The organism is Sphingomonas jinjuensis (assembly GCF_014197105.1).
Taxonomy (GTDB): domain Bacteria; phylum Pseudomonadota; class Alphaproteobacteria; order Sphingomonadales; family Sphingomonadaceae; genus Sphingomonas; species Sphingomonas jinjuensis.
In genome coordinates, this window is sequence record NZ_JACIEV010000007.1 from 167,600 (window position 1) to 224,874 (window position 57,275).

Genomic DNA, 57,275 nt, shown 5'->3' on the forward strand with positions numbered 1-57,275 from the left:
GAGCGACCCCTATGGTGCGGCGCTCTACCATTATTATGCGCATGGCGAATTGAAGTCGGAAGGCTCGTCGGTCGCGGAAGGGATCGGGCAGGGGCGGATCACCGCCAATCTGGAGGGCGCGCCGATCGACACCCAATATCGGATCAGCGACCAGGAGGGCTGGGAATGGGTCCGCCGGCTGCTCGACGAAGAGGGGCTGTGCCTGGGATTATCCTCGGGAATCAATGTTGCCGGTGCGGTCCGGCTGGGGCGCGAATTGGGCCCCGGCGCACGTGTCGCGACGATCCTGTGCGACACCGGGTTTCGTTATCTGTCGACGCTGCACAACCCGGAATGGCGCGGCGAAAAGGGCATCGGATAGGGCCGGATCGACAAACATTCGATAAGGCGTTAATAGCACGCGATCAAATGAAAGCGGCTCGCGACCCCATTCAGACGACACAGCGCGTGAAGGTAGGGCTGATCGGCCTTGCCACCGTCGTGCTGCTGATCGCCATTGCCAGCATGATCATCGGCTCCGCCACGCGTGAGCGGCCGATCGATACGGCCGGCTCGGCCAAGGCCGACGTCGTCGCCAACATGGCCGCCACCAACAGCAGCGCCGTCGGCAGCGAGCCGCTCGCCGAACTGGCCGTCGCGCCGAGCGCGGGCAACCAGATCGCCACCAAGTGATCGACCGGGGAATTCCGGGGACGAGGGCCGAAATCGCGCCGAAACGTGCGGTTCCGGGCCTGCCGGCCTGTACCCCGATCCCCGGCAAAGGACCCATTCCGCCCCCTGCATGACTCGGATCGGGGGCGATTTCCCCGACTGTCCCCAAAAATCCCGTTGCGCCCCGTCAGCACCGTTGGTAACGTTTGCTGGCAACGGGGCATTTCTTCGCTCGGGATTCGTGATGGCGGATCGGCGGATACGTCGATTTTCGCGGTGCGAACCCGTGCGCGCCGAAGAGGGATCAGGCGGGCGTGGCGGACAGGGGCGATTATCAGGGGAGCGGCCTCGCCCTTGTCGATGACAAGGGTCGTGTTGCCATACCCAACGCTCTGCGCTCGACGCTGGCTGCCAACTCGCCCCGCGCGGACGGCAAGGACGGCGGTACGATCATCATCGCAGTCCACGAGGACAAGCCCTGCCTCGTCGCCTACGATCCCAGCTATGTGCCTATCCTGAAAGCCGAACTTCGTACGCGCGTCGAGCTGACCCGCGGCGCCGACGGCCGCGTCAACGACAGCATCATGCGCGAGGGCGCGAACGGCGAAGCGGTGCCCTTCGACGGGTCGGGCCGCTTCATCATGCCCGGCTTCCCGCGCTTCCACGCCAACATCGGCGAGCATGCGTTCTTCTGGGGCACGTTCGACACGATCGAGATCTGGGATCCCAAGACGCTGCTGGCGACGCCCAACGTCGGCAGCACGATGGCATCGGCGTGCAAATTCTACTGCCAGGAAAAGGGGATCGCGCTGTGAGCGACGCCCCCCACGTTCCCGTACTGCTCGACGAGGTGATCGCCGCGCTCGCCCCCGCCCCGGGCGAGACGATGGTCGATGCCACCTATGGCGCCGGCGGCTACACCCGGGCGATCCTGGCGAGCGGAGCGCGCGTCATCGCCTTCGACCGTGATCCCGATGCGATCGCGGCGGGGAAATCGCGGGACGAGGCCGGATTGACGCTGGTCCACGATACCTTCTCGGCGATGGCGGCGCATATCGACGAGGCCGTCGACGGCGTGACGATGGATATCGGCGTGTCGTCGATGCAACTCGACCAGGCCGAGCGCGGCTTCTCGTTCCAGGCGGACGGTCCGCTCGATATGCGGATGGCGCAAGCGGGGATGACCGCGGCCGACTTCGTCAACGAGGCGGACGAGGGCGAGATCGCCGACGTCCTCTACCAATATGGTGACGAGCCGAAGTCGCGCCGGGTGGCGCGCGCGATCGTTGCGGCGCGGCCGATCACCCGGACCGCTGAACTGGCCGTCGTGGTGCGCAAGGCGCTGGGCCATCGCCCGCACGACAAGAAGGACCCGGCGACGCGGACCTTCCAGGCGATCCGCATCCACGTGAATCGCGAGCTTGGTGAACTGGCCGACGGGCTTGCTGCTGCGGAGCGGGTGCTGAAGCCCGGCGGGCGGCTGGCGGTGGTGACGTTCCACAGCCTGGAGGACCGGATGGTGAAGCGCTTCCTGCGCGATCGATCGGGTGCGGCGCCTTCAGGCTCGCGACATCTGCCCGCGAGCACCACGGGGCCGGCGCCCAGCTTCGAATCGGTCGGCAAGGCGGTGCGCGCAAGTGACGAGGAAGTGGCGCGCAACCCGCGGGCACGCTCGGCGACATTGAGGACGGCACGGCGCACCGAAGCGCCGGCCTGGGAACAGGGAGTATCGGCATGACGGCGGCGTATCGGTTGAGGGGGATTGGGTGGTTCGCCGCGTGCGTCGCCATCGTGCTCGCCTTCTATCTGGTGTCGCTGCAGGTCGCGGCGGAGCGCAAGAAGCTCGACCAGATGAACGCGCGGATAGGCTCGGCCGAGCGCGACATCCGCGCGCTCGAGACCGAGTTCAACACCCGTGCCAATCTGGCGCAGCTGGAGCGGTGGAACGGCGAGACGCTGGCGCTGTCGGCGCCGACCGCGCGCCAATTCGTCGGCAGCGAGGCGGCGCTCGCCAGCATCGACGTCAACCAGCCGGCCGGTCCGGTCGTCCCCGGCCAGAGCGGCGGCGCGATCCAGACCGCAGCGCTGGTGGTGCCGTCGATGCCGACGCCCATCGCGCCCGCCACGCCGACGCCGGCGCAGCTTCAGGTCGCCGCCGCGCTGCCCGCCGCCAAGCCGAGCGTGATCCGCGTCGCGTCGGTGACGATCGACCGCGCCGCGCCGGCCGCCGCACGCGCCACCCACGCGGCGCGCGGCGCCGCCGCGGTGGCGAAGGTCCGGCCGGAGGCGGTGGCGATGCTCGACAAGAAGCTGCTGTCCGACACGACGCTGGGCGACATCCTGACCAACGCCCGCCGCGAGGCACGGGTGCGTTGACCGCGCTCGTTGCCCGCCCGCTGGTCCAGCGCCAGACCGCGCAGGCGCGCCACGCGCTGGTCGCGACCGCACATACGCGGCTGATGGTGCTGATGCTGCTGTTCGCGGCGGCGGTGACGCTGGTGATCGGGCGGCTGGCGATGCTGGCGATCTCGTCGGGCGAAGAGGCGCGCGCACGCGTCGCGACGCTGGCGGCGCGCGGCGACCTGATCGACCGCAACGGCGCGCCGCTGGCGCGGACGATCGCGTCGTGGACGATCGCGGTCCATCCCAAGAAGATCCTGGGCGACAAGTCGGCGATCGCGGCGAAGCTCGCGGCGCTGATGCCCGAGCGTGGCGACCAGGCGTGGTTCTACCGCCAGCTGACGCGTGACACCAACTTCGCCTATCTCAACCAGCGCGCCAGCCCGACGCTGGTCGAGCAGGTCAACGCGATCGGCGAGCCGGCGATCGTCTTCGCGCAGGAGACGCAGCGGCTATACCCGCAGTCGACGATGGCGGCGCACGCGCTCGGCTTTCTATCGACCGACGGCCACGGCATGAGCGGGATGGAGCGCGTGCTCGACCAACGGCTGCTCGATCCGGCCGAAGGCGGCAAGCCCGTCGCGCTGTCGCTCGACACCCGCGTCCAGGCGGCGCTGGAGAGCGAGCTGACGCGGGCGATGGGCACTTTTTCCGCGCGCGGTGCCGGCGGCGTCGTTCTCGACGTCTCGACCGGCGAGGTGATCGCGATGGTCTCGCTGCCGACGTTCAATCCCAACCGCGTCGGCATGTCGGGCAGCGAGGAACTGCGCAACATCACAACGCAGAGCGTGTTCGAGCTCGGCTCGACGTTCAAGCCGATCACGATGGCGGCGGCGATCGACAATGGCGTCGTCACCTCGATGGATCGCCGCTTCGACGCGACGCACCCGCTTCAGGTCGGCCGCTTCACCATTCACGACGAGCGCGGCGATCCGAAGCGCTGGCTGAACATGGCCGAAACGCTGATCTATTCGTCGAACGTCGCCACCGCGCGCGTCGCCGACGAGGTGGGCCCGGCGCGGATGCAGGCGATGTTCCGCAAGCTCGGCTTCGACACCAAGCCCGACATCGAATTGCGCGAGAAGGGGCGCCCGCTGTGGCCCGGCTATTGGGCGCGGACGACGACGATGACGACCGCCTATGGCCATGGCATCGCGGTGACGCCGCTTCACCTCGCCTCCGCCTATGCGGCGCTGGTCAACGGCGGCACGTGGCGGCCGGCGACGCTGCTGAAGGTCGAGCCGGGTCATGCCGCGCAGGGGCGCCGCGTGATCAGCGAGGCGACGAGCGCGCGGATGCGCCAGATGCTGCGGCTGATCGTGATGCGCGGCACCGGCCGCAAGGGCGACGCGCCGGGCTATCGCGTGGGTGGCAAGACCGGCACGGCCGAGGCGGCGGTGGCGGGTGGTTACGACCGGTCGCGCAACGTCGCGACCTTCGCCGCCGCCTTCCCGATGGACGCGCCGCGCTACGTCGTCTTGGCGATGCTCGACTCGCCGCAGGGGACGAAGGAAACCGGCGGGTGGAAGACCGCGGCGTGGAATGCGGCGCCGGTCGTCGGGCGGACGATCGCACGGGTCGGCGCGATGCTGGGCGTGACGCCGGACGAGACGCGCGATATCGACGTCTCCGATATCGTCCCGACGCTGTGGCAGGATCCGACCGAGAAGCCCATGAGCGGCGGCCAATGAGGAAGGCGGCATGAAATTGAGTGCGCTGACCGGCGGGAGCGAGGAGGCGCACGTCACGGGGTTCGCGATCGACCATCGTAAGGTGGCGCCGGGGACCGTGTTCGGCGCATTTCGCGGCGCGCGGGTGAACGGCGAGGACTTCATCGCCGACGCGATCCGATCGGGTGCGATCGCGGTGGTGACTCGCCCCGGCGTGCCGGTCGAGGGCGCAGCGGCGATCCGCGCCGACGAGCCGCGCGCCTGCTTCGCCGATCTCGCCGCGAAATTCTTTGCGCCCTTCCCCGGGACGGCGGTCGCGGTGACGGGAACCAACGGCAAGACCTCGACCGTCGAGATGACCCGCCAGCTGTGGCGGATGGCGGGGCACCATGCCGCCTCGATCGGCACGCTGGGCGTGACGACCGCCGACGAGCGGGTGACGACCGGACTGACGACGCCCGATATAGTGACCTTCCTGTCGAACGTCGCCGGGCTGGCGCGCGAGGGCGTGACCCATTTAGCGTTCGAGGCGTCGAGTCATGGGCTGTCGCAATATCGCACCCAGGGGCTGCCGATTGCGGCGGCAGCGTTCACCAACCTCAGCCGCGATCACCTCGACTATCATGGCGACATGGGCGCCTATCTCGCCGCCAAGATGCGGTTGTTTTCCGATGTGCTCAGCGACGACGGCACCGCGGTGGTGTGGGCGGACGATGTCCACTCGGCCCGCGTGATCGATCTGGCCCGTGCGCGCGGCAACCAGCTGATTACCGTCGGCGAGCATGGCGCCACGCTGCGACTGGTGGGGCGTGAGCCGACGTTGCTGGGGCAGGGGCTGTCGATCGAGGCGGAGGGCGTCGTCCACCGCGTCCAGCTGCCGCTGATCGGCGCCTATCAGGCGGCGAACGCGCTGGTGTCGGCGGGGCTGGTGATCGCGACCGGCGGCGAGGTGGCGGCAACGCTGCAGTCGCTGGCGCGGTTGCAGCCGGTGCGCGGGCGGCTGGAGCGAGCGACGATCACCCGTGCCGGCGCGCCGGTCTATGTCGACTACGCCCATACCCCCGACGCGCTCGAGGCGGCGATCGCGGCGCTGAAGCCGCATGCCAGGGGCCGGCTGATCGTGGTGTTCGGTGCCGGCGGCGACCGTGACGAGGGCAAGCGCGAGGCGATGGGGCAGGTCGCGGTGACGCAGGCCGACCGGGTGATCGTGACCGACGACAATCCGCGGTCCGAAGATGCCGCCGCGATCCGCCGCGCCGTGTTGAAGGGCGCGCGCGGGGCGAGCGAGATCGGCGACCGGCGCGAGGCGATCGCGGCCGCGGTTCGCGAGGCTGGGCCGGAGGATATCGTGCTCGTCGCCGGCAAGGGGCACGAGCAGGGGCAGATCGTCGGCGACCTGGTGCTGCCGTTCGACGACGTCCAGGTCGCGCGCGAGGTGGCGGCGTGAGCCTGTCGACCACCCTCGTCATGCTGAACTTGTTTCAGCATCTCTCGGTGGCGCGCCTGCGGCCCGAAATCCTGAAACAAGTTCAGGATGACGGAGTGCGGGAGGCGGCCGCGTGAGCCTCTGGACCGCCGCCGAGATCGCCGCCGCGACCGACGGCATCGCATCGACCGACTTCACCGTATCGGGCGTTGCGTTCGACAGCCGTGAGGTCGGCGCGGGCGACCTGTTCGTCGCGCTGACCGGCGTGAGCACCGACGGCCACCGCTTCCTGGCCCAGGCGTTCGCGCAGGGGGCGGCCGGGGCGATCGTAAGTGCGCCTTGCGACGACCCGCATGTGCGGGTGACCGACACCTTCGCGGCACTGAACGACCTCGGCCGCGCCGCCCGCGCGCGGATGCAGGGTGTCGTCATCGGCGTCACCGGATCGGTCGGCAAGACCAGCGCCAAGGAAGCATTGTTCGCGGCGCTGGACCGGTCGATGCCCGAAGCGGTGCACCGCTCGGTCAAGAGCTACAACAACCATACCGGCGTGCCGCTCAGCCTGGCGCGGATGCCGCGCGACACGCGGGTCGGCGTGTTCGAGATGGGGATGAACCATGCGGGCGAGCTGGCGCAGCTGACCCGGCTGGTGCGCCCGCATGTCGCGATCGTCACCGCCATCGCGCCCGCGCACACCGAATTCTTCAGCGGCGAGGAAGCGATCGCCGACGCCAAGGGCGAGATCTTCCAGGGGCTGGAGCCCGGCGGCACCGCGATCGTGCCGTTCGACAGCCCGCACCGCGACCGGCTGATCGCCGCCGCCAAGCCCTATGCGTCGCACATCGTGACGTTCGGCCTGGAGAAGGGCGCCGATGTCCATGCGATGGAGGCGATGCGCGTCGCGACCGGCGGCACCTTCGTCACCGCGCGCGTCGGCGAGCGGGAGCTGAGCTTCACGCTGGCGCAGCCGGGCATGCACTGGGTGTCGAACGCGCTGGCGGTGCTCGCCGCAGTCGATGCGGCGGGCGGCGACCTGGGGCAGGCGGGGCTGGCGCTGGCGGAACTGGGCGGTCTTCCCGGGCGCGGTGCACGCTTCGAGGCGCGTGTGGCTGACGGCCGGGCGCTGGTGATCGACGAAAGCTACAACGCCAATCCTGCTTCGATGCGCGCGACGCTCGCCGTGCTGGCACACGAACCGGGGCGGCACGTCGCCGTGCTCGGCGAGATGCGCGAACTCGGCGACGATTCAGCGCGCTATCACGCGGATCTTGCGGAGCCGGTAATGGCCGCGCGCGTCGAAACGGCGCTTCTCGTCGGTGAAGCGATGGCGCCGCTCGCACGGGCGCTTGAGGCGCGGCTCCATGTCGTCCATGTGCCCGATGCGACCGCGGCACGCGCGGCGCTGGGGGATATGCTGGCACCGGGCGATGCGGTGCTCATCAAGGGTTCGAATGGCGTAGGGCTGTCGCGGCTCGTCGCGGCGCTCAGGGGCGGGTAGATGTTGTATTGGATCGCCGAGCACCTGGGCTTCCCGGGGCTGCTCAACCTCATCCGGTATCAGTCGTTTCGCACCGGCGCGGCCGTGGCGACGGCGCTGTTCATCGGCCTGATCATCGGCCCGCGCTTCATCGGCTGGCTGCGCGTGCGCCAGGGCAAGGGTCAGCCGATCCGCGCCGACGGTCCGCAGACCCACCTTGCCAAGCGCGGTACGCCGACGATGGGCGGGCTGATGATCCTGACCAGCCTGACCTTGTCGATGGTCATCTGGATGGATTTCGCCAATCCGTTCGTCTGGGCATGCCTGTTCGTGACGCTGGGCTTCGGCGCGATCGGCTTCCTCGACGATTACGACAAGGTGAGGAAGGCGACGACGGCGGGCGTGCCGGGGCGCATCCGCCTGCTGCTGGAATTCATCATCGCCGGGATCGCGGCGTGGATCATCATGGGGCAGAACGGGCCGCACCTGTACCTGCCCTTCACCCAGCGGCTCTACATCGACCTGGGGCTGTTCTATCCGGTGTTCGCGGCGTTCACGATCGTGTCGTTCGGCAATGCCGTGAACCTGACCGACGGGCTCGACGGCCTGGCAACGATGCCGGTGATCATCGCCAGCGTCGCGTTCATGGTCATCGTGTACCTGGCGGGCAACGTGAAGTTCGCCGAGTATCTCGGCATTCCGCACGTCCCCGGCGCGGGCGAGCTGGCGCTGTTCTGCGGCGCGGTGGTCGGCGCGGGCCTGGCGTTCCTGTGGTACAATGCGCCGCCCGCGGCGGTGTTCATGGGCGACACCGGCAGCCTGGCGCTGGGCGGCGCGCTCGGCACGATCGCGGTCGTCGCGCATCACGAGATCGTGCTGGGAATCATCGGCGGGCTGTTCGTGGTCGAGGCGATGTCGGTCATCATCCAGGTGTTCTGGTACAAACGTACCGGCAAGCGCATCTTCCGCATGGCGCCGATCCACCACCATTTCGAACAGCTCGGCTGGAGCGAGCCGACGGTGGTGATCCGCTTCTGGATCATCGCCTTCGTGCTGGCGCTCGCCGGCCTGTCGACGCTAAAGCTGCGGTGATCACCAGCCCCGCCTGGGCCGGCAAGCGCTACGCCGTGCTGGGGCTCGCCCGCTCCGGCGCCGCGACGGTGCGCGCGTTGGTTGCGGCTGGGGCGAAGGTGGTCGCGTGGGATTCGGACGAGGCGAAGCGGGACGCCATCAAGCCCCTCCCCTTCAGGGGAGGGGTCGGGGGTGGGGGAAGTCTCACCGAGACCAGTGCCCGTGGCCCCCACCCCAACCCAGTTTTGGGTGAAGCTGCCCCCAGCAGCTTCAGGTCGATGCGGGGCATCGACCGACCCGAAACTCCTGAAGGGGAGGGGCTTTTGACGATCGCTCCCCTCGACGACTTGACCGGCTTCGACGCGCTGGTCGTGTCGCCCGGCGTCCCGATCAACACCCACCCGATCGCCGCGAAGGCGCGGGCGGCCGGGGTGCCGATCATCGGCGACATCGAGCTGTTCGCCGAGGCGCGCAGCGCACTGCCGCCGCACAAAGTGGTCGGGATCACCGGCACCAACGGCAAGTCGACGACGACCGCGCTGGTCCACCACATGCTGCAAACCGCGGGCGTGCCGTCGCTGATGGGCGGCAACATCGGCGCGCCGATCCTGGGCGAGCGGCCGCTGCCCGAGGGCGGGGTCTATGTGCTCGAGCTGTCGAGCTATCAGATCGACCTGACGTTCAGCCTCGACTGCGACGTCGCGGTGTTGCTCAACGTCACGCCGGATCATCTCGACCGTTACGAGGGCTTCGAAGCGTATCGTGCATCGAAGTTGAGGCTGCTCGACATGCAATCGTCGGAGCATGTCGCGGTCGTTGCCAGCGAGGACAATGGCGTGGGGCCGGCGGTCCGCTCGATGACGACGGGTGCCGAACTGACCCAGTGGTTCGGCGGCAACTACGCTACCGACTTTGCCGCCGAGCAATCGGAGTGGCCCGCCCTGCAGGGGCCGCACAACGCACAGAACGCTTGGTCCGCCAGGGTAGCCTGCCTAGCGCTTGACCTGTCTCACGACGTGATCGACGCGGGTCTGCGCACCTATACCGGCCTCCCCCACCGCATGGAGCGCGTCGGCACCTATGACGGCGTGACCTTCGTCGATGACAGCAAGGCGACCAATCCCGAAAGTGCGGCGCCGGCGCTGGCGGCGTTTCCGAGGGTTCACTGGATCGTCGGCGGCAAGGCGAAGGGGGACGACCTCGACGCCTGCCTGCCGCATCTCGGCAACGTTATCGCCGCCTACACGATCGGCGAGGCGGGGCCGGTGTTCGCGCGCGTGCTGGCGCCGCATGTCGCGGTGCACGAGGCGGGGACGCTGGCGGAGGCGGTGCGGCTCGCCGCGGCGGCCGCGCAGCGCGGCGAGGTGGTGCTGCTGTCGCCCGCCGCCGCCAGTTTCGATCAATTTACGGACTATGCCGCGCGGGGGCGCGCGTTTCGCGAGGCGGTGGAGGGGCTGCGATGACCGATGTGCGCCGAGACCAGGGGTTGATCGCCCGGGTGAAGAGCCGGGGCGGACGTGGCGATCGCTCGCCGCTCGGCACCTGGTTCTGGGATATCGACCGGCTGCTGCTGCTGCTGACGCTGTTCCTAATGGCGATCGGGCTGGTCGCGGTCGCCGCCGCCAGCCCCGCCACCGCAGTCCGTTATTCGGGCGAGCACCACAAGATCGCGCCGCTCTATTACTTCTGGCGCCAGCTGATGTGGATCGGCGTCTCGCTCCCCGTGCTGTTCGGCGTCTCGATGCTGCCGGTCACGACGGCGCGGCGAATGGCGTTGCTCGGCGCGGCGATATTCGCGACCTTCCTGGCGCTGACGCCGCTGATCGGTGCCGAGCATAACGGCGCGCGGCGCTGGATCGGCGTCGGCATCTCCGAATTCCAGCCCTCGGAGTTCCTGAAGCCGCTGTTCATCGTTGCCATCGCCTGGGTGCTGTCGCTGAAGGCGAAGGAGCAGGAGCTGCCGACGGTGTTGATCACCGGCGCGATGACCGGTTGCGTCGCAGTGCTGCTGATGCTCCAGCCCGACTTCGGCCAGACCGTGATCTTCTGCGGGGTGTGGCTCGCGCTGCTGATGATCGCAGGCACGCCGCCCAAGGTGCTGGCAGGGATCGTCGGCATGGTGCCGGTCGGGCTGGTCTGCGCCTATCTCTTCTATTCGACCGCGCGTCAGCGGATCGACGCGTTCCTGTTTCCCGGCGTCGACGGCGAGGGCGCGGCGGATCATTTCCAGGTCAACGCCGCGCACAACACGCTGACCGCAGGCGGCTGGACCGGCACCGGGCCGGGCGGCGGCAGCGCCAAGTTCGGCCTGCCCGAGGCGCACACCGACTATATCTTCTCGGTGATCGGGGAGGAGTTCGGGCTGATCGCCTGCGCCGTCATCGCCGTCGTGTTCCTGGCGGTGGTGGTGCGCGTGTTCGTCAAGCTGCTCGACGAGCAGGATGAGTTCAAGCTGCTCGCCGCGTCGGGCCTGGCGGTGCAGTTCGGCGCGCAGGCGCTGGTGTCGATGGCGGTTAACACCGGGCTCGCCCCGTCGAAGGGCATGACGCTGCCCTTCATCAGCTATGGCGGATCGTCGATGATCGCGCTGTCGATCGGGATGGGGCTGCTGCTCGCCTTCACCCGGCGCAATCCGTTCCTGACGCGCAGTCCCTATGTCGTTAGCTGGGGCGACAGGGTACAGGGCGATCGATGAGCAAGCACTACGTCCTCGCCGCCGGTGGAACCGGTGGCCACATGGTTCCCGCCGCCGCGCTCGCCGAAGAGCTGATGAAGCGCGGCCATCGCGTCGCACTGGTCAGCGATGCGCGCGGCGTGCGTTTCCCCGGATTGTTCGACGGTGTGCAGACGCACGTCCTGCCCGCGGGGCGTTTCCAGCTGAAGAAGCCGCAGGGCTGGATGTCGGCGGTGCGCGAGATGATGCGCGGCCGGGCGATGGCGCGCGAGCTGTACAAGACGTTCCGCCCCGCCGCCGTGATCGGTTTTGGCGGCTATCCCGCGTTCCCGGCGCTGCTGGCGGCCTTTGCCGAGAAGATTCCGACCGCGGTGCATGAGCAGAATGCGGTGCTAGGCCGCGTCAACCGCACCGTCGCGCGCCGCGTCGACGCGATCGCGACCAGCTATGCCGAGACGGCGCGCCTGGCCGAGCGGTATCTCGGCAAGACCCACCTCGTCGGCAATCCGGTGCGCGAGGCGGTGCTTGCGCTGCGGGCCAAGCCCTTTCCGTTGCTGGAGGAGGACGGCATCTTCCGCGTGCTGGTGACCGGCGGGTCGCAGGGGGCGAGCATCCTAAGCCGCGTGGTGCCCGATGGCCTGGCGATGCTGCCGGTCAGCTTCCGCGCGCGGTTGCAGGTGACGCACCAGGCGCGGATCGAGGATATGGACGCGGTGCGCGCGCAATATGCCGAGCATCAGATCCCGGCGGAGGTCGCAACCTATCTGCCCGACCTGCCCGAGCGGCTGGCCTGGGCGCATCTCGTCATTGCGCGCGCCGGTGCCTCGACGATCGCCGAGCTGACCGCCGCCGGGCGCCCGGCGATCCTCGTGCCGCTGCCCGGCGCGACCGACGATCACCAGACCGCCAACGCGCGCGAGATCACTCAGGCGGGCGGCGCGCGGACGATCCCGCAGGACCGCTTCACCGCGATCGAGCTCGCCAAACAGATGCAGAAGCTGGGGCTCGACCCCGCGGCACTGGAGAATGCGGCGGGGCGCGCGCGCTCGGTGGGCCAACCAACGGCGGTGAGCGATCTGGCCGATCTGGTCGAAAGCCTCGACGCGCCGCGGATCATGCTGCCGGTGCCCTCGCCCCAGCGCAAGCAGGAGGCGTTCGCATGAGGGGCGTCGCCACCGATATCGGCACGATCCATTTCGTCGGCATCGGCGGGATCGGCATGTCGGGCATCGCCGAGGTGATGAAGAACCTCGGCTATTCGGTGCAGGGCAGCGACGTGGCGGAGAGCTATGTCGTCGAGGCACTGCGCGCGCGGGGGATCGCGGTGACGATCGGCCATGCCGCCGAGAATGTCGAGGATGCGGCGGTCGTCGTGATCTCGACCGCGGTGAAGCGCGGCAATCCCGAAGTCGAGGCCGCACTCAACCGCCGCATTCCCGTCGTCCGCCGCGCGGAGATGCTGGCCGAGCTGATGCGCCTCAAATCGACCGTCGCGGTCGCGGGGACGCACGGCAAGACGACGACGACCAGCATGGTCGCGGCATTGCTCGATGCGGGCGGGGTCGATCCGACCGTCATCAACGGCGGGATCATCAACAGCTATGGCTCGAACGCGCGGCTCGGCGCGTCGGACTGGATGGTGGTCGAGGCGGACGAGAGCGACGGCAGCTTCCTGCGGCTCGACGGCACGATCGCGGTCGTCACCAACATCGATCCCGAGCATCTTGACCATTACGGCAGCTTCGAGAAGGCGAAGGACGCGTATGTCGAGTTCGTCGAGAACGTGCCCTTCTATGGCGCGGCGCTGCTGTGCCTCGACCATCCCGAGGTGCAGGCGCTGATCCCCAGGGTGCGCGACCGGCGGATCGTGACCTATGGCTTCGCCGCGAGCGCCGATGTGCGCGGCGTCAACGTCGTGCCCTATCCGGGCGGCAACCGGTTCGAGGCGATCATCCGCCACCGCGACGGCACCACGCGCTCGATCGAAGGCATCGACCTGCCGATGCCGGGGCGGCACAATGTCCAGAACGCGCTGGCCGCGATCGGCGTGGCGCTGGAACTGGGCATCGACGATCCGACGATCGGCAAGGGCTTCGAGCGGTTTACTGGGGTCAAGCGGCGTTTCACCAAGGTGGGCGAAGCGAATGGCGCGACGATCATCGACGATTACGGCCATCACCCGGTCGAGATCCGGGCGGTGCTCGCGGCGGCGCGCGAGAGTGCGCAGGGGCGGGTGATCGCGGTGGTGCAGCCGCACCGCTATTCGCGGCTCGGCAATCTGATGGACGAGTTCCAGGGTGCCTTCAACGACGCCGACGCGGTCTATGTCACCCCGGTCTATGCCGCGGGCGAGACACCGGTCGAGGGCGTCGACGCCGAGGCGCTGGTCGAGGGGCTGAAGCGGCGCGGGCATCGCGACGTCGCTACCGTCGCCGATGCCCGCGACCTCGCGACCAAGCTGGCCGCGAGCGTCGCGCCGGGCGACCAGGTGATCTGCCTGGGCGCGGGCGATATCACCAAATGGGCGGCCGGATTGGCCCAAGGCATCGAGGACGCACGCGCATGACCGATTGGGTAAAGGCCTCGTTCGACCTGCAGAAGCAGATGCTCGACGCCGGGCGCAAGTCGCTCGACGCGGGGCAGGGCTCGGTCGACATGGGCAAGGCGATGCTCGACGCGCAGGACGCGACCCGGAAGGCGGCCGAGGCGAACATGGCGGCGTGGCAGGCCTGGGCCCGGCTGTGGGGCGCCGGGCCGTGGTGAATGTAACGGATCAAATCCTCCCCGGCACGGGGAGGGGGACCGCGACGCGTAGCGTCGGGGTGGAGGGGGCTGTCCGCGAGCGAACCGCTCAGGACAGCGCCCCCTCCACCAGCTTCGCTGGTCCCCCTCCCCATGCCGGGGAGGATTTTCAGGTCCGCGGTCGCCTGACCTCTAACGCGCCGCTGGCGCCGCTGGTCTGGTTCAAGTCCGGTGGCACGGCGGAATGGCTGTTCGAGCCGGCCGATGTCGACGACCTGTGCGACTTCCTGCGCGCGCTCGACCCCGCCGTACCGGTAATGGCGCTCGGCCTGGGATCGAACCTGATCGTGCGTGATGGCGGGGTGCCGGGCGTGGTGGTGCGGCTGGGCAAGGCGTTCGCCAAGGTTGTTGCCGATGGCCTCGACCTGACGTGCGGCGGCGGCGCGAGCGGGATCCGGGTGTCGTCGACGGCGCGCGATGCGGGCATCGCCGGTGTCGAGTTCCTGCGCTCGATCCCCGGCACCGTCGGTGGCTTCGTGCGGATGAACGGCGGCGCTTATGGCCGCGAGGTGAAGGACATATTGGTCGAGGCAGACGTGGTGTTGCGCTCGGGCGAGCGGCGCGTGCTGGCGCTCGGCGATCTTGGCTATACCTATCGCCACAGCGAATTGCCCGACGGCGCCGTCGTCGTCAGCGCGACCTTCCGTGGGGAAGCGGGTGAACCCGCCGCAATCCAGGCGGAGATGGACCGCATCGCCGCCGCGCGCGAGGCGTCGCAGCCGCTGCGATCGAAGACCGGCGGCTCGACGTTCAAAAATCCGCCGGGTGAGAAGGCCTGGGCGCTGGTCGATGCGGCGGGATGCCGCGGCTTGCGTCGCGGTGACGCGCAGGTATCGGAGAAACATACGAACTTCCTGCTCAACGTCGGTCAGGCGACGAGCGCGGAGATCGAGGGGCTGGGTGAGGACGTGCGCGAGCGGGTGAAGGCGACGTCGGGCGTGACGCTGGAATGGGAAATTCAGCGGGTAGGGGTGAAGTGATGGTTGGTCCTTCCGTCATCCCCGCGCAGGCGGGGATCCATCATCACTGCCGTTGCGATGGAGCCGATAGGCCAGCCGGTCTGGATTCCCGCCTGCGCGGGAATGACGGGGGAGCTAGGGGCTACCCCTCCATCACCCTCCCCCTGCGGGGGAGGAATTGATGGAAAACCTCCACATCGCCGTGCTGATGGGCGGCTGGTCCGCCGAGCGCGAGGTGTCGCTGATGTCGGGCAGCGGCGTGGCCGACGCGTTGGAATCGCTCGGCCATCGCGTCACGCGGATCGACATGGGGCGCGACGTCGCGGCGAGGCTGGCGGCGGCGAAACCCGACCTCGTCTTCAACGCGCTCCACGGTACGCCGGGCGAGGACGGCAGCGTCCAGGGGCTGATGGACCTGATGGGCCTCGCCTACACCCACAGCGGCATGGCGACGTCGGTGATCGCGATCGACAAGGTACTGACGAAGCAGGCGCTGGTGCCGCATGGCGTGCCGATGCCGGGCGGCCGCGTGGTTCGGTCGGAGGATATCTTCGCCGGCGATCCGCTGGCGCGCCCCTATGTGCTCAAACCCGTCAACGAGGGCTCGTCGGTCGGTGTCGCGATCGTCACGGCCGACGGCAATTACGGCGAGCCGATCGGCCGCGACGTCGCGGGGCCGTGGCAGGAATTCGACGAGCTGCTGGCCGAGCCCTATGTCCGCGGCCGCGAGCTGACGACGGCGGTGCTCGGCACGCGCGCGCTGGGGGTCACCGAGCTTCGGCCCAAGTCGGGCTGGTATGACTACGACGCCAAATATACCGATGGGATGACCGAGCACGTCTATCCCGCCGACATCCCCGACGAGATCGCACAGGCGTGCAACCGGCTGGCTCTGGAGGCGCATCGGCTGCTGGGGTGCAAGGGATGCAGCCGCGCCGATTTCCGCTGGGACGACGAGCGCGGCGTCGACGGCCTGTTCCTGCTGGAGGTGAACACCCAGCCGGGGATGACGCCGCTCAGCCTGGTGCCCGAGCAGGCGAAGCACAACGGCATCTCCTATGCGGAACTGGTCCAGGCGATCGTCGACGAGGCGCTGAAGGATCGCGCGGCGAAGGACGGGGCAGCATGAGCCGGACGATCAAGCGCGGCGCTCCCGCCCGCCGCCCGGCAGCCAAGCGCAAGCCGGCGAAGAAGGCGTCGCTCGCCACTCGCCTGATCCAGCGCGTGCCGGTGAGCGAGGAAACGCTGCGCCGCGCGACGACCTATACGCTGACCGGCGCCGGGCTGGCGGTGGCACTGGGCATCGCGACCTGGGTCGGGGTGCCCGGCATGGTCGGCGCGGCGATCGCCGAGAGTGCGGGCGATGCGGGCTTTCGCGTCCAGCAGATCGAGATCACCGGGCTGAAGCGGATGGACCGCATGTCGGTCTACGCCGTCGCGCTCGATCAGCAGAGCCGGGCGATGCCGCTCGTCGACCTGGAAGCGGTGCGGCAGAAGCTGCTGCGCTATGGCTGGATCGCCGACGCGCATGTCTCGCGCCGGCTGCCCGACACGCTGCTGGTCGACATCGTCGAGCGGACGCCGGCGGCGGTGTGGCAGGACAATGGCCAGCTGACGCTGATCGACAAGGACGGCGTGCTGCTGGAGCCGGTCAATGCGTCAGCGATCCCCGACCTGCCGCTGGTTATCGGCCCCGGCGCCGACCGGCAGGAGGCCGGCTATCAGCAGCTGCTCGCCGCGGCGCCGGCGCTGAAGCCGCGGGTGAAGGCGGCGACCTGGATCGGAAACCGGCGCTGGGACCTGACCTTCGATAGCGGCGAGACGCTGGCGCTGCCCGAAGAGGGGGCGCCCGCGGCATTGCTGAAATTCGCCGAGCTCGACGGATCGAAGCCGCTGCTGGGGCGCGGCTGGATCCGCTTCGACATGCGCGATCCCAGCAAGCTCGTCGCGCGGCGGCCGGGCAGCAGCATCGCGCATGCGGTGCCCGACGATGGACGGGCGCCGCCGGCCGTGATTGATAATGCGACCAACGAAGGCGCAACTCAGGCGGGGGTTGAGGGATAATGGCGAAGGCAGGACCGGAAGAGCTGATCACCGCGCTCGACATCGGATCGTCGAAGGTATCGGCGATGATCGCGCAGAAGGGCGACGGCGGCGAGCTGATCGTGCTCGGCACCGGGCAGCGCGAATCGCGCGGGGTGAAGCGCGGCTATATCGCCGACATGGGCGCGACCGAGGTCGCGATCCGCGAGGCGGTGGAGCAGGCGGAGCGCATCGCCGGAATCAACATCGAGAATGTCTGGGTCGGCTTTTCCGCCGGCGGCCTCGTCAGCGACGTCGCCGAGGTCGAGTTCGAACTGGGTGGCCACCGCGTCGAGCAGGCGGATATCGATGCGCTGCTGGCGGCGGGGCGCAACTCGATCGATCCGCAGGGACGGATGGTGCTGCACGCGCAGCCCGCGCTCTACACGCTCGACGGACTGACCGGGGTGAAGAAGCCGCTGGGGCTGCATGCCGATCGGCTGGGCGTCCACATCCATGTCGTCGCCGCCGACGGCTCGCCGGTCCGCAACCTCGACCTGTGCGTCCGTTCGGCGCACCTCGAGGTGAAGTCGATCATCGCCTCGCCGGTCGCGACCGGGCTCGCCTGCCTGTCGGAGGAAGAGCGTGAGCTGGGCGTCGCGCTGGTCGAGATGGGGGCGGGGATCACCAACGTCTCGCTGTTCGCCGGCGGGATGCTGGTCGGGCTGACGTCGATCCCGATGGGGGCCAACGACATCACCGACGATATCGCCTCGGCGTTCGGCACCCGCCGCCAGCAGGCTGAGCGGATGAAGTGCTTCCACGGCTCGGCCAACGCTAGCCCGCGCGACAATCACGACATGATCCCGGTCGTGCCGGTCGGCGCGGAGGACGATGCGCATGGCGCGACGCAGATCCGCAAGGCCGACCTCATCGGCGTGATCCGCCAGCGGCTGGAGCATCAGATGGGCGAAGTGCGCAATGCGCTGACCCGGCTGAAGTTCGAAGGGCCGGTGGGGCGCCAGGTGGTGCTGACCGGTGGCGGTGCGGAGCTGAAGGGCATCGCCGATTATGCGCAGGCGGCGCTCGGCCGCTCGGTGCGGGTCGGACGCCCGCGCGGGCTGACCGCGCTGCCAGAGGCGCATGGCGGCCCGGCGTTCGCGACGCTGGCGGGGCTGGCCTTCTATGCCGCGACCGACCCCGTCGATCTGCGGTCCGTCGCGCCGCAGCCGCAGATGGTCCATCGCCAGAAGGGCATGGGCATGGTCCGCAAGCTGATCCAGGCGGCGCGGGCCAATTATTGACGTTTTTGGGGGTGGCACCACACCACTCCTTGGGGCACAAGGTAAACAGGGCCTTGCCAAGAGGTTGGTTGGCGAGGGCGGAGATCAGCGCATGAGCATCGAATTCATCACTCCCGAGGTGGACGAACTGACCCCTCGCATCGCCGTGATCGGCGTCGGCGGCGCCGGCGGCAACGCGATCGCCAACATGATGCAGGCCGAGGTACAGGGCGTCGACTTCCTGGTCGCCAACACCGACGCGCAGGCGCTGAAGCAGTCGATCGCGCCGCAGCGGATCCAGCTGGGCGCCAAGATCACGCAGGGCCTGGGTGCCGGCAGCCGGCCCGAGATCGGCCGCGCCGCCGCCGAAGAGACGATCGACCAGCTCGCCAAGACGCTGGAAGGCGCGCACATGTGCTTCATCGCCGCCGGCATGGGCGGCGGCACCGGCACCGGTGCGGCCCCGGTCATCGCCAAGGCGGCGCGCGACATGGGCATCCTGACCGTCGGCGTCGTGACCAAGCCGTTCGCGTTCGAGGGCAACCGCCGCGCCAAGAGCGCGGAAGGCGGCATCGAGGAACTGCAGAAGTACGTCGATACGCTGATCGTTATTCCGAACCAGAATCTGTTCCTGATCGCCAACGCGAACACGACCTTCAAGGAAGCGTTCTCGATGGCGGACGAGGTGCTGCAGCAGGGCGTGCGCGGCATCACCGACCTGATGGTCATGCCCGGCCTCATCAACCTCGACTTCGCCGACGTGCGCTCGGTGATGCAGGAGATGGGCAAGGCGATGATGGGCACCGGCGAGGCGAGCGGCGACAACCGCGCGCTGGAGGCGGCGCAGAAGGCGATCGCCAATCCGCTGCTTGACGGCGTCAGCATGCAGGGCGCGAAGGGCGTCATCATCTCGATCACCGGCGGCGACGACATGCGCCTGCTCGAGGTCGACGAGGCGGCGAACCACATCCGCGAGCTGGTCGATCCCGACGCCAACATCATCTGGGGCTCGGCGTTCAATCCCGAGCTGGAAGGCCGTATCCGCGTGTCGGTCGTCGCGACCGGCATCGAGGCCGAGGCGCGTCCGCAGGGCGCCACGCCGACCGCGGCGCAGGCGACCGAGCCGACCCGCTCGTTCAGCTTCGCGCGCAAGCCCGAGGAGCCGGTCTCGTTCCGGCCGACCACTGCTGCGGCGGCCCCGGCCGAGCCGTCGGTGTCGTTCCAGCAGCCCGCACCGGCACCGGCCGCCGAGCCTGCAGCCCCGGCCCAGCCGGTCGCAGCCGAGGCACCGCTCGATCTCGATCGTGCCGATGCGATCGAGGCGGACGCCAAGCCGCAGGTCGCCGATGCGAGCGACGACGAGCTGGTGCTCGGCGCCGAGACGATCGTGCCGCAGGCGCCCAAGACCTTCGCTGACGAGCCGTTCGGCGGCGTCGCTGCGCCGTCGCCCGCGGCCGACCGTCGCTGGCTGTCGCCGGGTTCGGAAGCACCGGCCGCCGAGCCGGCGCCCGGCCAGCCGCGCGTGAAGCTCGGCGGGACGCTGTTCGAGCGCATGTCGAACGCGGCACGCGGCACGGTGCGCGACGAGGGTCAGGAGGGCGGCGCCAAGGATCCGCTCGACATCCCGCGCTTCCTGCATCGGCAGAATAACCAGTAAACTACGAGCGCTGCTGTCCTCACCCTTCGTCGCCTTCGGCGACATTTTCCCTCTCCCAGCGGGAGAGGGAAGGGGCCCGCTGCCGCAGGCAGTGGGAAGGGTGAGGGCAGTCAGCTAGCGATAGCATCAATCCCACGTCACCCCAGCCTTGCGCCGGGATCCCGCTTCATCGCGCCATCAGTGGTAGCGGGACCCCGGCTCAAGGCCGGGGTGACGACATGAAGGCTCGGTCACTCGTCGTCTCCACGTCTCGCTTTATCGCGCTGATCGGACACCGCCATTGCCGGTTCATCGCCGCTGGTCTGTAACGCACCTCGTCTCATGAAACCCTATATCCTCCTGTCGCTGGCCACCGCGCTCGCCGCCGCGGCGACGTCGCCTGCCCCTGCCCAGAACCAGTCGTCGATGGTTCAGGCGCTGCCCGGCACGACCGATGCCGATCGTCTGGCCGAACAGATGCGCGCGCTCGCGGCCGATCCGCGCGATCTCAATGCGTTGCTGAATGCGGGCGAGCTGTCGCTCAAGCTCGACGATCTCAGCGCCGCCGCGGCGCTGTTCGCGCGTGCCGACAAGATCGATCCCCGCAACGCCCGGGTGAAGGCGGGCATGGGGTCGATCCTCGTGCGTTCGGAACGGCCCGGCGAGGCGTTGCGCTATTTCCAGCAGGCGACGCAGCTCGGGCTCGACCAGCGCCGCTTCGCCGCCGATCGCGCGCTCGCCTATGACCTGATCGGCGAACAGGCGCGGGCGCAGCGCGACTATCGCCTGGCACTGCAGGGCACGAGCGACGACGAGACGATCCGCCGCTACGCGCTGTCGCTGGCGATATCGGGGCAGCGCGAGCAGGCGCTGGCGCAGCTCGATCCGCTGCTGCGCAAGACCGATCGCGGTGCGTGGCGGACGCGCGCCTTCGTGCTGGCGATGGCCGGCGACGTCGAGGGCGCGACCCGGATCGCGACGACGATGATGCCGCCGGGCACCGCGGAGGGGCTTCAGCCCTTCTTCCTGCGGCTGCCGCAGCTGGCGCCGGTCGATCGCGCCTTCGCCGTCCATTTCGGCGAAATCGTCGCGACGCCGTCGCGCATCGCCGACGCGCGGCTGGTGCCGCCGTTGCCGGCGCTCGGCCCCGACACCAGCGCGCCGGTCCTCGTCGCCGCGGCGCCGGTCACTCAGGCGCCGGTGCAGACCGCCGCCGTCGACCAGCGCGAGGAGCGGCGCAACCGCCGTAACCGGCGCGAAAAGCTGGGCCGCGTCGCACTGCCCGATACCCAGTCCGTCCAGCTCGCCAGCGCGGCCCCGGCGCTGCCGCCGCCGCCGACCTATGTCGCGCCGGTCTATCAGGCGCCCGAGCCGCTGCCGCCGACGGTGTCGATGCGCCGGTCGAGGCGCGGAAGTGGATCGAGCGCCGCCGCCGATGCCAACCGTGCCGCTCTGGCTGCGGCGAAGACCGGCCAGCCGCTCGCGGTGCCGACGACCGCCGCAACGAACCCGCCCGTCCAGGTCGCGAGCGTCCGCCCGGCTCCGACACCGTCGCCGGTGGTGCAGCCGCTGCCGCGACAGACCTATTCGCTCGCCGCTGCAACGCCGGTGCGCACCGCCGCGCCGACGCAGACACCGACACCGACGCCCGCTCCGGTTCTCGCCGCGGTGCCGGCGACGCCGCCGCCCGCGATCGTGGCCGCACCGCGTGAGAGCGGCGATACGGTGCTCGCGCGGATCATCGCCGGGCTGACGATCCCGGCGAGCGAGCTGCAGCCCGCCAAGACCCCCGATCGGGCGATCGCGCCGGCACCCTCGGCCTCGGCCAAGGTCCGTACCGCCGCGGCCGAGCACGTCCTCGCCGCCGCGCGCGCGAAGGAAGCGCGTGACCAGGCGGCGGACAAGGCGCTCGCCGATGCCGCGGCGAAGGAAGACAAGCGCGCCGCTGCGGCGAAGGCAGTCGCGGACAAGAAGGCGCTCGCCGACAAGAAGGCCGCGACGGCGAAGAAGCTCGCCGACGCCAAGGAGGCTGCCGAGGAGAAGAAGGCGGCTCGATCCAACCCGTCGCGGATCTGGGTACAGGTCGCGGGCGGCGCCAACGAGGACGACCTGCCAAAGGCGTGGAGCGCGGCCAAGGCCAAGGCGTCGGCACTGGCGGGCAAGCCGGGCTACACCGCGAAGCTGCGCGCCACCAATCGCGTGCTGACCGGGCCGTTCAAGACGCAGGCCGAGGCGCAGAAGGCGGTGGCGGAGCTGCGCAAGCAGGGCGTCGGCGCCTTCGCCTTCACCAGCGACGCGGGGCAAGCGGTGACGAAGCTTCCCGCCAAGTGACGTCACGCGCGCCGTACGCGGCCGATCCGGCAACCAGCCGTGGGCGGCTGCACGACGAGACGACCGGCACCGCACGCGGTCCCCGCGACGCGTTCCAGCGCGACCGCGACCGGGTGATCCACTCGATCAGCTTTCGCCGGCTGCGTCACAAGACCCAGGTGTTCATGGCGCCCGACGGCGACCATTTCCGCGTCCGCCTGACCCACAGCATCGAGGTGGCGCAGATCGGGCGGACGGTGGCGCGGACGCTGGGGCTGAACGAGGACCTGACCGAGGCTCTGTGCCTGGCGCACGACATCGGCCACCCGCCCTTCGGCCATGCCGGCGAGGATGCGCTGAAGGCGGCGCTGATGCCGGCGGGCGGCTTCGACCACAACGGCCATACGCTGCGGCTGCTGACCCGGATCGAGCGGCCCTATCCGCGCTGGGACGGGCTGAACCTGACGTGGGAGACGCTGGAGGGGCTCGCCAAGCACAACGGGCCGGTGCGCCATCCCGGCTGGGCGCTGGCGGCGGCGGATGACGAATTTCCGCTCGATTTGACGAGCTGGCCGAGCCTGGAGGCGCAGGTGGCGGCGATCGCGGACGACATCGCCTATGACAACCACGACATCGACGACGGCCTGCGTGCGGGGCTGCTGACGCTCGACCAGCTGCTGGCGGTGCCGCTGGTGGCGCGTGGCTGGGATTCGGCGTGCGCGCGCTTCTCCGATGTTGCGTCGGAGCGGCTGGCGGGCGAGCTGGTGCGCAGCCAGATCGGCGCGATGGTCAACGATCTGACCGCGGAAACGGAGCGGCGGATCGCGGAAAGCGGTATCGAGCGCTGTGACGACGTGCGCGTGGCGGGCGCGGCGCTAGTCGGCTTTTCCGACCAGATGCGCGAGGAGGAGCGCGACCTGAAGCGCTTCATGTACGCCAACCTCTATCACCATCCGCGCCAGCTGGCGGCGGCCGACGCGGCGCATGGCATCGTCACCGGGCTGTTCGCGGCCTATCGCGCCGATCCGCGCGCGATGGCAGGAGAATGGGGCGAGGCGGTGCCAGAGGACGAGCCAGCGCGCGGCCGGCATATCGGCGACTTCATCGCCGGGATGACCGACCGCTATGCCATCGCGCGTTATCGCGAGCTGGTCGGGCCGATCGATTTGCCCGAGGGGTTCTAGGCCTGACCTGCTCCCCTCCCTTGCTGGGAGGGGGAAAGGTCGCGACAAACCCCGGTCAACACAGGCATACTTCTGCGACAAAGCGGGCGCAGACCGGCCATGGTTCGCGAAGGATCGGCCATGAGTGAGTCCAGTATCGCCCTCAACCGCTTTGGCCTCGGCGCCCGTGCCGGTGATGCGGCGCCGGGCGACGGCAAGCGTTGGTTGCTAGGCCAGTTCGACCGCTACGACCCGCGACCGCCCACCATCGCCGCGGCGCCGAGCAGCGCGACCGTCGCGGTGGCGCTGGTCGACTATTACGACCGGCAAAAGGCGCTGCGCGACCAATATGGTCCGCGCAAGCAGCTGCGCGCGGCGATGGCGCAGGGCGTTGCGGCGCCGCCGATGGCGATGCCGGTGCCGCCGCCGATGAGCGCGCCTGAAAATGCGACGATGACCGCAACCGCTCCTGCGCCGATGCCTGCGCCGCTGGCCGATCCCTTCCAGCAGGCGCGCCAGATGGCGAACCGCGACGCGCGTCAGGATTATGCCGCGTCGGTCGCGGCGCGGATGAACCAGTCGCTCGTCACCGAGACGCCGTTCGTCGAGCGGCTGGTACAGTTCTGGGCCAACCACTTCGCCGTCTCCGCCGACAAGCTGGAGATGGTGGCGCTGTCGGGCAGCCTGGAGTTCGAGGCGATCCGCCCGCATGTGCTCGGCCGCTTCGCCGACATGCTGAACGCGGTCGAGCGGCATCCGGCGATGCTGATCTATCTCGATCAGGCGGTGTCGGTCGGGCCAAACAGCCAGGTCGGCCAACGGGCCGCGGCGCGCGGCCAGAAGCGCGTCGGGCTCAACGAGAATCTGGCGCGCGAGATCATGGAACTGCACACGCTGGGCGTCCGCAGCGTCTATACCCAGGCCGACGTGACCGAGTTCGCGCGGGCGATGACCGGATGGACCGTCGCGGGGATCGGCCGCGGGCCGGGTGCTCGGCTGGCCGGGCAGGATGGCGCGCCGGGGTCCTTCACCTTCGTCGCGACCGTCCACGAGCCGGGCGACCGCACGATCGTCGGCAAGCGCTATCCCGCTGGCGGCGAGGCGCAGGCGCAGGCAGTGCTGACCGATCTCGCCGCCAGCGCCGCGACCGCGCAGCACCTGGCGACGAAGCTCGCCCGCCACTTCGCTGGCGACAATCCGCCGCCGGCGATGGTCGCCCGGCTGAAGGCGGCGTATCTGCAATCGAACGGCGACCTGCCCACCGTCTACCGCGCGATCGTCGCGTCGCCCGAAGCCTGGGCGACCACGCCGGTGAAGTTTCGTAACCCCTGGGAATGGTCGGTCGCCGCCTATCGCGCGATGGGCACCAGGCAGGTGCAACCGGGCGCGATCGTCGGGTTGCTCAACCAGCTCGGTCAGCCGACGTGGAAGCCGGGGCAGCCGGTGGGCTGGGACGATATCACCGGCAGCTGGGCCGGCCCCGACGCGATCATGCGCCGCGTCGAGGCGGCGGAGCGCTTCGCCGCGCGTGCGCCCGAGGTCGATGCGCGGGCGCTGGGCGCGCAGCTGTTCCCCGCCGCGCTGACCCCGGCGACAGCGCAGGCGGTGGCGCGCGCCGAGAGCCCGGCCCAGGGCCTCGCGCTGTTGCTCGTCAGTCCCGAAATGATGCGGAGGTGAATGCCGTGATCGATCGTCGTACCCTGCTCGTGCGCGGCGGCCTGACCGCCCTTGCGATGGGCGTCGCGCCGCGGATGGCGTTCGCCAAGGCGGAGACCGACCGCCGCTTTGTCTTCATCATCCAGCGCGGTGCGGCCGACGGGCTCGGCATCGTCGCGCCGGTCGGTGACCCGGCGTTCGTCGGCCAGCGCGGCGACCTCGCCGCCGACTTCGCAAGCGCGCCGCGGCTCGATGCAACCTTCGCGCTACATCCGGCGATGGCTCAATCGCTCGCTATGTTCCAGGCCAGGCAGGCGCTGTTCGCGCATGCGGTCGCGTCGCCATACCGCGACCGCTCGCACTTCGATGGCCAGAACGTCCTCGAGACGGGCGGGGCGGGGGCGTACCAGCTCAAGGACGGCTGGATGAACCGCATGCTCGCGCTGGTGCCGTCGGGCGAGGCGAAGGCGATTGCGGTGTCGGCGACGGTGCCGATGGCGCTGCGGGGGCCTCGCGAGGTGGCAAGCTATGCGCCGTCCGCCCTGCCCGAGGCGTCGGACGACATGCTGCAGCGGGTGGCGATGCTGTACGAGGGTGACAGCCAGCTGCACGGGCTGTGGAGCGAGGCCCTGTCGACTAGGGCGCTGACCGGCGACCTCGCCGCCAACAACGGCCAGAACGCCGCCGCAACGGGGCAGCTTGCCGCGCGGCTGCTGGCGCCGGCCAATGGCGCGCGGATGGCGATGATCGAGACGGGCGGCTGGGATACCCATACCGGCCAGCGCGCACGGCTGGCGGCGAACCTGAAGGGGCTAGACGCGATGATCGGCGCGCTGAAGACGGGGCTGGGGCCGGCATGGGCGGACACCACCGTGCTGGTCGCGACCGAGTTCGGACGGACCGTGGCGGTCAACGGCACCGGCGGCACCGACCACGGCACCGGCACCGCGGCGATGCTGCTGGGCGGCGGCGTGAAGGGCGGCCGGGTGCTGGCGGACTGGCCGGGGCTGGCGGCGGCGCAGCTGTACGAAAACCGCGATCTGCGCCCGACGATGCAGCTCGACGCACTGATCGCCGGGGCGGTGGCGGGGGCCTATGGGATCGATCCGGGCAAGGCGATGGCCGTGCTGTTCCCCAATGGGCAGAAGGCGGCGGCATTGGGTGGCCTGGTGGCTTGAGAATTCCTCCCCCGGAGGGGGAGGGGAACCAGCCGCAGGCTGGTGGAGGGGTACTTTCCGCGCGCGCTGACGCCGATGGCGACCTACCCCTCCACCACGGCTTCGCCGCGGTCCCCCTCCCCCTCCGGGGAGGATTGATCGACCGACACGCCCACCCCATTGCACGCCGCCGCGCGGCCCCGTAAGCCGCAGGGCATCATGTCGCTCTATACCCGTTTCGCCGCGCATCTCGATGCTGCGCTCGACGATCTCGCGCTCGCGGGCGTGTTGCCCGAGGGGCTCGATCGCCGCAACGTCACCGTGGAGCCGCCGCGCGATGCGAGTCACGGCGATCTCGCCACCAATGCCGCGATGGTGCTGGCGAAATCTGCCAAGGCCAATCCGCGCCAGCTGGCCGAGGCGCTGGCCGCCGAACTGCGCAAGGTTGGCGGGGTCGAGGACGTGTCGGTCGCGGGGCCGGGCTTCATCAACCTGAAGCTGGCGGACGACGCCTGGCGCGACGAGCTGGCGCGGATCGAGGCGGCGGGCGACGACTATGGCCGTTCGGCGAGCGGCGCCGGGCTGACCGTCAACATCGAATATGTCTCGGCCAATCCGACCGGGCCGATGCACATGGGCCATTGCCGCGGTGCGGTGGTCGGCGATGCGCTCGCCAGCCTGCTGGAGTTCGCCGGACACGAGGTCATCCGCGAATATTACGTCAACGATGCCGGCGGTCAGGTCGACGTGCTCGCCCGCTCGGCGCACCTGCGTTATCGCGAGGCGTTGGGCGAGGATATCGGCGCGATCCCCGAGGGGCTGTATCCGGGCGACTATCTGGTGCCGGTCGGGCGCGCGCTGGCGGCGGAATATGGCGATCGCTTCGTCGAGGCGCCCGAGGCCGAGTGGCTGGCGACGTTCCGCAGCCGCGCGGTCGCGGCAATGCTGGTGATGATCCGCGAGGATCTGGCGCTGCTCGGCATCCATCACGACCTGTTCTCGTCGGAAGCCGAACTGCAGGCGGCGGGCAAGCCCGAGGCGGCGGAGAAGTGGCTACGCGAGCATGACCTGGTCTATGACGGCGTGCTGGAAGCGCCCAAGGGCGAAACGCCCGAGGATTGGGAGCCGGTCGAGCTGCCGCTGTTCCGTTCGACGAAATTCGGCGATGATCAGGATCGGCCGATCAAGAAGTCGAACGGGCAATGGACCTATTTCGGCGCCGACCTCGCCTATCACTTCCAGAAGGCGCAGACTGCCGACCAGCTGATCGACATCTGGGGCGCCGACCACGCCGGCACCGTCAAGCGCATCGTCGCGGCGGTCGCGGCGCTGACCGACGGCAAGACGCGCTTCGACGTGAAGCTCGTACAGATGGTTCGCCTGCTGCGCGGCGGCGAGCCGGTGAAGATGTCGAAGCGCGCGGGCAATTTCGTGACGCTCGCCGATGTGGTGCGCGAGGTCGGCAAGGACGTCGTCCGCTTCACCATGCTGACGCGGCGCAGCGACGCGCAGATGGACTTCGACTTCGCCAAGGTGGTCGAGGCGTCGAAGGACAATCCGGTCTTCTACGTCCAATATGCGCACGCCCGCATCGCGTCGGTGCATCGCCGAGCTGCTGAAGCGGGGATCGAGGGGGGCGAGGCCGACCTGTCCCTTCTCGGGACGGACGAGCTGGCTTTGGTGAAGCTCGCCGCGCAGTTCCCGCGCGTCGTCGAGACCGCGGCGTCGGCGCGCGAGCCGCATCGAATTGCGTTCTATCTCTATGACTTGGCAGCTGCGTTTCATGCCCAGTGGAACGTCGGCAACGACCGCCCCGACCGCCGCTTCCTGGTGGTCGAGGATGCGGCCGCCACGCGCGCCCGGCTTTTCCTTGCCGCCCGGATCGGGCAAATCATTCGCAACGGCCTCCGCATCATGGGAGTCGAGGCGGTGTCGGAGATGAACTAGGATGCCCAGCGGCTTTCGTGAGGAGGATCGGCTCCCCTGGCTGGAGACCGTCGAATCGGACACGCGCGAGGGCGTGCCGATCGGCCGCGCGATCGGCATGGTGCTGCTCGGCCTGGCGGTGATCGCCGCGATCGTCTTCGCTTATTACAAGGTTCAGCAGCGCCCGGCGGCGACCGGCCAGCTGATCCCGGCGCCCGAAGGGCCCTACAAGGTCAAGCCGCAGGAGCCGGGCGGGATGAAGGTCGAGGGCGAGGGCAACGCCGCCATCGCCACCAGCGCAGGCCAGAGCGGCCAGGGCGCGATCGACCTCAACGCGGTGCCCGAAAAGCCCGTCGAGGGCACGCGAGTGGTTCCGAGGCCGACCCCGACCGACAGCGGCGCCCGCAACGCGGTCGCACAGGTTCCGACCTCGGGCGGCAAGCTGGTCGCGGCGGCACCGGTGTCGGTGCGCAGCGATGCCAACCGGAGCGGCGGCGCACGCGGCACGCAGGTTCAGCTCGGCGCCTATCCCAGCGAGGCGCTGGCCAATGCAGCATGGTCGGGCTTTTCGAAGCGCTTCGGCTATCTGGCGCCGCTGACCAAGTCGGTGCAGTCGGTGTCGACCGGCGGCAAGACGCTGTACCGGCTGCGGGTCGATGCGGGCAGTGCCGACGAGGCGGCCGAGCTGTGCGGCCGGCTGCGCGTGGCGGGCGAGGCGTGCTTCGTCGCGGGGTGACGCTGTCGTCGCGCTGAATTACACGAGCGCGCATGAAGCCTGTGATCTTCGGCCTGTCCGGCCTGACCCTAACCGACGACGAGCGCGCCTTCTTTGCCGAATGCGAGCCGGCCGGGTTCATCCTGTTCGGCCGCAACGTCGAAAGCCGCGAGCAGCTGCGCGCGCTGACCGACGAGCTGCGTGAGCTGACCGGGCGAGGCGACGACCTGCCGATCCTGATCGATCAGGAGGGCGGCCCGGTGTCGCGGATGAAGCCGCCGGTGTGGCCGGCCTTTCCGGCGGGGCCGGTCTTCGCCGCAGCCTATGCCAGGGCGCCGATGACGGCCATCCAGGCGATGCGCGCCAACGGCCAGGCGCTGGCACTGATGCTGGCGGAGGCGGGGATCACCGTCGACTGCGCGCCGATCATCGACGTCGCTCAGCCCGACACCACCCCGGCGATCGCCTGCCGCGCCTATGGTAGCGAGCCGATGCAGGTGGCGGCGCTCGGCCGTGCGATGCTGGAGGGGCTGGCGGCGGGTGGCGTGGTCGGCGTGGTCAAGCACATGCCCGGCCACGGCCGCGCGATCGTCGACTCGCACCATCTGCTGCCGACGGTCACGGCCGACGATGCGGCGCTGGAGGCGGATATTGAGCCGTTCCGCGCACTGGCGCATGCACCGATGGGAATGACGTCGCACATCGTCTTCGAGGCGTGGGATGCCGAGCAGCCCGCGACGCTGTCGCCGATCGTGATCGATCAGGTGATCCGCCGGCGCATCGGCTTCGACGGGGTGCTGATGACCGACGACATCGACATGAAGGCGCTGTCGGGCACCGCCGGCGAGAAGGCGGTGGCCGCGATCGACGCCGGCTGCGACCTGGTGCTCGATTGCTGGGCACGGATGGACGAGATGGTCGAAATCGCCGACCGGCTTGGCGAGATCGGCGATGCGGCGCGGGCCCGACTGGACCGCGCGATGGCTAGCCGCCGCGCACCCGAAGGCAACTTCGACGCGCTGATCGCCCACCGCGACGCGTTGTTGGCGGCGGTGGGCTGAACTCCTCCCGTCATTCCGCCGTGGCGGGAGTAACGGGAGGTCGATCGCGTCGGCCCAAGCGTCAGTCCAGCCCCGCCCGCTTGATGAGATCGGTGGTCGAGGGGTCGAACTCGCCGCCGCCCTTGGCCGCTGCCTTCGCCATTTCCTTGCCCAGCTCGACGCCGAACTGGTCGAACGAGTTGATGCCCAGCAGGACGCCGTTCACGAACACGCGATGCTCGTAGAAGGCGATCAGCGCGCCGAGCGTGCGCGGTTCGAGCGTGTCGAGAAGGATCGTCGACGAAGGCCGGTCGCCCGCATAGCTGCGCGCGGGGTCGTCGACCTGCTTGCCCTTCATCAGCGCCGCACCCTGTGCGAAGGCGTTGAGCAGCAGCTGGCGGTGGTGCTCTTCGGGCAGCGTGTCGCCTGGCTCGATGACCGCCAGGAACTCGACGGGGACGAGGTGGGTGCCCTGATGGAGCAGCTGGAACACCGCATGCTGCGCATCGGTGCCGACGCCGCCCCAGGTGATCGCGGCGGTGGGGCGGCCGACCGGCTTGCCGTCGACGGTGACGCCCTTGCCGTTCGATTCCATCTCGAGCTGCTGGAGATAGCTCGGCAACAGGCGGAGGCGTTCGTCATAGGCGAAGGGCGCGCGCGTTTCGGCGTGGCGGACCTGGGTGTAGTAGAGATCGGCGAAGGCGGCGAGCGCGGGAGCATTTTCGTGCAGCGCGGTCAGGCGGAAGTGGCGGTCCATCTCGGCCGCACCCTCGAGTAGCTCCTCGAACGCCGCCCAGCCGAGCGCGAGCGCGGCGGGGAAGCCGATCGACGACCACAGCGAGTAACGGCCGCCGACGCCTTCGGAAAAGGGCAGGACGCGGGTGTCGTCGACGCCCCATTCGTTCGCCTTTTCGGGCGAGGCGGTCAGCGCGACGACGCGGCCATAGGGATCCTCGACGCCGTTCTCGGTCATCCATTGGATCACCGATTCGGCGTTGAGCATCGTCTCGGTCGTCGTGAACGTCTTGGATGCGACGACCAACAGCGTGGTCTTGGCGTCGAAGCGCTTGAAGACATCCTCCAGCGCCATGCCGTCGACGTTCGAGACGATCGCGACCTCGTAGCGGCTGTCCTCGCGTCCGAGCGCATCGACGAGCAGGTGAGGCCCCAGCGCCGAGCCACCGATGCCGACGTGAAGGACATATTCGATCGGGCCAAGCGCCTCCGCCTCGATCGCGTCGACCAGCGCGCGGGTGCGCTCGTGATAGCGGCGCGAGCGGGCGACGCTCTCGGCGTTACCCTCGCCGCGCTCGGCGGTGTGCTCGACCGGGCGGTCCTCGGTGACGTTGACATGCTCGCCGCCGAACATCGCCTCGCGCTTGCCGGCGAGATCGCTCGCCTTGGCCAGGCGCTCGAACGCGGCGACAGCATCGGCGGTCAGGTGAGTCTTCGACCAATCGAAATGGATGCCGGCGACGTCGAGGCTGAATCGGTCGAGCCTCCCGTCGTCCTCGGCGAACAAATCGAGCAGCTTGGGGCTCGGCAATGCCTCGATCTCAGACCAGTCCGCCATATGATGTCTCCGTGTGCGATGAGCCGTCGCCGCGCCTGTAGCGCCGCAAGCCGCGACGCGCCAGAACGGGTCAGCTCGCACAAGGCTCCCGCTTGACGCCGCGCCCGGGTTGCGCGACGCCGCCGGTCCATGGCCAAGACCACCACCCCGCGCGCGAAGGGCGCGACATCGGAGACCGCGGAGACCGTGCGTTTCCTGCTGAAGCTGGCGCTGATCGTGCTGATCGTCCGCAGCTTCGTCTTCGCGCCTTTCTCGATCCCCAGCGAGTCGATGCTGCCGCGGCTGCTGATCGGCGACTATCTGTTCGTGACCAAATGGAACTACGGCTATTCGCGCTGGTCGCTGCCGTGGGGCGTGCCGCTGATCCCCGGACGGGTGTTCGGGCGCGATCCGGCGCGCGGCGACGTCGTCGTGTTCCGCTCGCCGGGGCCGGACGACCATGACGTGATCAAGCGGGTGATCGGCCTGCCGGGCGACAGCGTTCAGATGCGTGGCGGCCAGCTGTTCCTGAATAGCAAGGCGATACCGAAGCAGCGCGTCGCCGACTTTACCGTGCCGCTGTCGGACAATTTCGACGAGGGGAAGTGCGACGCGCAGTTCCAGGGCACCGGCGTCAACGGCAAGGCGATCTGCCGCTATCCGCGCTATCGCGAGACGCTGCCCAACGGGAAGAGCTATTTCGTGCTCGACCAGGCGGAGATTCCGGCTGCCGACGATACCGGCGTCTACAAGGTGCCGGCGGGGACGGTGTTCCTGATGGGCGACAATCGCGACGACAGCGCCGACAGCCGCTTCGCGCCGCCCGAGGGCATGGGCTTCATTCCGATGGAGCGGATCGAGGGCAAGGCGGCGGTGACGTTCTTCTCAACCGACGGATCGGCGGAGTGGCTGAAGCCGTGGACGTGGTTCAGCGCAGCGCGGCCATCGCGGATCGGAGAGGGGTTCTGAGCGAGCCGCTCGACGACTGGCTGGCGTCGACGTTCGGACGGGCGCCGCGCCACCTCGCCCCGTTCGCGCGGGCGCTGACCCATGGCAGCCAGGCGGCGGCGAACTACGAGCGGCTCGAATTCCTGGGCGACCGCGTGCTTGGGCTGATCATGGCCGAGTGGCTGTACGACACCTTTCCGGGCGAGCCGGAAGGCGCACTGTCGAAGCGGTTCAATTCGGTGGTGACGGGCGCGGTGTGCGCCGACGTCGCGCGGTCGCTGGGCGTGCGCGATCATTTGATGCTGGGTAAGCAGGCACGCGACGACGGCGCCAATGACAGCGACAATGTGCTGGGCGACGTGATGGAGGCGCTGATCGGCGCCTGGTATCTGGAGGCGGGGCTCGATGCCGCACGCGCCTTCGTCCGCGAGGCGTGGGGCGACCGGATACGGCGTCACGCGGCGGCGCCGCAGCATCCCAAGTCGGCGCTGCAGGAATGGGCGGCGGCTCATCGGCGGCGTGCGCCGACCTATGAGGTGGTGGATCGCTCGGGTCCGGGCCACGCGCCGCGCTTCACGGTGAAGGTGTCGATCGGGCGCGACGAGGCGAGCGCGACGGGGGCGAACAAGCAGGTGGCGGAGACGGCGGCGGCGCGAGCGCTGCTGGAGATGCTGGGCGGCTAGATGACGCCCTGTGCGATCGCCTGGCGTGTTTCCGCGCGGCGGCGGATGTGTTCGCGCCAGACGATGTAGAGGCCGCTGGCGATGATGATCGGGGCGCCGATCCAGGTCGCGGTGACGGGCAGCGTGCCGAAGACCAGCCAGCCGAAGGCCGTCGCCCAGACGAGCGAGCTGTAATCCATTGGCACGACGATCGAGACGGCGCCGCGCGACAGGCTGCCGGTCATGGCGAGCTGCGCGCAGCCGCCGACGAGGCCGATGCCGAGCAGCAATATCCAGACGACCGGCGGATGCGCGGCGACGGTGAACGCCAGCACGATGCCCAGCGGGATCAGCGAAAGGAAGGAGAACCAGAAGACGGTCGTCATCGCCGCCTCGGTCCGGCCGATCTGGCGCAGCAGGATCGAGACGGTGGCGGTGAGGACGGCGGCGGCAAGACCCGACAGCGCGCCGAGCGGCGGGATCGCGTTGCCGCCCGCGCCGGTGACAATGACGACGCCGACGAATCCCGCGAGCACCGCGCTCCATCGCCTCCAGCCGGTCGCCTCGCCCAGTACCAGTGCGCCCAGGATGGTGGCGAAGATCGGCATCGAGAAGCCGATCGTCGTCGCCTCCGCCAGCGGGAGCATCATCAGCGCGGTGAAGGTGAATGCCATCGAGCTGAGCCCGACGACGCAGCGCGAGACATGCGCGCCGAACCGCTTGGTCTTCAGGCTGGCGAAGCCGGGGCCGCTGGCGACCACCGCGGAAACGAGCAGCGTCGCGCCGAACTGGCGGAAGAACAGGATCTCACCCAGCGCGGCGCCGTGCGCCTCCGCCAGCTTGATGCCGACGTTCATGATCGAGAACAGCAGCGCCGACACCAATCTGAGCCCGATGGCGGAATAGAGGCGGTCGTCGGTCACAGCGTCGCGCGTAAGCGCAGCCGCCGGTGATGACCATAGCGATCGCCACGGGTTACGTGGCGAGCCGGCTATAGACGCGGGCGCCGGCGTCGGCGGGCATCGCCAGCACCGTCCTCAGCAGCGCCCGCTGCGCCTCGCACAGAGTGTCGTCGGTCGCCTGCTCGGTGGTGCGCTCGCCGGTGAAAAGCTGCTGCGCCGGTGCCGAGGCGCCGTTCGCGGCAAGGCCGTCAAGCAGATCGCGCTGGATCGAATCATCGGGGACGGCCCATTGCCGGGGGTGGTCGCGACCATCGGCGATCGCGGCGAGCCTCGCGGCCAGTACCTTGCCCATGCGCACGGCGCGCTCCGGCCGCGACGGCTCGGCGATGGGCGTGCCCTTGAGATAGGCGGCACAGCTGGTCGGCGGCATCGTGTCGACGAGCTGCCGTTCGCTTGCCGCCAGCGTCATCAGCGCTGTCGCCGGCGCGGTTTGTAGATAGTGGCCGTCGCGGCGAACGACCTCGCCGATCCTGGCACCGATGGCATCGCCCATCGCCTCATAGTTGCGCGCGTCCGCCCCGGCGAGGATCGCGGTCGACATCTTGCTGTAGTCGCTGGGGAATCTGGTCTTGAGCACGACAGCGGCAGGGCCAATGACGGGATCTTGCCCCAGCCGGGTATCGAGCATCCCCGGTGAAGACAATTCGCCCATCTCCTGCTGGCGATCCATGTAGTTGCGAACGTGAGGGACGACGAAGATACTCAGCAATCCGGCCAGGACTATGCCGCCGACCTTCAGCGACGGTCCCGAATAGCCGCGATCATTATAGCTCATGGTGTCGTTATTCCCCCGATCCCAACGATCGTGCTGGCCTGTCCTTGACGTGCCGTCAATGGGGCGGGCCGTTGCCCTCCGCCCCTCACAGCCGTAGAGGCCAGCGCCATGAAGCATGCGCTCTCCGTCACTCGCGACCAGGACTTCGCCGCCTGGTATCAGGCCGTCATCGCCGAGGCCGATCTGGCCGAGGAATCGGGGGTGCGCGGCTGCATGGTGATCCGGCCGTGGGGCTATGGCATCTGGGAGCGGATGCAGCGGCTGCTCGACGATCGCATCAAGGCGACGGGGCACGAAAACTGCTATTTCCCGCTGTTCATCCCCTTGAGCTATTTCGAGAAGGAAGCCGAGCACGTCGAGGGCTTCGCCAAGGAGATGGCGGTGGTCACCCATCATCGTCTGATCGGCGACGGCAAGGGCGGGCTGATGCCCGATCCCAGCGCCAAGCTGGAGGAGCCGCTGGTCGTGCGGCCGACCTCGGAGATGGTGATCGGTGCGGCCTTCGCGCGCTGGGTCCAGTCATGGCGCGACCTGCCGGTGCTCATCAACCAGTGGGCGAACGTGGTGCGCTGGGAAATGCGCACGCGGATGTTCCTGCGCACCAGCGAGTTCCTGTGGCAGGAGGGGCATACCGCCCACGCCACCGCCCAGGAGGCCAAGGACGAGACGCTGCGGATGCTGGAGGTGTATCGCAGCTTCGCCGAGGACGACCTGGCGCTGCCGGTGGTCGCGGGCGAGAAGCCGGAGAATGAGCGCTTTCCGGGCGCGGTCGAGACCTGGTCGATCGAGGCGATGATGCAGGACGGCAAGGCTTTGCAGGCGGGGACCAGCCATTTCCTGGGTACCAACTTCGCGCAGGCGCAGGGCATCAAGTTCCAGAATGCCGAAGGGCAGCTGGAACTGGCGAATACGACCAGCTGGGGGGTCTCCACCCGCATGATCGGCGGCGTCATCATGGTGCATGGCGACGACGACGGCCTGCGCGTGCCCCCGCGGATCGCGCCCTGGCAAGTGGTGATCGTGCCGATGCTGCGCGACCAGCCCGAGGACGAGGAACTGGTCCGTTATTGCAAGGACATTCAGTCGAACCTCGCCAAGCTGTCGGCGTTCGGCGAGCCGGTGCGCGCGCTGCTCGACCTGAAGCACGGCAAGGCGGCAACCAAGCGCTGGGGCTGGGTGAAGAAGGGCGCGCCGGTGATCGTCGAGGTCGGCGGGCGCGACATGGCGGGCGGCCAGGTGTCGGTGATCCGCCGCGACCGATTGTACCGAGAGGACGGCAAGCTCGACAGCGTGGCGCGGCCGCGCGGCGACGTCGAGGCGGATGTCGTTGGGTTGCTGGAGGAGATCCAGGCGGCGCTGCATGAGCAAGCGACGGCGCGAATGAAGGCGGGGATCACGCCGGTGGCCGACTTCGCAGGACTGGAAGCGCATTTCGCGGAAGGGGTGAAGTTCCCCGGTTTCGCCGAGGTGCAATGGGCGAAGCCGACCGGCGCGGCGCTGGAGAGGGTGGTCGAGCGGCTGAAGGCGCTGAAGCTGACGCTGCGCAACGTGCCCACGGATGCGGCGCCGGTGGACGGCGCGTGCGTGTTTACCGGCGAGCCGGCGGTGGAGCGGGTGCTGGTGGCGCGGGCGTATTGAGCAAAATCCACCGTCATTCCCGCGAAGGCGGGAATCCATACTGGCTGGACGACGTGGGTCTCACTGCGCTCCGCGGATTTTGGATCCCCGCCTTCGCGGTGATGACGGGATGGCGCGGGCGATGACGGGGTTTTGGCGGTGAGCAACTTCGACGCCATCGTCCTTGGTGCAGGCGCTGCCGGGCTGATGGCGGCCGCGACCGCCGGGCAGCGGGGCGCGCGGGTGCTGGTCGTCGATCACAATGACGAGCCGGGGCGCAAGATCCTGATCTCGGGCGGCGGGCGGTGCAACTTTACCAATATCGGGACGGTGCCCGAGCGGTTCGTGTCGGCGAACCCACATTTCGCCAAGTCGGCATTGGGGCGGTACACGCCCGCCGACTTTCTGGCGCTGATCGAAAAACATGGCATCGCCTGGCACGAGAAGACGCTGGGACAGCTGTTCTGTGATGGATCGGCGAAGCAGATCGTCGCGATGCTCATGGACGAATGTCTGGCCGGGCACGTGTCGTTCGCGTTCGGGCAGGCGGTTCGCGACGTGGCGCATGGCGACGGGCGGTTCCGGGTCACGGTCGGCAGCATCGTCCATGAGGCGCCGGCGCTGGTGGTGGCGACGGGCGGGCCGTCGATCCCGAAGCTCGGCGCGACCGGTTTTGCCTATGATCTGGCGCGACGCTTCGGGATGAAGGTCGTCGAGCCCAGGCCCGCGCTGGTGCCGCTGACGCTGGGGCAGGGCGAGGCGCTGTTTCGCGAGCTGTCGGGCGTGTCGACCGAGGTCGTCGCGCGCGCCGGCCCGGCGGCGTTCCGCGAGGCGGCGCTGTTCACGCATCGCGGGCTGTCGGGGCCGGCGATCCTGCAGGCGTCATCCTATTGGCGGCATGGCGAGGCGGTGGGGATCGACTTCGCGCCCGATGCGCCGGCGGGCTGGCTGAGGGCCGCGAAGCGTGCGCAACCGCGCACCACGCTGAAACGGCTGTTGCCGGTGCCGGAGCGGCTGGCGGTGGCGCTGGTCGAGCAGTTGGGCGTCGCGGGCGATCTGGGCAACGTGCCCGACAAGGCGCTCGAGGCGGCGGAGGTGCGGCTAGGCGACTGGCGCTTCACGCCCAACGGGACCGAGGGCTATGCCAAGGCCGAGGTGACGGTCGGCGGGATCAGCACCGCCGAGCTGTCGTCGCGGACGATGGAGGCGAAGAAACTGCCGGGGCTGTACGCGATCGGCGAGGCGGTCGACGTGACCGGGTGGCTGGGCGGCTACAACTTCCAATGGGCGTGGGCGAGCGGCTGGGCGGCGGCGCAGGCTATCGCTGAGCGGTGACACTGCCTATCTGTTGGCGGTGTCCAAGAAACATATCCCCGGGATGCCGACGCGGCAGCAGATCCTCGACTTCATCACCTCGTCCGACACGCCGGCTGGCAAGCGCGAGATCGCGCGCGCCTTTGGCCTCAGCGCGCAGGAGAAGATTGCGCTAAAGGCGCTGCTGAAGGACATGGCGGACGAGGGGCTGATCGACTCGGCGCCGGGTCGCGCCTTCCACCAGATGGGCGGCCTGCCCAAGGTGACGGTGCTGCGCGTCGCCGACATCGACGAGGGCGGCAATGTGTGGGCGGTGCCCGAGCGTTGGGAATCCGACACACCGGCGCCGCGGCTGCGGGTACGCGAGCGGAAGCGGGGTCAGTTCGGGGTCGGCGACCGGATGCTGGCGCGCACCGAGGAGACGGGGGGCGGCTGGACCGCGCATCCGATGAAGGCGCTGGCGCGCGCGTCGGAGCAGATGCTGGGCGTGCTGCGCGAGGATAATGGCCGGTTCTGGCTGACCGGCGTCGACAAGAAGGAAAAGCGCGAGGTACCGGTGTCCGATACCGGCGGCGCGGCGGCGGGCGACCTGGTGATGGCGGAGAAGGCCGGGCGGCCGCCGCGCATCACCGCGCGGGTGACCGAGCGGCTGGGCGATCCGTTCGCGCCCAAGAGCTTCTCGCTGATCGCGATCCACAAGCTGGGTATCCCGACCGCCTTCTCGTCCGAGGCGCTGGCGGAGGCGGAGCGTGTGGCGGAGCAGCCGCTGGGCGACGATCGCGAGGATCTGCGCCATCTGCCGATCGTCGCGATCGATCCGGCCGATGCGCGCGATCACGACGATGCGGTCTGGGCAGCGCCCGACGACGATCCGGCGAACGCGGGCGGCTGGCGCGCGGTGGTCGCGATCGCCGACGTCAGCTTCTACGTGCGGCCGGGCAGCGAACTCGATCGCGAGGCGCGGTCGCGGGGCAATTCGGTGTATTTTCCCGATCGGGTCGTCCCGATGCTGCCGGAGATCCTGTCGGCCGACGTGTGCTCGCTGAAGCAGGGCGAGGATCGCGCGGCGATGGCGTGCCATCTGGTGGTGGGCAAGGACGGGGCGCTGAAGAGCTGGCGGTTCAGCCGCGCGGTGGTGCGGATCGCGGCGAATATTGCGTATGAGGACGCGCAGGCTTGGGTGGATCAGAACCTCCCCGGCACGGGGAGGGGGACCGCCGGCGAAGCCGGTGGTGGAGGGGCAGACACGGGCGATGTTCCTGCTGGACTGCCCCTCCACGATCAGCCTTCGGCTGATGGTCCCCCTCCCCGTACCGGGGACGTTCTTGCAGCGACATTGCCCGGCCTTTGGAACTGCTGGCACTCGCTCCTCGCCGCGCGCAACGGGCGCGAGCCGCTGGAACTCGACCTGCCCGAGCGGCGCGTCGTGCTCGACGAGCAGGGGCGACTGCTGTCGGTCGCACCCCGTGAGCGGCTCGATTCGATGCGGCTGATCGAGGATTACATGATCGCCGCCAATGTCGCCGCGGCGAAGGCGCTGGAAGCGAAGAAGGCGCCGGTGATGTACCGCGTCCACGAGCCGCCGGCGCGCGAGAAGCTGGTGGCGCTTAAGGACTATCTCGAGACGTTCGGCGTCCCGCTTGCGCTGGGCCAGGTGATCCGGCCGAAGACCTTCAACCACCTGCTCGACCGCGTCGGCGACTCCGATTTCCGGCCGCAGGTGATGGAGCAGGTGCTGCGCACGCAGACGCAGGCCTATTATTCGCCCGAGAACCGCGGCCACTTCGGGCTGGCGCTGGGCAGCTATGGGCACTTCACCTCGCCGATCCGGCGCTATGCCGACCTGTTGGTACATCGCTCGCTGGTGGCGGCCTACAAGCTGGGGCCGGGCGCGCTGTCGCCCGACGAGGCGGCCAGGATGGGTGTGATCGGCGAGGCGATCAGCGGGCTCGAACGCCGGGCGATGGAAGCGGAGCGCGATACGCTCGACCGCTATGTCGCGGCGTATCTGGCGGAGCGTGTCGGCGAGATCGTCTCGGCGCGGATCACGGGCGTGAAGAACTTCGGCTTCTTCGCGACCGTCGAGGGTGTCGGCGGCGACGGGCTGGTCGGGGTGCGCGACATGGGGGCGGAATATTTCCGCTACGACGAAGGGCTGCAGACGCTGACCGGCGAGGACAGCGGCGACGTGTACCATCTTGGTCAGCGGCTGGAGCTGAAGCTGGCGGAATCGAGCCCGGTGTCGGGGGCGCTTCGCTTCGAACTGCCGGGTGGCAAGATGGGCCTGCCGCCGATGCGCGACAAGAAGCGCGGGGACCGGGTGGTGAACCACCGCGGGCGGCCGGGGAATATTCGGCACCAGGGGCGACGGCGGTAACCGAGCCCCTCCCCTTCAGGGGAGGGGTTGGGGTGGGGGACGCAGGCGGTGTTCTCTGCGAGGCTCCGCCCCACCCCTAGCCCCTCCCCTGAAGGGGAGGGGTTGTCAGGCCGCCACAAACGTCAGCCCGGCGCGATCGACCAGGCGCTGGCGCAGGGCAGGCCCCATCAGCGCGCCGGGCGTCCAGATGCCGCCCGCGCTCTCGGTGTCGAGCAACGTCAGCGCGGCTTCGGTGATCATCTTGCTGGTCGAGCCATAGCCGGGGTCGCGGTCGCCGGTGACGACCGCCTCGACACGTTCGCCATCGGGCATCAGGCCGACAAACAGCAGGTCGTAGTGGCCGGTGTCGCGTTCCTCCTTCGAGGGGCCTTCGCCGGGCTTGGGGCCCTTGTCGCTTGCGAGCGGATTGATCTTGGCGATCGCTTCCGCCGCCGCCTTGCCAAGATCGCCGAGGCCGGCGACCATCATCTCGTCGTAGACGAAATCGGCGCCATAGCTCTCGCCGAGCAGGAAGTTGGTGCGGTGGACGTTCTTGGTGTTGATCGGCGCCATGATGAACGGCGCGACCCAGGCGCCGATATCGCTGTCGTATTCGGGCAAAAGCCCGGTCGGCTGGTGCGGTCCGGCAAAACCGGGCGTCAGCGCAAAGGGACTGGTCAGCAGCTTCACCAGCGACGGATCGCGCGCGGCGGCGGCGAGCGTCGCCTTGAGGCTGGCGGCAGTGCCGCCCGAGAAGCCGCCCTTCATGCTGCGAACACGGCCCTTCACGCGCGGGGCGGGGCGGCCGTGCTTGGCGATGGCGGCTTCCTGCAAGGTCAGCACGCCGAGGTCGAAAGGGATCGAATCGAACCCGCAGGAAAAGACGATGCGCGCGCCCGTCCGCTTCGCCTCGGCATCGTGCGCGTCGATCATGTGGCGCATCCAGGCGGGTTCGCCGCACAGGTCGACATAGCCGGTGCCGGTCGCGGCGCAGGCGGCGACGAGATCGTTGCCGTAGAGCTGGTACGGCCCAACCGTGGTGATGACGACGCGGGTCTTTTCGACGAGGGCGCGGAGGCTGGCGGGATCGTCGGAGTCGGCGACGATCAGCGGAATGTCGGACGGCGCGCCGATCGCGTCGCGCGTTTCCTGGAGCTTGGTGAGCGAACGCCCGCCCATGCCCCAAGTGATTCCCGCGGGAGCGGAGGCGACGAGATATTCGGCGACGAGCTGGCCGGTGAAGCCGGTGGCGCCGTAGACGATGAGGTCGAGGTCGCGGGACATGGGGGCTCTCCTGTATTTTCCATACTCTACGTCATTCCCGCGAAGGCGGGAATCCATAGTCGCTGGCGGTGATGAGTCTCACGATCGCCACCCTGTTCGTCATCCCCGCCTTCGCGGGGATGACGAACAGGGTGGCCTACGCCGCCTCGTGGAACTGGAGGCTCGCCAGGCGCGCGTAGAGGCCGCTGCGCTGCGTCAGCGCGGCGTGGTTGCCCTGCTCGACGATACGGCCCTGGTCCATCACGACGATGCGGTCGGCGCTGCGCACGGTGGCGAGGCGATGGGCGATGACGAGCGTCGTGCGCGTCGCCATCAGCCGTTCGAGCGCCTGCTGGACGAGGCGTTCGCTCTCGGCATCGAGCGCGCTGGTCGCTTCGTCGAGGAGCAAGATCGGGGCGTCGCGAAGGAGAGCGCGGGCGATGGCGACGCGCTGGCGCTGGCCGCCCGACAGGCGGGCGCCGCCCTCGCCGAGGAAGGTGTCGAGGCCGTCGGGCAATTGGCGGAGGAAGTCGGCGGCGTTAGCGGCTTCCGCGGCGGCCCAGATACGCTCGTCAGTCGCCGCCCAGTCGCCATAGCGCAGGTTGTCGCGCGCCGAGGCGCCGAAGATCACCGTCTCCTGCGGCACCATCGCGATCCGGTGGCGGATGGCGGCGGGATCGGCGGCGGTGAGGGGGACGCCGTCCATCAGCACGCGCCCGACCTGCGGATCGTAGAAGCGCTCGGCCAGCTGGAATAGCGTCGACTTGCCCGCGCCCGACGGGCCGACCACCGCGACCGTCTCGCCGGGGGCGATCGACAGGTCGACGGTGTCGAGCGCGGCGGTGTCGGCCCTCGTCGGATAGTGGAAGCTCACGGCCTCGAACGCGAGCGTGCCGCGGGGCGGCTCGGGCAGCGCGACCGGCCGGGCCGGCGCCGCGATCTCGGGCCGTTCGGCGAGCAGCTCGGCGAGGCGGCTGGCGGCACCGGCACCGCGCAAAAGGTCGCCATAAACTTCGGTCAGCGCACCGAACGCACCGGCGACGATGCCGCCGGTCAGGACGAAGGCAGCGATCGATCCGCCGCTGATTCGCCCCGCGGCGACGTCGATCGCACCTTCCCACAGCACCAACGTGATCGAGCCGAAGACGAGGCCGATGACGATCGCGGTCATGATCGCGCGGACCAGCACGCGCTGGCGTGCGGCGGCGAGCGTGGCGGCGACGGCGTCGTCGAAGCGGCGCGCCTCGCGCGATTCCTGGTTGAAGGCCTGGACGATCTTCATCGCGCCCAGCGTCTCTGTGATGATCGAGCCGATGTCGGCGATGCGATCCTGCGAGGTGCGCGAATGGTTGCGGATGCGCCGACTGAGCAGCGCGATCGGCACGATGATCGCGGGGATCACGATCAGCAGCAGCCCGGTGAGCTTGGGCGAGATGGCGAAGAGATAGATCAGCCCACCGACTCCCGTGAAGCAGTTACGCAGCGCGATTGATACGGTGCTGCCGACGACCATCTCGATCTGCGCGGTATCGCTGGTCAGTCGCGAGGCGATTTCCGAGGGGCGGTTCTCTTCGAAGAAGCGGGGGCTGAGGCGGAGCAGATGGCCTTGCACTTCGCGCCGGATGTCGGCGACGACGCGCTCGCCGAGCAGCGAGACGAAATAGAAACGGATCGCGGTGGCGAGCGCGAGCACCACGACGATCATCAGCAGATAGTGGAAGGATGTCGAGAAATCGCCCGACCCGCTGCCGCCGAAGCCGCGATCGATGACGCGCTTGAAGCCATAGGGGATCGCGACCGTCGCCGCCGAGGTGGTGACGAGCGCGGCGCCGGCGATCGCGATCTGCCCCGGATAGCGACGGGCGTGATGCCACACCATCGCGAGATCGCCGATGCGGCGGCCCCGATCGTCGGCGGTCTTGTCGGCGGCGGCCTTGGGTTTGCGAGCCATGCGCCTGCGCCTAGCAGCAGGGCCGATGTGGCTCAACGGCAACGCCCGGGCGCTTGTCGCGTTGTTGTTGCGTTCGAATGTCAGACAAGCATTTGGCGTTACGGGCGGGATAACCTATTTGGGGGCATGGCCTACCGCATGCTTTACGACGTCTACGAGATGCAGCGTTCGATGATGGCCGGCGCCAGCGCGATGGCGCAGGTCGGTGCCGGACTTCTGCACAACCCAGCTAACCCCTTCTCTTATATGGGCGGGGGGACGGTCGTCGCCTCGGCGTTGGAGGTGTTCGCGCATGCCGCAGCGCCACGTGGGAAGCCGGCGTTCGGGTTCGACTCGACCGTGGTCGACGGCCAGACCGTGGCGGTTCACGAGGAGGTCGTGCTGAAAAAGCCGTTCGGCCAGCTCAAGCGCTTCGTGCGCGAGGGCGTCGAGGGCGGGCCGCGGCTGCTGATCGTGGCGCCGATGTCGGGCCATTACGCGACGCTGCTGCGGGGCACGGTCGAACGGATGCTGCCGTCGGCCGACGTCTACATTACCGACTGGCGCGACGCGAAGCTGGTGTCGCTGGCGGATGGCAAGTTCGACCTCGACGATTACGTCGATTACCTGATCGACTTCATGGAGGCTATCGGGCCGGGCGCGCACATGCTCGCGGTGTGCCAGCCGTCGGTGCCCTGCTACGCCGCCGCGGCGCTGATGAGCGCCGACAAGCATTCATGCCGGCCCAAGACGCTGACGCTGATGGGCGGGCCGATCGACACGCGCGAGGCACCGACGGCGGTCAACACGCTGGCGACGCAGCGGCCGTTCAGCTGGTTCGAGCAGAACGTCATCGTGACGGTGCCGATGGCGTATCCGGGTGCCGGGCGCCAGGTGTATCCCGGCTTCCTGCAGCTGGCCGGCTTCATGTCGATGAACCTCGGTAACCACATGATGTCGCATTGGGAGATGTTCAAACATCTAGTGCAGGGCGATGACGAGAGCGCCGATGCGACCAAGGCGTTCTACGACGAATATCGCTCGGTCTGCGACATGACCGCCGAATTCTATCTTCAGACGATCGACGTAGTGTTTCAGCGCCATGCGCTGCCCAAGGGCGAGATGATGCATCGCGGTCGGCGCGTCGATCCCGGCGCGATCACCGACATCGCGCTGCTGGCGATCGAGGGCGAGCGCGACGATATCTCCGGGCTTGGCCAGACGAAGGCCGCGCTGGAGGTGGCGACCAACCTGCCCGCGGCGATGAAGCGTTACCACATGGCGCCGGGCGCCGGGCACTACGGCATCTTCAACGGATCGAAGTGGCGCAACTCGATCGCGCCGATCGTCGAGGAGTGGATGGCCACGCACGGTTGAGGGGCTATCAATCCCCACAGCCGTTATGCTGAACTTGTTCCAGCATCTCGGGAGGTAGACGGAGTTCTCGTGAGAAATGCCGAACCGAGTTCAGCATGACGGGGATTTTTTGGGTTGGAGGCGCACCGTGAAGTAGCACCCCAGGCCGTAGCCCGGGGCGCTCGTTTGTCAGGCGACCGAATTGACCACCGCGTGGCTCGACGATTCGTCGCTGCGGATGGTGCCACCGAACAGCATCTTGAGCCGGCCCGACACCGAGATGTCAGTTTCCCACAGCTCGGCGCTATCGATATCAAAGCGCAGCAGCGTCAGGTTGGGATCTTCCTTGCCGCCGGGAAACCAAGCTTCGACCTGGTTATTCCACAGCTTGTCGATCTGCGCGCGGTTGTCGTCGCGGCTGAGGTTGCCGGCCAGGCAGGCGAAGAAGTCGTGCCCCTTGCCAACGAACTGCGCCATCGCATCGCCACCCTTGGCGGCGCGGTTGTCGCGGCCGGCGAAGAAGAACAGCGTGTTGGGCTGATCGTCGTCGAGCTGGGCGGTCATCGGCTCCGAATGCTGGCCGTCCATCAGGCCGAGCATGACGAAGGGGCTCGACTTCAGCTTGTCGAGGAACTTGGCGGCGATTTCCTGCGGATTGTCGTGGTCGGCCATGATGTGATCTCCTGATGGGTCGGCAGGAGAACGACGTTGGCGGCGGGTTGGTTGCGCGCCCGGCGCGAGGAAGCCATGAGGAAGGCGGCGGCAGTCCTGCCGTCGCAACAGAGGAGACTAGCGTATGTCGCTGGCCGACCTGTGCCTGATCCTGGGCGTGCTCTTCGCCTTCGCGACGTTGGTCGTGAAGATCATCGAAGTGTCGCGTAACCGATAAGGTGCCGGGCGGGGCTCGGGTAGCAGCTCGAGCCCCAAACGTTTGAGCCCCGGCTGTAGCAGCAGCCGGGGCTCACAGAGGAGCAAGGTATGTCAGCTTGCCGAGATGTTAGTTACACTGACACTCGCCGATTTTCAACCTCACAGCACCTCGAACAGGCCGGCCGCGCCCATGCCGCCGCCGACGCACATGGTGACGACCACGTGCTTGGCGCCGCGGCGCTTGCCCTCGATCAGGGCGTGGCCGACCATGCGCGCGCCCGACATGCCATAGGGGTGGCCGATCGAGATCGCACCGCCGTTGACGTTGAGCAGGTCGTTGGGAATGCCGAGCTTGTCGCGGCAATAGAGCACCTGGACTGCGAACGCCTCGTTGAGCTCCCACAGGCCGATGTCGTCCATCTTCAGGTTGAAGCGCTCGAGCAGCTTGGGGATCGCGAAGACGGGGCCGATGCCCATCTCGTCGGGATCGGTGCCGGCGACGGCGATGCCCATGTAGCGGCCGAGCGGGGTCAGGCCGCGTTGCTCCGCCAGCTTCTCTTCCATCAGCACCGAGGCGGAGGCGCCGTCGGACAGCTGCGAGGCGTTGCCCGCGGTGATGTTCATGTCCGGCCCGAGCACGGGGCCGAGCGATTTCAGGCCGTCGAGCGTGGTATCGGCGCGATTGCCCTCGTCCTTCGCCAGGGTGACTTCCTGATAGGAAATCTCCTTGGTTTCCTTGTTGACGTTCGCCTTGGTCGCGGTGACGGCGACGATCTCGTCGTCGAACTTGCCTGCGGCCTGGGCGGCGGCGGTGCGCTGCTGCGACTGGAGGGCGTATTCGTCCTGGACGTCGCGGCTGATGCCGTAGCGCTTCGCGACCACCTCAGCGGTCTGGAGCATCGGCATGTAGATGTCCTTGTGCATCGCGACGAGTTCGGGGTCGGGCGCGATGTTCATCTTGGGCGTCTGGACCAGGCTGATGCTCTCGACGCCGCCGCCGATCGTCACGTCCATGCGATCCGTGATGATCTCTTTCGCCGCGGTGGCGATCGCCATCAGGCCGCTGGCGCACTGGCGGTCGAGCGACATGCCCGCGACCGTGGTCGGCAGGCCGGCACGGAGCAGCGCGGTGCGGGCGATGTTTCCCGCCTGATGACCCTGCTGCAGCGCCGCGCCGAAGACGACGTCCTGCACCTCGGCGCCGTCGATCCCGGCGCGCTCCACCGCCGCCTTGATCGCGTGGCTGGCGAGGGTCGGCGAGGGCAGGTTGTTGAAGGCGCCGCGATAGGCGCGGCCGATCGGGGTGCGGGCGGTGGAGACGATGACGGCGGAACGCATGGGCTTTCTCCTGCTCCCCTCCCTGCTAGGGAGGGGGTGGGGGTGGGTGCCGGCGCGACAGCGTCGGCGTGGTTTTTGGGGTGAGTTCGGGTGCTCGCGCTGCTAGTTACCCACCCCGACCCCTCCCTTGCAGGGAGGGGAGAAGCTTAGGCGAAGACCTGGCTGATCCATTCCGCGATCAGGGCGGGCTTGTCCTGGCCCTCGATCTCAACGGTGAATTCGCTGGTCTGTTGGAATTGGCCGGGGCGCTTTTCCTCGAAAGACAATAGCTTGAACCGCCCTCTTACGCGGCTGCCCGAGCGCACGGGGGTGAGGAAGCGGACCTTGTTGCCGCCGTAGTTGACGCCCATCTTCGCGTTCGCGAGCCGCGGCGCGTTGGGCACCTTGCTCGACAAGAGCGGCATCAGCGACAGGGTGAGGAAGCCGTGGGCGATGGTGCCGCCGAACGGCGTTTGCGCGGCGCGGACGGGATCGACGTGGATGAACTGGTGATCGCCGGTCGCTTCCGCGAACTGGTCGATCATAGCTTGCGTGACCTCGACCCAGTCGGACACCTGTTCGGTGCCGATGCTCTCTTTCATCTGATCGACGCTGACGTCGGGCACGGGATTCCCCTCCACTCGCGTTTGGCGCTAAGCGCGGTCCATCTCTCTTGGCCCGAGCGATCCCACATCGCAAGCCTCACCCGACCGGAAGATCGAATATGTCCACTGCCGTAACGTCAGACCCCCGCAAGACCATGGCGCAGCTTTATCGGGCCGCCGAACCCGATGTTCTAAAGCCGCTGCTGGACCGAGCCGCGCTGTCGAGTGATTCGCGCGAACGTGTGCTGGGGACGGCATCGGGGCTGCTCGCCGACCTGCGCGCCGCGCAGAGCCGTGGGTGGGTGAACCAGTTCCTGCAGCAATATCGGCTGAACTCGTCGGAGGGCGTCGCGCTGTTGAGCCTGGCGGAGGCGTTCCTGCGCGTACCCGATCCCGAGACGGCGGACCAGCTGATCGCCGACAAGATCGGCGAGGCCGACTGGATGGCGCACACGGGCCAGTCGAATTCGAAGCTGGTCAACACCGCGACCTGGGGGTTGGTCGTCGGGCGGGCGCTGGTGGGCGAGGGCGAGGCGGGGCCGCTGCGCCGCCTGATCAGCCGCGCAGGCGAGCCGTTCGTTCGCCAGGCGGTGGGCGCGGCGATGCGGATGATGGGCGAGATCTTCGTGATGGGCCGCACCATCGAGGAAGCGTCGCGGCGGATGCGCAAGCCTGAGTTCAAGGGGTTCACCGCCAGCTTCGACATGCTGGGCGAGGCGGCGCGGACCGATGCCGATGCGCAGCGCTATTTCCGGGCGTATGTCGATGCGGTCGATGCGGTCGGGCGCGATCCGGCGGCGGGGCATTCGATCTCGGTCAAGCTGTCAGCGCTGCATCCGCGCTACGAAGTCGCGCGCTGGGACGAGTGCGTGCCGGCGTTGACCGAGATGCTGGAGGCGCTGGCCGTGAAGGCTGCGGGATACGGCATCCCGCTGACGGTCGATGCCGAGGAGTCCGAGCGGCTGGAGATGAGCCTGGACATCATCGGCAATGTCGCGGGTCTGCCGAGCCTGAAGGGCTGGGACGGGTTCGGCATGGCGGTGCAGGCCTATGGCAAGCGCGCGCAGCCGGTGGTGGCCTGGGCTAACCAGCTGAACCGGGTGATGAACGTTCGGCTGGTGAAGGGCGCGTATTGGGATTCGGAGATCAAGCGGACCCAGGTCGAGGGGCTGGCCGATTATCCCCTTTTCACGCGCAAGGCGGCGACCGACGTGTCGTATCTAGCGGTGGCGAAGGACATGCTGGAGGCGGAGAATATCCGCCCCGCCTTCGCCAGCCACAATGCGCTGACGGTGGCGACGATCGTCGAGTGGGCTGGCAACAGCCGCGATTTCGAGTTTCAGCGGCTCCATGGCATGGGCGACGGGCTGTACGAGCGGCTGGTGCGCGAGAACGGCTATCACTGCCGCATCTATGCGCCGGTCGGCGGGCATCGCGACCTGCTGGCGTATCTGGTCCGGCGCCTGCTGGAGAATGGCGCCAATTCGTCGTTCGTCCACCAGCTGGCCGACGAGAATTTGTCCGAGGCGCAAATCCTGGCCGATCCGGTCGCGAAGATCGCGGCGGTGGGGGGATCGCGGCATCCGTCGATCCCGCTGCCGAGGGACCTGTTCGCGCCGGGGCATCATAATTCGGGGGGGATCGATCTCAGCGATCGGCCGACGTTGGAGCGGACGGTGAAGCGGGTGAATGAGCCGTCTTCGTATCTCAACCACCCCGGCGAAGGCCCGGGTCCAGTCACAGGCGGCTCGCAACTGGACCCCGGCCTTCGCCGGGGTGGTGACGCAGTGAAGGACGCCATCACCCGCGCCGAAGCGGCCTTCCCGGCCTGGAACGCCACGCCGGTCGATCGGCGTGCGGCCATCCTCGAACGCCTCGCCGACCTGCTCGAGGAACATCGCGAGGAATTGATGGCGATCTGCGTCCAGGAGGCGAAGAAGACCATTCCCGATGCGATCGGCGAGGTGCGCGAGGCGGCGGACTTCTGCCGCTATTACGCGGGCGAGGCGCGGGCGCGACTGGCGCCGATCGAGCTGCCCGGCCCCACGGGCGAGCGCAACACGCTGCACGTCGAGGGACGCGGGGTGTGGGCGACGGTTGCGCCGTGGAATTTCCCGCTGGCGATCTTCCTGGGGCAGACGGTGGCGGCGCTGGTCGCGGGCAATACCGTGGTGGCTAAGCCGGCGCCGCAAACGCCTGCCATCGCGCGCCGCGCGGTGGAGCTGGCGCATGAGGCGGGGGTGGCCGCCGATGCGCTGATCTTGGTGCCGGGCGGGCCCGAGGTCGGCCAGGCGTTGACCGAGGATGCGCGCGTCGCCGGCGTCGCCTTCACCGGATCGACCGCGACCGCCAAGAAGATCGCGCGCACGCTGGTGCAGGACGACGAGCGCCCGATCGTGCCGCTGATCGCGGAGACGGGCGGGATCAACGCGATGATCGTCGATTCCACCGCGCTGCCCGAACAGGTGGTTCAGGATGTCGTCACATCCGCCTTCCGCTCGGCGGGGCAGCGCTGTTCGGCGCTGCGGCTGCTGCTGGTGCAGGAGGATGTGGCCGAGTCGATCATCGAGATGCTGTCGGGCGCGATGGACACGCTGCGCGTCGGCGATCCGGGCGATCCCGCGACCGACGTCGGGCCGGTCATCGACCAGGCGGCCTATGACAAGCTGATGGGCTATCGCGAGAGCGTGAAGGACCGCTGGGTCAAGACGATCGGCGCGCCGGGCGAGGGGCTGTTCGTGCCGCCGACGCTGGTCCGCATCGGTGCGATCGAGGAGCTGGACCGCGAATGGTTTGGCCCGATCCTGCATGTCGCTACCTGGGAGGCGGGCAAGCTTGCGGAGACGATACGGCGGGTCAATGCCAAGGGCTATGGCCTGACGATGGGCCTGCATAGCCGTATCGCGCGCGCCGCCGAGGTGACCGAGGCGGAGGCGGCGGTGGGCAACCTGTACGTCAACCGCTCGATGATCGGGGCAGTCGTCGGCAGCCAGCCGTTCGGGGGCGAGGGGTTGTCGGGCACCGGGCCGAAGGCGGGCGGGCCGCATTACCTGTACCGTTTCGTGGCAGAGCGGGCGGTGTCAGTCGATACGACCAGCGCCGGGGGCAATGCGACGTTGCTGAGCTTGGATGAGGGAGGGATTTGAGGGTTACCATTCGATCCTAGCCGCCCTCACCCTTTCCACGCCGGTAGGCGGCGCGCGCCTCCCTCCCTCTCCCAGCGGGAGAGGGAGGGAGGCGCGAAGCGCCGGAAGGGTGAGGGGGCGTCAGTTCAGGCGGCTTCCGCCCTGGCGTTGACCTTGGTGGCGAGGCCGGTCAGCTTCTCGTCGGTCGCCTTCTCTTCTTCCAGCGTCTCGGCGAGCAGTGTCGCCACCTCGCTATGGCCGAGCTGCTCCGCCCAGGCGATCAGCGTGCCGTAGCGGGTGATCTCGTAATGCTCGACCGCTTGTGCCGACGCGATCAGCGCGGCGTCGAGGACGGTCTTGTCGGCGATCTCGCCGGCGACCTCGTTGGCCTCCTTGATGATGCCGTCGATCGCTGGGCAGGTCACCGCCTTCGCTTTTTCACCGAGCTGGTCGAACGCGCGTTCGAGGCGGGCGATCTGGCCTTCGGTTTCGCGCAGGTGGGTTTCGAACCCCTTCTTCAGCGCCGGCGCCGTCGCCTTGTCGATCATCTTGGGCAACGCCTTGGTGATCTGGTTTTCGGCGTAATAGATATCCTGCAACTGGTGCAGGAATAGGTCCTGCAGCGTCGCGATATCCTTTGTGAACAGGCCCATGGTTCGTCTCCCCAAATGGTGGCGGGAGAGCGATCCGCCGCCCCCCAGCGTTCCGCCGGAGGCCGCCAAGATGATGTCAATCAAGCAGAATCATTTGTCGTCGCCCTCCGGCGCGGGCGCGCCGCGGCCGACGTCCTCGTCGACCGGCGAGCCGCTGGCGCGGGTGGTGGCGCCGGCGGTGTCCTGCGCCCGGATCGGGTCGCCGGTGGGGGCGGCGGGGGGCGCGTGGCGGCGGGGCCAGGGGTAGATCAGGCCGCCGTCGGGCGCGGCGGTGAAGTCGGTCTGGGTCGGATAGGCGAGCTCGATGCTCTCGTCGTTCAGCATGCGGATCACGGCGAGGCCGACGATGTGGCGGGCGTCGAAATAGTCCTGATACGCGCTGCTCGGTGAATCGAACTGGACGTCGAAGTCGTAGCTCGACGCGCCGAAGCTGGCGAAGCCGGCACGGACGAACTTCATGCCGTGGCTCTCGACCACCTGCTTCACCAGGCCGGGCAGCTTTTCCATGACGTCGACGCCGGTCCACTGGACGACGCCGAGGGTGAACTGGACGCGGCGATATTCGCGGCGGGTGTTGTTGAGGATCTCCTTGTCGAGCAGCTTCTTGTTCGAGATGATCCGCTCTTCGCCGTTGGGGCCGCGGACACGCGTCGATTTCAGCCCAATCGCCTCGACGGTGCCGGTGGAATTGTCGTAGCTGATCGCGTCGCCGCGACGAAACGGGCGGTCGAAAATGATCGCGAGCGCCGCGAACAGGTCGGCGAAGATGCCCTGCGCGGCGAGACCGATCGCGATGCCGCCGACGCCGAGACCGGCGACGAGGCCGGTGACGTTGACGCCAAGATTGTCGAGCACGACGACCAGCGCGATCGCGAACAGGACGACGGTGACGAGCAGCCGGATCAGCCCCATCGCCGACAGCAGCGCCTCGCCCGAATAATGTTCGGAGCGGGTGCGATGCTCGATCACCCCCAGGATCACCTCGCGCGCCCAGACCGCGGCCTGGAAGACCGAGGCGACGGTCCACAGGAAGTTGATCGTGGTCGCCACTTGGCCCGGCGCGCCGGCATAGCCGACGACCAGCTTGGCGGCGAGCATGACCAGGAAGAAGTTGCCGGTGCGGTCGATCGCGCGGCCGACGACGCGGCCCCAGCCATTGCCGGTGTCGTCGCGCATCAGCCATCGCGACAGCCAGCCGCGCAGCCCGTGGCTGACGAGGAAGACGGTGGCGCCGATCGCGATCGCGATCAGGATCTGGAGCCAGTGATGCTGGAGCCAGGCGGTGCTGGCGTTGATCAGGCCTGCGGTCTGGTCCTGCAGGTCATCGGGGTTGAACAGCGGCGCCTTGGCCGCGCTGTTGGCCGACATGATGGTCCTTGTGTTTCAGGCCGCCATGGCGGTGGCGGCGGGCGTGCCCTTTTCGAGGAAGGCGATCAGGCCGCATTCCTCGCGGGTCATGTAGCGACGGCTGCGCGGCAGGCGAAGCGCCTTGCGAAAGGCGCTCTGCCCCTTTTTGGTCAGCGCGATGAGCGCAGGATGAACATAGCTCTTGCGCGCGATCGCCGGGGTGTTGCCGAGCCGCTCGACGACGGGCTCGAGCAGCATCTTGAGGCTGAGGTCGGTTTCGGCGTTCGCCAGCGCTTCGAACGCGGCGAGGCTGGCGCCCCAGGTGCGGAAATGCTTGGCGGTGAAGTCGCCGCCGGTCGCTGCCTTGATATAGGCGTTGACGTCGGACGAGGTGACGGGATGCGCCTCGCCGTCCTCGTCGACCCAGGCGAACAGATGCTGCTCGTCGAGATCCTGCATCCGGCGCACCGTCGTGGCGAGCGCGCGATCGGTAATGGCGATGTCGCGCAGCTTGCCCGACTTGCCCTTGTAGCGAAGCTTCAGTGTCGTGCCCTTCAGCTCGGCATGGCGGCGGCGCAGCGTAGTGGCGCCGAAGCTCTTGTTCGCCGCCGCATACGCCTCGTTGCCCACGCGTAAGTGGGCGATGTCGAGCAGGCGGACGACGGCGGCGACGGCGCGGTCCCTGGTCAGGCCGCGGGAGGCGAGGTCGGCCTCCACTTTCTTGCGGATCGCGGGCAGGGCGTGGCCGAATTCGGCGCAGCGCTCATACTTGGCGGCCTCCTGCGCCTCGCGGAAATCGGTGTGGTAGCGATATTGCTTGCGGCCCTTTTCGTCCCAGCCGATCGCCTGGATATGGCCGTTGGCGCTGGGACAGAACCAGGCGTCGCGATAGGCGGGCGGCAGGCCGACGCGATTAAGGCGGTCGATCTCGTCGCGGTCGGTGATGCGATCGCCCTTGGCATTCCAATAGGCCCAGCCGTTGCGGACCTTCGTCCGGGTGATGCCGGGTTTGGAATCGTCGCAATAGACCAGCCGCGCGGCCATGGTTTTCCCCTCGCTTCGTCGATCAAAAGCGCAAGGCTGTCGCTTCGTTCCGGAACGGGCGTCCTCGGCAGCGGTTGAGGTCCACGGAATTACACCAGGAGCAATATGTTATGGCCGACCTTTCCCAGGCGCGGGTGCTGATGCTCGCCACCGACGGGTTCGAGAACGACGAACTGTTCCTGCCGCGCCAGGCGCTGCTCGATGCCGGCGCGCAGGTTACGCTGGCGTCGATCAAGACCGATCCGATTCAGGGCGAGAAGGCGGGTGAGAAGGCCGATACGATCACTCCGGACACGACGCTGGACGAGATCGACACCGACGACTTCGACGCGCTGGTGCTGCCGGGCGGCGTCGGTAACCCCGACAAGCTTCGCATGGAGGAGCGCGCGATCGAGATCGTTTCCGAGTTCATGGAAGACGACAAGATCGTCGCCGCGATCTGCCACGCGCCGTGGCTGCTGATCGAGGCGGATGTGGTCGACGGACGGCAGGCGACGAGCTGGCCCTCGATCCGTACCGACCTGGAGAATGCCGGCGCCGACGTGGTCGACGAGGAAGTCGTGATCGACGGCAACCTGATCACCAGCCGCAAGCCGGACGATATTCCCGCGTTCAACCGGGCGGTGATCGAGGCGCTGGAGAAGGAACTCGTGGACTAAGCCGCTGCCCGTCACCCCGGCATCGCGCCGGGGTGGCGGAGGCGAGCTCAGCCCGCCCGGAATACGCCGCAGGCGATGCGGCCGCCGCTGTTGCCGCTGGGATCAGTCTTCAAGTCGTCGGCGCCGGCGTGGACGATGATCGACGAGCCATCGGCGTCGAGCAGCCCCGCGACAGTCTGCCCCGGCACAGTGACGGCCAGCGTGCCGCGACCATCGGTGCCGACGATCAGGTTTGGCAGGTCGCCGGCGTGCGGGCCGCGCGGGTTCATCGAGCCGTGCTGCATCGTCGTCGGGTTCCAATGGCCGCCGGCGGTGGTGAAGTCGGGCGCGTCGCACTGGCCCACCATGTGGATGTGCGCGCCGTGGGTGCCGGCCGGCATGTCGCGCACATCGAGCGTGTAGCGGACGCCGCCCTCGACATCGGTAGCGGTCGCCTTGCCGGCATCGGCGCCGGCTGCGGTGCGGATCATCGCGCTCGCCGACTGGCCCGCGGGCGTCGCGCCGCGCATCGAACCACCGTCGCGCGTGCAGGCGCCGAGCGCAAGGGCCGCGGTGCACAGCATGATGATCCCGGTCGTGGCGCGCATGAGAAGTCTCCCTGATGTGTCGTGCGTCTCAAAACCCCGGCGCGTCGGGCGCGGTTCCGAGCGGCCAGCGCATGACCGCCTCGTACGTCGCGCCGGCACGGCCGATGACGCTCTCGTAGAGGATAAGGTGCGGCATGGTGAAGGGCGCGCTGGCGAGCCTGGCATGGCGACCGAGCCAATGGTCGATCTCCGGGGCAGCCCCCGCCGAGCGGGCGATCCTGGCGACCGTGATGTGCGGGCGGAAGGCACGCTGTTCCGGTGGCAGGCCGGCGCGCTGGCATGCCTGTTCGACCTTGCGGGCGAGATGGGCGAGCGCGTCATGGCCGGTGACGTCGGCCCACAAGGTGTCGGTGCGGCCGCGATGCTCGAACCGCCCGACGCCGGCAAGCGCAACGGTGGGGGCGGGGGCGTGGATGCCGGCAAGCGCGGCGGCGAGGTCGTCGCCCTGCCACGGCTCGACGTCGCCGACGAAGCGGAGCGTCAGGTGGAGCTGGTCGTCGTCCTGCCAGCGCGCCTGGGGCACGTCGTCCATGATGTCGAGCAGGCCTTCGCGAATCGGCGGCGGAGGACGTAGCGCGACAAAGAGCCGTGGCATTGTAACGTTCTATTTCCCTGTCGGGCGAATGACACCGGTTTAGCTTGAAAGCGTTGTCGTTCACGCCGATATTTTCAACCAAGCCGGCATGTCGCCGGAAAAGGAGTGTCGAACATCATGGCCAATTGGTCAGATCCCCGCCCCACCGCCACGCCGTTCGGCGAGCGGGCGGCGAGCGCCACGCGTACCGGCGACGTGGACGCGGGGCTGCGGTCCTACATGCTGTCGGTGTACAACTACATGTCGTCGGGCGTGCTGCTGACGGGTATCGTCGCGCTGCTGTTCGCGACGTCGGGCATGGCGCAGGTCGTGTTCCAGAACGGCGCGGCGCGCATCCTGCTGATGCTGGCGCCGCTCGCGATCGTCTTCGCGATGAGCTTCGGCCAGAACCGTTTCTCGACCGGCGCGCTCCAGGCGATGTTCTGGGGCTTTGCCGTCCTGATGGGCCTGTCGCTGTCGACGATCTTCCTCGTCTATAGCGGCACCTCGATCGCCGGTGCCTTCTTCGCGACGGCGGCGGGCTTCGCGGGTCTCAGCCTCTATGGTTACACCACGAAGCGTGACCTGTCGGCGATGGGGGCGTTCCTGATCGTCGGCCTGATCGGCCTGATCGTGGCGAGCCTGATCAATATCTTCACCCAGTCGAGCACGCTGAACCTGATCATCAGCATCGTCGGCGTCCTGATCTTCGCCGGCCTCACCGCCTACGATACGCAGCGCACCAAGGAGCTGTACTACCAGGTCGCGGGCAGCGATGTCGTCGGCAAGGCCGTGATCATGTCGGCGCTGAGCCTGTACCTCGACTTCATCAACATGTTCATGTTCATCCTGCGGCTGTTCGGCGCGCAGCGCGACTGATCGCTCGATCGCTAGCCGATCGATTAGGGGCCTCGGCGGGCGACCGCCGGGGCTCTTGTCGTTGGCGGACATCGGAACGCCTCCACCGACCGTTCGTTTTGATCACGAAACCGATGGAGGGATGACATCATGGATATCGACGAGCGCGCACTCGACAGCATGTCGGTAGCGCCGGACGCACCGGACGGCGAGGACGCCGGCGTGTCGCGCACCGAGAAGCAGGACGCCGGACGGGACGAATCGATCGCCAAGCGGCTCGAGCGCGATCCCAAGAATGCCGACGCGGTCTTGGACGAAGGCCTCGACGAATCGATGGACGCCAGCGATCCGATCTCGACGACGCAGCCGGGCCGCGGTGGCGATTTGCCGGAATCGTCGGGTTACGATGCGGAGGCCGAGGCTAAGCGGCAGGGGTGATGCCGCGCTTGCCGGTTGGTGGAATTTAGATGACCGGCGGGGCGGGATGGAAACATCTCGCTCCGTTTTTTTTGGCGACGGTGGGGCCGGTGGTTCGAGACGGGGCTTCGACTTCGCTCAGCCCCTCCTCACCACGAACGGAAATAGGTATTCCGTTTGCCCTGAGGAGCCGCTGAGCACAGTCGAAGCGGCGTCTCGGAGGGCAGGTCGTCGGGGCCGCCACCCAGCGACGGCGCGGGCGTCATTTCATCGCCAATGTTGCGCAGAAACCCCACCGACCGCACGATTAAGTACCGCGGCATCGGTTCGTCGCAAGCGATGTTGCGGTGCAGCGCATTTCGTGATGCTTTGATGACGGTCGGGACGGCTGTCGTTAACCGGGGTGTTAACCACCGAGGCGCATAGTCCATCCCGTCGCTTGAGTG

49 protein-coding genes (1 of these 49 cut by a window edge) are annotated in these 57,275 nt (G+C 68.6%); 36 read left to right on the top strand and 13 right to left on the bottom strand.

Annotated features, from left to right (window positions below):
• The 26 genes from GGQ80_RS12895 to nagZ all read left to right on the top strand — a co-directional run.
• Positions 1-361, top strand: the 3' end of a protein-coding gene (locus tag GGQ80_RS12895; protein ID WP_183985453.1) for a cysteine synthase A. It extends 608 nt beyond the left edge of the window; 361 of the gene's 969 nt are visible here — the last part of the coding sequence; its start codon lies beyond the left edge, outside the window; it ends in the stop codon at positions 359-361.
• 86 nt (positions 362-447) lie between these two features.
• Positions 448-672 carry a hypothetical protein gene (locus GGQ80_RS12900; RefSeq protein WP_246347081.1) on the top strand — a complete coding sequence of 75 codons (225 nt, stop codon included), beginning with the start codon at positions 448-450 and terminating at the stop codon, positions 670-672.
• Between the two features lie 293 nt (positions 673-965).
• Complete coding sequence (locus GGQ80_RS12905) at positions 966-1,466, top strand: division/cell wall cluster transcriptional repressor MraZ (RefSeq protein WP_183985457.1); 501 nt, start codon at positions 966-968, stop codon at positions 1,464-1,466.
• The gene (gene rsmH / locus GGQ80_RS12910; RefSeq protein WP_183985459.1) at positions 1,463-2,389 is read left to right on the top strand and encodes a 16S rRNA (cytosine(1402)-N(4))-methyltransferase RsmH; all 927 of its coding nucleotides are present in this window, start codon (positions 1,463-1,465) and stop codon (positions 2,387-2,389) included. Before GGQ80_RS12905 ends, rsmH begins: the two co-directional genes overlap by 4 nt.
• Positions 2,386-3,027, top strand: a complete 642-nt coding sequence (locus tag GGQ80_RS12915; protein ID WP_183985461.1) for a hypothetical protein — start codon at positions 2,386-2,388, stop codon at positions 3,025-3,027. Before rsmH ends, GGQ80_RS12915 begins: the two co-directional genes overlap by 4 nt.
• Positions 3,024-4,742 (top strand): peptidoglycan D,D-transpeptidase FtsI family protein, encoded by a 1,719-nt coding sequence (locus GGQ80_RS12920; RefSeq protein WP_183985463.1) that lies wholly within the window; start codon positions 3,024-3,026, stop codon positions 4,740-4,742. Before GGQ80_RS12915 ends, GGQ80_RS12920 begins: the two co-directional genes overlap by 4 nt.
• Positions 4,743-4,752: 10 nt before the next feature.
• Positions 4,753-6,168 carry a UDP-N-acetylmuramoyl-L-alanyl-D-glutamate--2,6-diaminopimelate ligase gene (locus tag GGQ80_RS12925; RefSeq protein WP_183985465.1) on the top strand — a complete coding sequence of 472 codons (1,416 nt, stop codon included), beginning with the start codon at positions 4,753-4,755 and terminating at the stop codon, positions 6,166-6,168.
• A 112-nt stretch (positions 6,169-6,280) separates the two neighbouring features.
• On the top strand, positions 6,281-7,645 hold the full coding sequence (locus GGQ80_RS12930) for a UDP-N-acetylmuramoyl-tripeptide--D-alanyl-D-alanine ligase (RefSeq protein ID WP_183985467.1): 1,365 nt from the start codon (positions 6,281-6,283) through the stop codon (positions 7,643-7,645).
• Positions 7,646-8,716, top strand: coding sequence for a phospho-N-acetylmuramoyl-pentapeptide-transferase (gene mraY / locus GGQ80_RS12935; protein WP_183985469.1), 1,071 nt, complete (start codon positions 7,646-7,648; stop codon positions 8,714-8,716).
• Positions 8,713-10,158: a UDP-N-acetylmuramoyl-L-alanine--D-glutamate ligase gene (gene murD / locus GGQ80_RS12940; RefSeq protein WP_343051049.1), complete on the top strand. Its 1,446-nt coding sequence runs from the start codon at positions 8,713-8,715 to the stop codon at positions 10,156-10,158. Before mraY ends, murD begins: the two co-directional genes overlap by 4 nt.
• Entirely contained in the window at positions 10,155-11,390 is a 1,236-nt protein-coding gene (locus GGQ80_RS12945) for an FtsW/RodA/SpoVE family cell cycle protein (protein ID WP_183985474.1), read from the top strand. The genes murD and GGQ80_RS12945 overlap by 4 nt, the downstream gene beginning before the upstream one ends.
• Positions 11,387-12,532 (top strand): undecaprenyldiphospho-muramoylpentapeptide beta-N-acetylglucosaminyltransferase, encoded by a 1,146-nt coding sequence (gene murG, locus GGQ80_RS12950; protein WP_183985476.1) that lies wholly within the window; start codon positions 11,387-11,389, stop codon positions 12,530-12,532. Before GGQ80_RS12945 ends, murG begins: the two co-directional genes overlap by 4 nt.
• Complete coding sequence (gene murC / locus GGQ80_RS12955; RefSeq protein ID WP_183985478.1) at positions 12,529-13,935, top strand: UDP-N-acetylmuramate--L-alanine ligase; 1,407 nt, start codon at positions 12,529-12,531, stop codon at positions 13,933-13,935. Before murG ends, murC begins: the two co-directional genes overlap by 4 nt.
• Entirely contained in the window at positions 13,932-14,132 is a 201-nt protein-coding gene (locus tag GGQ80_RS12960) for a hypothetical protein (RefSeq protein WP_246347054.1), read from the top strand. The genes murC and GGQ80_RS12960 overlap by 4 nt, the downstream gene beginning before the upstream one ends.
• A complete protein-coding gene (gene murB / locus GGQ80_RS12965; RefSeq protein WP_343051050.1) occupies positions 14,126-15,151 on the top strand; it encodes a UDP-N-acetylmuramate dehydrogenase in 1,026 nt (341 codons plus the stop codon). The genes GGQ80_RS12960 and murB overlap by 7 nt, the downstream gene beginning before the upstream one ends.
• 160 nt (positions 15,152-15,311) lie before the next feature.
• A complete protein-coding gene (locus GGQ80_RS12970) occupies positions 15,312-16,259 on the top strand; it encodes a D-alanine--D-alanine ligase (RefSeq protein WP_183985484.1) in 948 nt (315 codons plus the stop codon).
• Entirely contained in the window at positions 16,256-17,194 is a 939-nt protein-coding gene (locus GGQ80_RS12975; RefSeq protein ID WP_183985486.1) for a cell division protein FtsQ/DivIB, read from the top strand. The genes GGQ80_RS12970 and GGQ80_RS12975 overlap by 4 nt, the downstream gene beginning before the upstream one ends.
• Complete coding sequence (ftsA, locus tag GGQ80_RS12980) at positions 17,194-18,456, top strand: cell division protein FtsA (RefSeq protein ID WP_183985488.1); 1,263 nt, start codon at positions 17,194-17,196, stop codon at positions 18,454-18,456. Before GGQ80_RS12975 ends, ftsA begins: the two co-directional genes overlap by 1 nt.
• Positions 18,457-18,547: 91 nt before the next feature.
• A complete protein-coding gene (gene ftsZ, locus GGQ80_RS12985) occupies positions 18,548-20,092 on the top strand; it encodes a cell division protein FtsZ (protein WP_183985490.1) in 1,545 nt (514 codons plus the stop codon).
• 321 nt (positions 20,093-20,413) lie between these two features.
• On the top strand, positions 20,414-22,402 hold the full coding sequence (locus tag GGQ80_RS12990) for a tetratricopeptide repeat protein (protein ID WP_183985492.1): 1,989 nt from the start codon (positions 20,414-20,416) through the stop codon (positions 22,400-22,402).
• Entirely contained in the window at positions 22,399-23,565 is a 1,167-nt protein-coding gene (locus GGQ80_RS12995) for a deoxyguanosinetriphosphate triphosphohydrolase (RefSeq protein WP_183985494.1), read from the top strand. Before GGQ80_RS12990 ends, GGQ80_RS12995 begins: the two co-directional genes overlap by 4 nt.
• Positions 23,566-23,685: 120 nt before the next feature.
• Positions 23,686-25,221 (top strand): DUF1800 domain-containing protein, encoded by a 1,536-nt coding sequence (locus GGQ80_RS13000; protein ID WP_183985496.1) that lies wholly within the window; start codon positions 23,686-23,688, stop codon positions 25,219-25,221.
• Positions 25,222-25,226: 5 nt separating this feature from the next.
• Positions 25,227-26,378, top strand: coding sequence for a DUF1501 domain-containing protein (locus GGQ80_RS13005; protein WP_425506054.1), 1,152 nt, complete (start codon positions 25,227-25,229; stop codon positions 26,376-26,378).
• Between the two features lie 198 nt (positions 26,379-26,576).
• Positions 26,577-28,304 carry an arginine--tRNA ligase gene (argS, locus tag GGQ80_RS13010; protein WP_183985498.1) on the top strand — a complete coding sequence of 576 codons (1,728 nt, stop codon included), beginning with the start codon at positions 26,577-26,579 and terminating at the stop codon, positions 28,302-28,304.
• A gap of 1 nt (position 28,305) precedes the next feature.
• Positions 28,306-29,019 (top strand): SPOR domain-containing protein, encoded by a 714-nt coding sequence (locus GGQ80_RS13015; protein WP_183985500.1) that lies wholly within the window; start codon positions 28,306-28,308, stop codon positions 29,017-29,019.
• Positions 29,020-29,051: 32 nt separating this feature from the next.
• Positions 29,052-30,059 (top strand): beta-N-acetylhexosaminidase, encoded by a 1,008-nt coding sequence (gene nagZ, locus GGQ80_RS13020; RefSeq protein ID WP_183985502.1) that lies wholly within the window; start codon positions 29,052-29,054, stop codon positions 30,057-30,059.
• Positions 30,060-30,120: 61 nt separating this feature from the next.
• On the opposite strand, the gene pgi is transcribed toward nagZ, so the two are convergent.
• Positions 30,121-31,611, bottom strand: coding sequence for a glucose-6-phosphate isomerase (gene pgi / locus GGQ80_RS13025; RefSeq protein ID WP_183985504.1), 1,491 nt, complete (start codon positions 31,609-31,611; stop codon positions 30,121-30,123).
• A 129-nt stretch (positions 31,612-31,740) separates the two neighbouring features.
• Here pgi and lepB point away from each other — a divergent pair, with 129 nt between their 5' ends.
• On the top strand, positions 31,741-32,559 hold the full coding sequence (gene lepB, locus GGQ80_RS13030) for a signal peptidase I (RefSeq protein WP_183985506.1): 819 nt from the start codon (positions 31,741-31,743) through the stop codon (positions 32,557-32,559).
• A complete protein-coding gene (gene rnc, locus GGQ80_RS13035) occupies positions 32,556-33,221 on the top strand; it encodes a ribonuclease III (RefSeq protein ID WP_183985602.1) in 666 nt (221 codons plus the stop codon). Before lepB ends, rnc begins: the two co-directional genes overlap by 4 nt.
• Here the strand turns inward: rnc and GGQ80_RS13040 are convergent.
• Positions 33,218-34,123, bottom strand: a complete 906-nt coding sequence (locus GGQ80_RS13040; RefSeq protein ID WP_183985508.1) for an EamA family transporter — start codon at positions 34,121-34,123, stop codon at positions 33,218-33,220. The two genes, rnc and GGQ80_RS13040, sit on opposite strands and share 4 nt — an antisense overlap.
• 52 nt (positions 34,124-34,175) lie before the next feature.
• A complete protein-coding gene (locus GGQ80_RS13045; RefSeq protein ID WP_183985510.1) occupies positions 34,176-34,937 on the bottom strand; it encodes a hypothetical protein in 762 nt (253 codons plus the stop codon).
• A gap of 108 nt (positions 34,938-35,045) precedes the next feature.
• Between GGQ80_RS13045 and proS the strand changes: the two genes are divergently transcribed.
• The 3 genes from proS (at position 35,046) to GGQ80_RS13060 (ending at position 40,245) form a co-directional block, all read left to right on the top strand.
• The gene (proS, locus tag GGQ80_RS13050; protein WP_183985512.1) at positions 35,046-36,575 is read left to right on the top strand and encodes a proline--tRNA ligase; all 1,530 of its coding nucleotides are present in this window, start codon (positions 35,046-35,048) and stop codon (positions 36,573-36,575) included.
• Positions 36,576-36,761: 186 nt separating this feature from the next.
• The gene (locus GGQ80_RS13055; protein WP_246347076.1) at positions 36,762-37,889 is read left to right on the top strand and encodes a BaiN/RdsA family NAD(P)/FAD-dependent oxidoreductase; all 1,128 of its coding nucleotides are present in this window, start codon (positions 36,762-36,764) and stop codon (positions 37,887-37,889) included.
• A 43-nt stretch (positions 37,890-37,932) separates the two neighbouring features.
• Positions 37,933-40,245 carry a ribonuclease R family protein gene (locus GGQ80_RS13060; RefSeq protein WP_183985516.1) on the top strand — a complete coding sequence of 771 codons (2,313 nt, stop codon included), beginning with the start codon at positions 37,933-37,935 and terminating at the stop codon, positions 40,243-40,245.
• Positions 40,246-40,350: 105 nt separating this feature from the next.
• Here GGQ80_RS13060 and GGQ80_RS13065 read toward each other — a convergent pair whose 3' ends face one another.
• The gene (locus GGQ80_RS13065) at positions 40,351-41,508 is read right to left on the bottom strand and encodes a saccharopine dehydrogenase family protein (protein WP_183985518.1); all 1,158 of its coding nucleotides are present in this window, start codon (positions 41,506-41,508) and stop codon (positions 40,351-40,353) included.
• A 136-nt stretch (positions 41,509-41,644) separates the two neighbouring features.
• A complete protein-coding gene (locus tag GGQ80_RS13070; protein ID WP_183985520.1) occupies positions 41,645-43,438 on the bottom strand; it encodes an ABC transporter transmembrane domain-containing protein in 1,794 nt (597 codons plus the stop codon).
• A 138-nt stretch (positions 43,439-43,576) separates the two neighbouring features.
• On the opposite strand from GGQ80_RS13070, the gene GGQ80_RS13075 reads away from it, so the two are divergent.
• Positions 43,577-44,794, top strand: coding sequence for a polyhydroxyalkanoate depolymerase (locus tag GGQ80_RS13075; RefSeq protein WP_183985604.1), 1,218 nt, complete (start codon positions 43,577-43,579; stop codon positions 44,792-44,794).
• 168 nt (positions 44,795-44,962) lie between these two features.
• Here the strand turns inward: GGQ80_RS13075 and GGQ80_RS13080 are convergent, their stop codons facing one another.
• The 3 genes from GGQ80_RS13080 to GGQ80_RS13090 all read right to left on the bottom strand — a co-directional run bounded on the left by GGQ80_RS13080 (position 44,963) and on the right by GGQ80_RS13090 (position 47,562).
• Positions 44,963-45,445 (bottom strand): pyridoxamine 5'-phosphate oxidase family protein, encoded by a 483-nt coding sequence (locus tag GGQ80_RS13080; RefSeq protein ID WP_183985522.1) that lies wholly within the window; start codon positions 45,443-45,445, stop codon positions 44,963-44,965.
• Between the two features lie 357 nt (positions 45,446-45,802).
• Positions 45,803-46,981 carry an acetyl-CoA C-acyltransferase gene (locus GGQ80_RS13085; protein WP_183985524.1) on the bottom strand — a complete coding sequence of 393 codons (1,179 nt, stop codon included), beginning with the start codon at positions 46,979-46,981 and terminating at the stop codon, positions 45,803-45,805.
• 146 nt (positions 46,982-47,127) lie between these two features.
• Positions 47,128-47,562, bottom strand: a complete 435-nt coding sequence (locus tag GGQ80_RS13090) for a MaoC family dehydratase (RefSeq protein ID WP_183985606.1) — start codon at positions 47,560-47,562, stop codon at positions 47,128-47,130.
• A gap of 158 nt (positions 47,563-47,720) precedes the next feature.
• On the opposite strand from GGQ80_RS13090, the gene putA reads away from it, so the two are divergent.
• A complete protein-coding gene (putA, locus tag GGQ80_RS13095) occupies positions 47,721-50,711 on the top strand; it encodes a bifunctional proline dehydrogenase/L-glutamate gamma-semialdehyde dehydrogenase PutA (protein WP_246347055.1) in 2,991 nt (996 codons plus the stop codon).
• A 125-nt stretch (positions 50,712-50,836) separates the two neighbouring features.
• On the opposite strand, the gene GGQ80_RS13100 is transcribed toward putA, so the two are convergent.
• From GGQ80_RS13100 to GGQ80_RS13110, 3 genes are all read right to left on the bottom strand, one after another.
• The gene (locus tag GGQ80_RS13100; protein ID WP_183985528.1) at positions 50,837-51,343 is read right to left on the bottom strand and encodes a YciE/YciF ferroxidase family protein; all 507 of its coding nucleotides are present in this window, start codon (positions 51,341-51,343) and stop codon (positions 50,837-50,839) included.
• Positions 51,344-51,433: 90 nt separating this feature from the next.
• The gene (locus GGQ80_RS13105; RefSeq protein ID WP_425506056.1) at positions 51,434-52,714 is read right to left on the bottom strand and encodes a mechanosensitive ion channel family protein; all 1,281 of its coding nucleotides are present in this window, start codon (positions 52,712-52,714) and stop codon (positions 51,434-51,436) included.
• Positions 52,715-52,726: 12 nt separating this feature from the next.
• Positions 52,727-53,734 (bottom strand): DNA topoisomerase IB, encoded by a 1,008-nt coding sequence (locus GGQ80_RS13110; RefSeq protein WP_183985532.1) that lies wholly within the window; start codon positions 53,732-53,734, stop codon positions 52,727-52,729.
• Positions 53,735-53,844: 110 nt separating this feature from the next.
• Between GGQ80_RS13110 and GGQ80_RS13115 the strand changes: the two genes are divergently transcribed.
• On the top strand, positions 53,845-54,393 hold the full coding sequence (locus tag GGQ80_RS13115) for a type 1 glutamine amidotransferase domain-containing protein (RefSeq protein ID WP_183985534.1): 549 nt from the start codon (positions 53,845-53,847) through the stop codon (positions 54,391-54,393).
• Positions 54,394-54,440: 47 nt separating this feature from the next.
• On the opposite strand, the gene GGQ80_RS13120 is transcribed toward GGQ80_RS13115, so the two are convergent.
• Both GGQ80_RS13120 and thpR read right to left on the bottom strand, forming a co-directional pair.
• On the bottom strand, positions 54,441-54,980 hold the full coding sequence (locus GGQ80_RS13120; protein ID WP_183985536.1) for a superoxide dismutase family protein: 540 nt from the start codon (positions 54,978-54,980) through the stop codon (positions 54,441-54,443).
• Positions 54,981-55,008: 28 nt separating this feature from the next.
• Positions 55,009-55,575 (bottom strand): RNA 2',3'-cyclic phosphodiesterase, encoded by a 567-nt coding sequence (gene thpR / locus GGQ80_RS13125; RefSeq protein WP_183985539.1) that lies wholly within the window; start codon positions 55,573-55,575, stop codon positions 55,009-55,011.
• Positions 55,576-55,692: 117 nt separating this feature from the next.
• Here thpR and GGQ80_RS13130 point away from each other — a divergent pair, with 117 nt between their 5' ends.
• A complete protein-coding gene (locus tag GGQ80_RS13130; RefSeq protein WP_183985541.1) occupies positions 55,693-56,433 on the top strand; it encodes a Bax inhibitor-1/YccA family protein in 741 nt (246 codons plus the stop codon).
• 129 nt (positions 56,434-56,562) lie between these two features.
• Positions 56,563-56,850, top strand: coding sequence for a hypothetical protein (locus GGQ80_RS13135; protein WP_183985543.1), 288 nt, complete (start codon positions 56,563-56,565; stop codon positions 56,848-56,850).
• Positions 56,851-57,275: the final 425 nt, after the last annotated feature.

What these genes read in the sequence shown, in the direction of transcription:
- ftsA (WP_183985488.1), top strand. Translation starts at nt 17,194, where the DNA reads ATGGCGAAGGCAGGACCGGAAGAGCTGATCACCGCGCTCGACATCGGA.
- GGQ80_RS12960 (WP_246347054.1), top strand. Translation starts at nt 13,932, where the DNA reads ATGACCGATTGGGTAAAGGCCTCGTTCGACCTGCAGAAGCAGATGCTC.
- murC (WP_183985478.1), top strand. Translation starts at nt 12,529, where the DNA reads ATGAGGGGCGTCGCCACCGATATCGGCACGATCCATTTCGTCGGCATC.
- GGQ80_RS13115 (WP_183985534.1), top strand. Translation starts at nt 53,845, where the DNA reads ATGGCCGACCTTTCCCAGGCGCGGGTGCTGATGCTCGCCACCGACGGG.
- GGQ80_RS13045 (WP_183985510.1), bottom strand. Translation starts at nt 34,937, where the DNA reads ATGAGCTATAATGATCGCGGCTATTCGGGACCGTCGCTGAAGGTCGGC.
- GGQ80_RS13055 (WP_246347076.1), top strand. Translation starts at nt 36,762, where the DNA reads ATGGCGGCCGCGACCGCCGGGCAGCGGGGCGCGCGGGTGCTGGTCGTC.
- ftsZ (WP_183985490.1), top strand. Translation starts at nt 18,548, where the DNA reads ATGAGCATCGAATTCATCACTCCCGAGGTGGACGAACTGACCCCTCGC.
- lepB (WP_183985506.1), top strand. Translation starts at nt 31,741, where the DNA reads ATGGCCAAGACCACCACCCCGCGCGCGAAGGGCGCGACATCGGAGACC.
- proS (WP_183985512.1), top strand. Translation starts at nt 35,046, where the DNA reads ATGAAGCATGCGCTCTCCGTCACTCGCGACCAGGACTTCGCCGCCTGG.
- mraY (WP_183985469.1), top strand. Translation starts at nt 7,646, where the DNA reads ATGTTGTATTGGATCGCCGAGCACCTGGGCTTCCCGGGGCTGCTCAAC.
- GGQ80_RS12915 (WP_183985461.1), top strand. Translation starts at nt 2,386, where the DNA reads ATGACGGCGGCGTATCGGTTGAGGGGGATTGGGTGGTTCGCCGCGTGC.
- GGQ80_RS12970 (WP_183985484.1), top strand. Translation starts at nt 15,312, where the DNA reads ATGGAAAACCTCCACATCGCCGTGCTGATGGGCGGCTGGTCCGCCGAG.
- GGQ80_RS13065 (WP_183985518.1), bottom strand. Translation starts at nt 41,508, where the DNA reads ATGTCCCGCGACCTCGACCTCATCGTCTACGGCGCCACCGGCTTCACC.
- putA (WP_246347055.1), top strand. Translation starts at nt 47,721, where the DNA reads ATGGCGCAGCTTTATCGGGCCGCCGAACCCGATGTTCTAAAGCCGCTG.
- GGQ80_RS13090 (WP_183985606.1), bottom strand. Translation starts at nt 47,562, where the DNA reads ATGAAAGAGAGCATCGGCACCGAACAGGTGTCCGACTGGGTCGAGGTC.
- GGQ80_RS13130 (WP_183985541.1), top strand. Translation starts at nt 55,693, where the DNA reads ATGGCCAATTGGTCAGATCCCCGCCCCACCGCCACGCCGTTCGGCGAG.
- argS (WP_183985498.1), top strand. Translation starts at nt 26,577, where the DNA reads ATGTCGCTCTATACCCGTTTCGCCGCGCATCTCGATGCTGCGCTCGAC.
- GGQ80_RS13080 (WP_183985522.1), bottom strand. Translation starts at nt 45,445, where the DNA reads ATGGCCGACCACGACAATCCGCAGGAAATCGCCGCCAAGTTCCTCGAC.
- GGQ80_RS13085 (WP_183985524.1), bottom strand. Translation starts at nt 46,981, where the DNA reads ATGCGTTCCGCCGTCATCGTCTCCACCGCCCGCACCCCGATCGGCCGC.
- GGQ80_RS13100 (WP_183985528.1), bottom strand. Translation starts at nt 51,343, where the DNA reads ATGGGCCTGTTCACAAAGGATATCGCGACGCTGCAGGACCTATTCCTG.
- GGQ80_RS12925 (WP_183985465.1), top strand. Translation starts at nt 4,753, where the DNA reads ATGAAATTGAGTGCGCTGACCGGCGGGAGCGAGGAGGCGCACGTCACG.
- GGQ80_RS13070 (WP_183985520.1), bottom strand. Translation starts at nt 43,438, where the DNA reads ATGGCTCGCAAACCCAAGGCCGCCGCCGACAAGACCGCCGACGATCGG.
- GGQ80_RS13015 (WP_183985500.1), top strand. Translation starts at nt 28,306, where the DNA reads ATGCCCAGCGGCTTTCGTGAGGAGGATCGGCTCCCCTGGCTGGAGACC.
- GGQ80_RS12990 (WP_183985492.1), top strand. Translation starts at nt 20,414, where the DNA reads ATGAAACCCTATATCCTCCTGTCGCTGGCCACCGCGCTCGCCGCCGCG.
- GGQ80_RS13120 (WP_183985536.1), bottom strand. Translation starts at nt 54,980, where the DNA reads ATGCGCGCCACGACCGGGATCATCATGCTGTGCACCGCGGCCCTTGCG.
- GGQ80_RS13110 (WP_183985532.1), bottom strand. Translation starts at nt 53,734, where the DNA reads ATGGCCGCGCGGCTGGTCTATTGCGACGATTCCAAACCCGGCATCACC.
- GGQ80_RS13000 (WP_183985496.1), top strand. Translation starts at nt 23,686, where the DNA reads ATGAGTGAGTCCAGTATCGCCCTCAACCGCTTTGGCCTCGGCGCCCGT.
- GGQ80_RS13075 (WP_183985604.1), top strand. Translation starts at nt 43,577, where the DNA reads ATGCTTTACGACGTCTACGAGATGCAGCGTTCGATGATGGCCGGCGCC.
- GGQ80_RS12975 (WP_183985486.1), top strand. Translation starts at nt 16,256, where the DNA reads ATGAGCCGGACGATCAAGCGCGGCGCTCCCGCCCGCCGCCCGGCAGCC.
- thpR (WP_183985539.1), bottom strand. Translation starts at nt 55,575, where the DNA reads ATGCCACGGCTCTTTGTCGCGCTACGTCCTCCGCCGCCGATTCGCGAA.
- murG (WP_183985476.1), top strand. Translation starts at nt 11,387, where the DNA reads ATGAGCAAGCACTACGTCCTCGCCGCCGGTGGAACCGGTGGCCACATG.
- pgi (WP_183985504.1), bottom strand. Translation starts at nt 31,611, where the DNA reads ATGGCGGACTGGTCTGAGATCGAGGCATTGCCGAGCCCCAAGCTGCTC.
- nagZ (WP_183985502.1), top strand. Translation starts at nt 29,052, where the DNA reads ATGAAGCCTGTGATCTTCGGCCTGTCCGGCCTGACCCTAACCGACGAC.
- GGQ80_RS12945 (WP_183985474.1), top strand. Translation starts at nt 10,155, where the DNA reads ATGACCGATGTGCGCCGAGACCAGGGGTTGATCGCCCGGGTGAAGAGC.
- GGQ80_RS13135 (WP_183985543.1), top strand. Translation starts at nt 56,563, where the DNA reads ATGGATATCGACGAGCGCGCACTCGACAGCATGTCGGTAGCGCCGGAC.
- GGQ80_RS13060 (WP_183985516.1), top strand. Translation starts at nt 37,933, where the DNA reads ATGCCGACGCGGCAGCAGATCCTCGACTTCATCACCTCGTCCGACACG.